The 57671-nt window shown below is 40.2% G+C and carries 63 protein-coding genes (2 of these 63 cut by a window edge); 43 read left to right on the top strand and 20 right to left on the bottom strand.

Annotation, left to right across the window (positions count from 1 at the left end; all coding sequences use genetic code 11):
- The 11 genes from OFO12_RS02710 to OFO12_RS02660 all read left to right on the top strand — a co-directional run.
- Positions 1–49, top strand: the 3' portion of a protein-coding gene (locus tag OFO12_RS02710; protein WP_270858565.1) for a type Z 30S ribosomal protein S14. 137 nt of this gene lie to the left of the window's left edge; 49 of the gene's 186 nt are visible here — the last part of the coding sequence; its start codon lies off the left edge, out of view; it ends in the stop codon at positions 47–49.
- A 12-nt stretch (positions 50–61) separates the two neighbouring features.
- The gene (rpsH, locus tag OFO12_RS02705) at positions 62–457 is read left to right on the top strand and encodes a 30S ribosomal protein S8 (protein ID WP_270858564.1); all 396 of its coding nucleotides are present in this window, start codon (positions 62–64) and stop codon (positions 455–457) included.
- 76 nt (positions 458–533) lie between these two features.
- Positions 534–1070, top strand: a complete 537-nt coding sequence (rplF, locus tag OFO12_RS02700) for a 50S ribosomal protein L6 (protein WP_270869370.1) — start codon at positions 534–536, stop codon at positions 1068–1070.
- A 10-nt stretch (positions 1071–1080) separates the two neighbouring features.
- Positions 1081–1437, top strand: coding sequence for a 50S ribosomal protein L18 (rplR, locus tag OFO12_RS02695; protein WP_270858562.1), 357 nt, complete (start codon positions 1081–1083; stop codon positions 1435–1437).
- A gap of 15 nt (positions 1438–1452) precedes the next feature.
- The gene (rpsE, locus tag OFO12_RS02690) at positions 1453–1896 is read left to right on the top strand and encodes a 30S ribosomal protein S5 (RefSeq protein WP_270858561.1); all 444 of its coding nucleotides are present in this window, start codon (positions 1453–1455) and stop codon (positions 1894–1896) included.
- Positions 1897–1908: 12 nt separating this feature from the next.
- Positions 1909–2310: a 50S ribosomal protein L15 gene (rplO, locus tag OFO12_RS02685; protein ID WP_270858560.1), complete on the top strand. Its 402-nt coding sequence runs from the start codon at positions 1909–1911 to the stop codon at positions 2308–2310.
- Positions 2310–3575, top strand: coding sequence for a preprotein translocase subunit SecY (gene secY, locus OFO12_RS02680; RefSeq protein ID WP_270858559.1), 1266 nt, complete (start codon positions 2310–2312; stop codon positions 3573–3575). The genes rplO and secY overlap by 1 nt, the downstream gene beginning before the upstream one ends.
- A 1-nt stretch (position 3576) precedes the next feature.
- Positions 3577–4344 carry a type I methionyl aminopeptidase gene (gene map / locus OFO12_RS02675; protein WP_270858558.1) on the top strand — a complete coding sequence of 256 codons (768 nt, stop codon included), beginning with the start codon at positions 3577–3579 and terminating at the stop codon, positions 4342–4344.
- A 14-nt stretch (positions 4345–4358) separates the two neighbouring features.
- Positions 4359–4577 (top strand): translation initiation factor IF-1, encoded by a 219-nt coding sequence (gene infA, locus OFO12_RS02670; RefSeq protein WP_005869854.1) that lies wholly within the window; start codon positions 4359–4361, stop codon positions 4575–4577.
- 118 nt (positions 4578–4695) lie between these two features.
- Positions 4696–5580: an ABC transporter six-transmembrane domain-containing protein gene (locus tag OFO12_RS02665; RefSeq protein WP_270869369.1), complete on the top strand. Its 885-nt coding sequence runs from the start codon at positions 4696–4698 to the stop codon at positions 5578–5580.
- Between the two features lie 135 nt (positions 5581–5715).
- The gene (locus OFO12_RS02660) at positions 5716–7434 is read left to right on the top strand and encodes a DUF262 domain-containing protein (protein ID WP_270869368.1); all 1719 of its coding nucleotides are present in this window, start codon (positions 5716–5718) and stop codon (positions 7432–7434) included.
- A gap of 20 nt (positions 7435–7454) precedes the next feature.
- On the opposite strand, the gene OFO12_RS02655 is transcribed toward OFO12_RS02660, so the two are convergent.
- Positions 7455–8123 carry a DNA alkylation repair protein gene (locus tag OFO12_RS02655; protein ID WP_270869367.1) on the bottom strand — a complete coding sequence of 223 codons (669 nt, stop codon included), beginning with the start codon at positions 8121–8123 and terminating at the stop codon, positions 7455–7457.
- Between the two features lie 145 nt (positions 8124–8268).
- Between OFO12_RS02655 and OFO12_RS02650 the strand changes: the two genes are divergently transcribed.
- The gene (locus OFO12_RS02650) at positions 8269–9045 is read left to right on the top strand and encodes a 3'(2'),5'-bisphosphate nucleotidase CysQ family protein (RefSeq protein ID WP_270869366.1); all 777 of its coding nucleotides are present in this window, start codon (positions 8269–8271) and stop codon (positions 9043–9045) included.
- Between the two features lie 45 nt (positions 9046–9090).
- Positions 9091–9477, top strand: a complete 387-nt coding sequence (locus OFO12_RS02645) for a type II secretion system protein (RefSeq protein WP_270869365.1) — start codon at positions 9091–9093, stop codon at positions 9475–9477.
- A gap of 12 nt (positions 9478–9489) precedes the next feature.
- Here OFO12_RS02645 and OFO12_RS02640 read toward each other — a convergent pair whose 3' ends face one another.
- Positions 9490–10092, bottom strand: a complete 603-nt coding sequence (locus OFO12_RS02640) for a hypothetical protein (RefSeq protein ID WP_270869364.1) — start codon at positions 10090–10092, stop codon at positions 9490–9492.
- 96 nt (positions 10093–10188) lie between these two features.
- Here OFO12_RS02640 and OFO12_RS02635 point away from each other — a divergent pair, with 96 nt between their 5' ends.
- The 15 genes from OFO12_RS02635 (at position 10189) to OFO12_RS02565 (ending at position 28577) form a co-directional block, all read left to right on the top strand.
- The gene (locus tag OFO12_RS02635; RefSeq protein WP_270867888.1) at positions 10189–10746 is read left to right on the top strand and encodes a TRAP transporter small permease subunit; all 558 of its coding nucleotides are present in this window, start codon (positions 10189–10191) and stop codon (positions 10744–10746) included.
- A complete protein-coding gene (locus OFO12_RS02630; protein WP_270858552.1) occupies positions 10746–12107 on the top strand; it encodes a TRAP transporter large permease in 1362 nt (453 codons plus the stop codon). The genes OFO12_RS02635 and OFO12_RS02630 overlap by 1 nt, the downstream gene beginning before the upstream one ends.
- A 37-nt stretch (positions 12108–12144) precedes the next feature.
- On the top strand, positions 12145–13950 hold the full coding sequence (locus OFO12_RS02625; RefSeq protein WP_270869363.1) for a biotin/lipoyl-containing protein: 1806 nt from the start codon (positions 12145–12147) through the stop codon (positions 13948–13950).
- A gap of 159 nt (positions 13951–14109) precedes the next feature.
- Positions 14110–15693, top strand: coding sequence for a phosphoenolpyruvate carboxykinase (ATP) (gene pckA, locus OFO12_RS02620; protein WP_270867891.1), 1584 nt, complete (start codon positions 14110–14112; stop codon positions 15691–15693).
- The gene (locus tag OFO12_RS02615) at positions 15668–16969 is read left to right on the top strand and encodes a CAP domain-containing protein (protein ID WP_270869362.1); all 1302 of its coding nucleotides are present in this window, start codon (positions 15668–15670) and stop codon (positions 16967–16969) included. Before pckA ends, OFO12_RS02615 begins: the two co-directional genes overlap by 26 nt.
- Before the next feature lie 9 nt (positions 16970–16978).
- Positions 16979–18376, top strand: coding sequence for an argininosuccinate lyase (argH, locus tag OFO12_RS02610; protein WP_270869361.1), 1398 nt, complete (start codon positions 16979–16981; stop codon positions 18374–18376).
- Complete coding sequence (locus tag OFO12_RS02605; protein ID WP_270869360.1) at positions 18346–19017, top strand: uroporphyrinogen-III synthase; 672 nt, start codon at positions 18346–18348, stop codon at positions 19015–19017. Before argH ends, OFO12_RS02605 begins: the two co-directional genes overlap by 31 nt.
- 218 nt (positions 19018–19235) lie before the next feature.
- On the top strand, positions 19236–20483 hold the full coding sequence (gene purD, locus OFO12_RS02600; protein WP_270869359.1) for a phosphoribosylamine--glycine ligase: 1248 nt from the start codon (positions 19236–19238) through the stop codon (positions 20481–20483).
- A 4-nt stretch (positions 20484–20487) separates the two neighbouring features.
- Entirely contained in the window at positions 20488–20934 is a 447-nt protein-coding gene (locus tag OFO12_RS02595) for an RDD family protein (protein ID WP_270867896.1), read from the top strand.
- 28 nt (positions 20935–20962) lie between these two features.
- Entirely contained in the window at positions 20963–23170 is a 2208-nt protein-coding gene (locus OFO12_RS02590; protein WP_270869358.1) for an LPS-assembly protein LptD, read from the top strand.
- A complete protein-coding gene (locus OFO12_RS02585; RefSeq protein WP_270869357.1) occupies positions 23167–23901 on the top strand; it encodes a phosphoribosyltransferase family protein in 735 nt (244 codons plus the stop codon). The genes OFO12_RS02590 and OFO12_RS02585 overlap by 4 nt, the downstream gene beginning before the upstream one ends.
- Positions 23885–26017 (top strand): polyribonucleotide nucleotidyltransferase, encoded by a 2133-nt coding sequence (locus OFO12_RS02580; protein ID WP_270869356.1) that lies wholly within the window; start codon positions 23885–23887, stop codon positions 26015–26017. The genes OFO12_RS02585 and OFO12_RS02580 overlap by 17 nt, the downstream gene beginning before the upstream one ends.
- Before the next feature lie 12 nt (positions 26018–26029).
- Positions 26030–26884 carry a universal stress protein gene (locus OFO12_RS02575; protein ID WP_270869355.1) on the top strand — a complete coding sequence of 285 codons (855 nt, stop codon included), beginning with the start codon at positions 26030–26032 and terminating at the stop codon, positions 26882–26884.
- A 41-nt stretch (positions 26885–26925) separates the two neighbouring features.
- A complete protein-coding gene (locus OFO12_RS02570; protein WP_270869354.1) occupies positions 26926–28089 on the top strand; it encodes an MFS transporter in 1164 nt (387 codons plus the stop codon).
- The gene (locus OFO12_RS02565; protein WP_270869353.1) at positions 28086–28577 is read left to right on the top strand and encodes a methylated-DNA--[protein]-cysteine S-methyltransferase; all 492 of its coding nucleotides are present in this window, start codon (positions 28086–28088) and stop codon (positions 28575–28577) included. The genes OFO12_RS02570 and OFO12_RS02565 overlap by 4 nt, the downstream gene beginning before the upstream one ends.
- Before the next feature lies 1 nt (position 28578).
- Here the strand turns inward: OFO12_RS02565 and OFO12_RS02560 are convergent, their stop codons facing one another.
- From OFO12_RS02560 to OFO12_RS02545, 4 genes are all read right to left on the bottom strand, one after another.
- Positions 28579–28974, bottom strand: a complete 396-nt coding sequence (locus tag OFO12_RS02560; RefSeq protein ID WP_270869352.1) for a cyclophilin-like fold protein — start codon at positions 28972–28974, stop codon at positions 28579–28581.
- Positions 28975–29011: 37 nt separating this feature from the next.
- Entirely contained in the window at positions 29012–29296 is a 285-nt protein-coding gene (locus tag OFO12_RS02555; protein ID WP_270869351.1) for a hypothetical protein, read from the bottom strand.
- A 5-nt stretch (positions 29297–29301) separates the two neighbouring features.
- Positions 29302–30309 carry an aldo/keto reductase gene (locus OFO12_RS02550; RefSeq protein ID WP_270869350.1) on the bottom strand — a complete coding sequence of 336 codons (1008 nt, stop codon included), beginning with the start codon at positions 30307–30309 and terminating at the stop codon, positions 29302–29304.
- A gap of 110 nt (positions 30310–30419) precedes the next feature.
- Positions 30420–31391: an aldo/keto reductase gene (locus OFO12_RS02545; protein WP_333720444.1), complete on the bottom strand. Its 972-nt coding sequence runs from the start codon at positions 31389–31391 to the stop codon at positions 30420–30422.
- A 255-nt stretch (positions 31392–31646) separates the two neighbouring features.
- Here OFO12_RS02545 and OFO12_RS02540 point away from each other — a divergent pair, with 255 nt between their 5' ends.
- Complete coding sequence (locus tag OFO12_RS02540) at positions 31647–32111, top strand: hypothetical protein (RefSeq protein WP_270869349.1); 465 nt, start codon at positions 31647–31649, stop codon at positions 32109–32111.
- 52 nt (positions 32112–32163) lie between these two features.
- Here the strand turns inward: OFO12_RS02540 and OFO12_RS02535 are convergent, their stop codons facing one another.
- The 10 genes from OFO12_RS02535 to OFO12_RS02490 all read right to left on the bottom strand — a co-directional run bounded on the left by OFO12_RS02535 (position 32164) and on the right by OFO12_RS02490 (position 40608).
- Complete coding sequence (locus OFO12_RS02535) at positions 32164–33165, bottom strand: aldo/keto reductase (RefSeq protein ID WP_270869348.1); 1002 nt, start codon at positions 33163–33165, stop codon at positions 32164–32166.
- 11 nt (positions 33166–33176) lie between these two features.
- On the bottom strand, positions 33177–34163 hold the full coding sequence (locus OFO12_RS02530) for an alpha/beta hydrolase (protein WP_270869347.1): 987 nt from the start codon (positions 34161–34163) through the stop codon (positions 33177–33179).
- A 39-nt stretch (positions 34164–34202) separates the two neighbouring features.
- The gene (locus OFO12_RS02525) at positions 34203–35492 is read right to left on the bottom strand and encodes an NTP/NDP exchange transporter (RefSeq protein WP_270869346.1); all 1290 of its coding nucleotides are present in this window, start codon (positions 35490–35492) and stop codon (positions 34203–34205) included.
- Between the two features lie 71 nt (positions 35493–35563).
- Positions 35564–36283, bottom strand: coding sequence for an NAD(P)H-dependent oxidoreductase (locus OFO12_RS02520; RefSeq protein WP_270869345.1), 720 nt, complete (start codon positions 36281–36283; stop codon positions 35564–35566).
- 34 nt (positions 36284–36317) lie between these two features.
- Positions 36318–36944, bottom strand: a complete 627-nt coding sequence (locus OFO12_RS02515) for a flavodoxin family protein (RefSeq protein WP_270869344.1) — start codon at positions 36942–36944, stop codon at positions 36318–36320.
- 24 nt (positions 36945–36968) lie between these two features.
- Positions 36969–37520 carry a flavin reductase family protein gene (locus tag OFO12_RS02510; protein ID WP_270869343.1) on the bottom strand — a complete coding sequence of 184 codons (552 nt, stop codon included), beginning with the start codon at positions 37518–37520 and terminating at the stop codon, positions 36969–36971.
- A 196-nt stretch (positions 37521–37716) separates the two neighbouring features.
- Positions 37717–38826 (bottom strand): carboxymuconolactone decarboxylase family protein, encoded by a 1110-nt coding sequence (locus OFO12_RS02505; protein WP_270869342.1) that lies wholly within the window; start codon positions 38824–38826, stop codon positions 37717–37719.
- A gap of 10 nt (positions 38827–38836) precedes the next feature.
- Complete coding sequence (locus tag OFO12_RS02500; RefSeq protein WP_270867911.1) at positions 38837–39724, bottom strand: aldo/keto reductase; 888 nt, start codon at positions 39722–39724, stop codon at positions 38837–38839.
- An 87-nt stretch (positions 39725–39811) separates the two neighbouring features.
- Positions 39812–40270 carry a hydrogenase maturation protease gene (locus OFO12_RS02495; protein WP_270867912.1) on the bottom strand — a complete coding sequence of 153 codons (459 nt, stop codon included), beginning with the start codon at positions 40268–40270 and terminating at the stop codon, positions 39812–39814.
- Positions 40267–40608 (bottom strand): formate hydrogenlyase maturation HycH family protein, encoded by a 342-nt coding sequence (locus OFO12_RS02490; protein ID WP_270867913.1) that lies wholly within the window; start codon positions 40606–40608, stop codon positions 40267–40269. The genes OFO12_RS02495 and OFO12_RS02490 overlap by 4 nt, the downstream gene beginning before the upstream one ends.
- Before the next feature lie 161 nt (positions 40609–40769).
- Between OFO12_RS02490 and OFO12_RS02485 the strand changes: the two genes are divergently transcribed.
- From OFO12_RS02485 to OFO12_RS02455, 7 genes are all read left to right on the top strand, one after another.
- Complete coding sequence (locus OFO12_RS02485) at positions 40770–41546, top strand: hypothetical protein (RefSeq protein WP_270867914.1); 777 nt, start codon at positions 40770–40772, stop codon at positions 41544–41546.
- Between the two features lie 2 nt (positions 41547–41548).
- A complete protein-coding gene (gene mobA, locus OFO12_RS02480; RefSeq protein WP_270867915.1) occupies positions 41549–42100 on the top strand; it encodes a molybdenum cofactor guanylyltransferase in 552 nt (183 codons plus the stop codon).
- Entirely contained in the window at positions 42090–43076 is a 987-nt protein-coding gene (locus OFO12_RS02475) for a phospholipase A (RefSeq protein WP_270869341.1), read from the top strand. Before mobA ends, OFO12_RS02475 begins: the two co-directional genes overlap by 11 nt.
- 466 nt (positions 43077–43542) lie before the next feature.
- A complete protein-coding gene (locus tag OFO12_RS02470; RefSeq protein WP_270858518.1) occupies positions 43543–44469 on the top strand; it encodes a branched-chain amino acid transaminase in 927 nt (308 codons plus the stop codon).
- An 8-nt stretch (positions 44470–44477) separates the two neighbouring features.
- Positions 44478–45560 carry an SPFH domain-containing protein gene (locus tag OFO12_RS02465; protein ID WP_270869340.1) on the top strand — a complete coding sequence of 361 codons (1083 nt, stop codon included), beginning with the start codon at positions 44478–44480 and terminating at the stop codon, positions 45558–45560.
- A gap of 63 nt (positions 45561–45623) precedes the next feature.
- A complete protein-coding gene (hisIE, locus tag OFO12_RS02460) occupies positions 45624–46424 on the top strand; it encodes a bifunctional phosphoribosyl-AMP cyclohydrolase/phosphoribosyl-ATP diphosphatase HisIE (RefSeq protein ID WP_270869339.1) in 801 nt (266 codons plus the stop codon).
- A 251-nt stretch (positions 46425–46675) separates the two neighbouring features.
- Positions 46676–47158 (top strand): hypothetical protein, encoded by a 483-nt coding sequence (locus OFO12_RS02455; RefSeq protein WP_270869338.1) that lies wholly within the window; start codon positions 46676–46678, stop codon positions 47156–47158.
- A 256-nt stretch (positions 47159–47414) separates the two neighbouring features.
- Here the strand turns inward: OFO12_RS02455 and OFO12_RS02450 are convergent, their stop codons facing one another.
- From OFO12_RS02450 to OFO12_RS02435, 4 genes are all read right to left on the bottom strand, one after another.
- The gene (locus OFO12_RS02450) at positions 47415–48020 is read right to left on the bottom strand and encodes a lactate utilization protein (protein WP_270869337.1); all 606 of its coding nucleotides are present in this window, start codon (positions 48018–48020) and stop codon (positions 47415–47417) included.
- Between the two features lie 98 nt (positions 48021–48118).
- Positions 48119–50599 (bottom strand): PEP/pyruvate-binding domain-containing protein, encoded by a 2481-nt coding sequence (locus OFO12_RS02445; RefSeq protein ID WP_270869336.1) that lies wholly within the window; start codon positions 50597–50599, stop codon positions 48119–48121.
- Positions 50580–51404: a phosphatase PAP2 family protein gene (locus OFO12_RS02440; protein WP_270869335.1), complete on the bottom strand. Its 825-nt coding sequence runs from the start codon at positions 51402–51404 to the stop codon at positions 50580–50582. The genes OFO12_RS02445 and OFO12_RS02440 overlap by 20 nt, the downstream gene beginning before the upstream one ends.
- Complete coding sequence (locus OFO12_RS02435; protein WP_270869334.1) at positions 51382–52554, bottom strand: 1-acyl-sn-glycerol-3-phosphate acyltransferase; 1173 nt, start codon at positions 52552–52554, stop codon at positions 51382–51384. Before OFO12_RS02435 ends, OFO12_RS02440 begins: the two co-directional genes overlap by 23 nt.
- Before the next feature lie 242 nt (positions 52555–52796).
- On the opposite strand from OFO12_RS02435, the gene rpmJ reads away from it, so the two are divergent.
- The 7 genes from rpmJ to OFO12_RS02400 all read left to right on the top strand — a co-directional run.
- On the top strand, positions 52797–52910 hold the full coding sequence (rpmJ, locus tag OFO12_RS02430) for a 50S ribosomal protein L36 (protein WP_270858514.1): 114 nt from the start codon (positions 52797–52799) through the stop codon (positions 52908–52910).
- Positions 52911–52913: 3 nt separating this feature from the next.
- A complete protein-coding gene (gene rpsM, locus OFO12_RS02425; RefSeq protein ID WP_270858513.1) occupies positions 52914–53282 on the top strand; it encodes a 30S ribosomal protein S13 in 369 nt (122 codons plus the stop codon).
- A 10-nt stretch (positions 53283–53292) separates the two neighbouring features.
- Positions 53293–53685, top strand: a complete 393-nt coding sequence (gene rpsK / locus OFO12_RS02420; protein ID WP_270864765.1) for a 30S ribosomal protein S11 — start codon at positions 53293–53295, stop codon at positions 53683–53685.
- Positions 53686–53703: 18 nt separating this feature from the next.
- Positions 53704–54330 (top strand): 30S ribosomal protein S4, encoded by a 627-nt coding sequence (gene rpsD, locus OFO12_RS02415; protein WP_270858511.1) that lies wholly within the window; start codon positions 53704–53706, stop codon positions 54328–54330.
- A gap of 10 nt (positions 54331–54340) precedes the next feature.
- A complete protein-coding gene (locus OFO12_RS02410; RefSeq protein ID WP_270869333.1) occupies positions 54341–55360 on the top strand; it encodes a DNA-directed RNA polymerase subunit alpha in 1020 nt (339 codons plus the stop codon).
- 9 nt (positions 55361–55369) lie between these two features.
- Entirely contained in the window at positions 55370–55726 is a 357-nt protein-coding gene (gene rplQ / locus OFO12_RS02405; protein ID WP_270858509.1) for a 50S ribosomal protein L17, read from the top strand.
- A gap of 167 nt (positions 55727–55893) precedes the next feature.
- Positions 55894–57671, top strand: partial view of a Na/Pi cotransporter family protein gene (locus OFO12_RS02400; protein WP_270869332.1) — the 5' portion only. It continues 28 nt past the right edge of the window; 1778 of the gene's 1806 nt are visible here — the first part of the coding sequence; the start codon lies at positions 55894–55896; its stop codon lies beyond the right edge, outside the window.

Genomic DNA, 57671 nt, shown 5'->3' with positions numbered 1-57671 from the left:
AATGGCTAATGAGGGTCTAATCCCTGGCCTTAAAAAAGCTAGCTGGTAAGAAGGAGTAGATATGGTAAATGATCTTATTTCAGACGGATTAACCCGCATTAGAAATGCAGCTATGAGACGCTTAGATACTGCTAAATTGTTTCACTCAAATGTTGTAGAGGCTACTCTTAAAATTTTAGCTCAAAAGGGCTATATCGAGAGCTACAATGTAGTAGAAGAGGGAAACAAAAAATTCATCAATGTTGTTTTAAAATATGATGAAAAAGGCAGAAGTGTAATCAACGAAGTAAAAAGAGTTTCAAAACCAGGTCGTCGTGTTTATCAAGGTAAAGACGAGATTAAAAGATTTAAAAATGGTTATGGAACAGTAGTTGTTAGCACTAGCAAAGGCGTTATGAGCGGTATCGAAGCTAGTAAAGCTGGCGTTGGCGGCGAAGTGCTTTGCACTATTTGGTAAAAAGTTCTACTTTTTATGGCATTGTGGTATCCATTCGTAAAAGTAGTCATACCCTAGACAAATAAAAAGGAAAATTATGTCAAGAATTGGTAAAAAACCTATCTCTATTCCAAACGGAGTAGAGGTAAAAATTGATGGTTCATCTTTGAAATTTAAAAAAGCAAACAACGAAAGAGTCCTTGATTTAAAGGGCAATGTCGATGTTAAAATCGAAGATGGCCAAATCACATTTTCACCAAAAGGTGAAGATAGACAAAGCAGAGCGTATTGGGGAACATACCGTGCGCTAGCTAACAACATCGTTATTGGCCTAACTGACGGCTTTACAAAACAGCTTGAAATCAACGGCGTTGGTTACAGAGCTGCGATGAAAGGCAAAGTTTTAGAGCTAAACCTAGGTTTTTCTCATCCGATAAATTTCGATTCACCAGCAGGTATTGAAATTTCAGTAGATAAAAACATCATCACAATCAAAGGCGACGATAAACAAAAAGTTGGTCAAGTCGCTGCTGAGATTAGAGGATTTAGACCACCTGAGCCATACAAAGGCAAAGGTGTAAAATATGTCGAAGAGCATATTATCCGCAAAGCCGGTAAAACATCTAAAAAATAAGGGTTGAGAAATGACAGCAAATGTATTAAAAAGAAAAATATCTCTAAGAATTAAGAGAAAAAGAAGAATTCGTGCAAAAATTTCCGGCACTAGCTCTTGCCCTAGAATTTCTATTTTCAAATCAAATAGAACAGTTTATGCGCAAGTAATCGATGATGTTGAGGGAAAAACAATATGCGCTGCCAGCGGTAAAACTTTGGGTGTGAAAGCAAACAAAGAAGGCGCTGCTAGCCTTGGCAAAGATTTGGCTGCTAAGCTAAAAGATAAAGGCATTTCTGAGGCGCTTTTTGATAGAAACGGTTATTTATATCACGGAGTGATTGTAAGTTTTGCTGATGCGTTACGCGAAAACGGCATCAAACTATAAACCAAAGGAATTATCGTGGAAAAATATAATAGAGAAGAATTCGAAGAAGTAATCGTTAATATCGGTAGGGTTACAAAGGTCGTAAAAGGTGGTAGAAGATTTAGATTTACTGCCCTAATCGTTGTTGGTAACAGAAATGGTTTAGTTGGCTTTGGTTTTGGAAAATCAAAAGAAGTTCCAGATGCAATCAAAAAAGCCGTAGATGATGCGTTTAAAAACATCATCGAGGTTAAACTAAACGGTTCGACAATCACTCACGATGTAGAGGTTAAATACAACGCTAGTAGAATTTTACTTAAACCAGCTAGCGAAGGTACCGGCGTAATCGCAGGCGGATCTGTTCGCCCTGTTTTAGAGCTTGCAGGCGTTAAAGATATTTTGACTAAGTCTCTTGGTTCAAACAACTCATCAAATGTCGTAAGAGCTACAATGAAGGCTCTTAGCATGCTAAAACACTAACAAGGATTTAAGATGGGATTAGAAAATCTTCAAAAAGCACCAGGCTCTACTCATAGCACCAAAAGACTAGGTCGTGGTCAAGGTAGCGGTCTTGGCAAAACAGCAGGTCGCGGTGGCAAAGGTCAAACTGCGCGCACTGGCTCACATGAAAAAAGAGGTTTTGAGGGTGGCCAACAACCACTTCAAAGAAGATTACCAAAAGTTGGTTTTTATTCAAGATTTGAAAAACCTTATGTAATCAATGTAGAAAAAATTTCAGCTGTAAAAGAGCTAAGCGAGATTACAGTTGATACTATCAGAACTGTTCATAAAATGTCTAGCTCTGTAAAAGTAGTAAAACTTATCGGTGCAAGCGCAAAAGATCTTGCTAGCAAGATAAAAGACGAAAATGTAAAATTTAGCGGACAAAACTAATGAACAAAACACTTCGCAACAAGATACTCATTACATTGGGTTTTCTATTTGCTTTCAGGCTACTGGCTTATGTGCCAGTGCCGGGCGTTGATGTTGAGGTGATAAAAGAATTTTTCAATACAAACAAAGACAATGCCTTTGGTATGTTTAATATGTTTAGCGGTGGCGCGGTCGAAAGATTTAGCGTCATTTCGCTGGGCATTATGCCATACATTACAGCTTCGATTATTATGGAGCTATTATCTGCTACATTTCCAAATTTAGGCAAACTAAAAAAAGAGCGCGACGGTATGCAAAAATATATGCAAATTATTCGTTACGCTACAATCGCTATTGCGCTTGTGCAAGCAATCGGTGTTAGTATCGGTTTGCAGGGCATTACGGGCGTAAATGGCGCGAAGGCTATCATGGCAGAAAATACAAACGAATTTATATTTATTTCGTGTATTTCTATGCTTGTAGGCACTATGCTTTTGATGTGGATTGGCGAGCAGATTACTCAAAGAGGTGTTGGAAACGGCACGAGCTTAATCATCTTTGCTGGTATTGTTAGCGCGATACCAACGGCGATTGGCGGCACAGTTCAGCTCGTAAATAACGGCGAACTTAATATCTTAAAATTAATCGCAATCGCCTTAATTATTTTTGCTACAATCGCGGCGATTTTGTATGTCGAGCTAGGCGAGCGCAGGATTCCAATCTCGTTTCCTCGCAAAATTTTAATGGCGAACCAAAACAAACGCATTATGAATTATGTGCCAATCAAGCTAAATTTAAGCGGTGTTATTCCGCCGATTTTCGCTAGTGCGGTATTGATGTTTCCTAGCACGATTTTGACTGCTAGCACAAATTCTTTTGTCCAAAAAGTAGCTGACTTTATCAATCCAAGTAGCTATTTCTTTAATCTTTTGACATTTATTTTAGTTGTATTTTTTGCGTATTTTTACGCTTCAATCGCGTTTAATTCCAAAGATATCAGCGAAAATTTGAAAAAACAAGGTGGATTTATCCCTGGAATTCGTCCAGGTGAGGGCACAGCGACATTTTTAAACGATGTTGCATCTCGCCTTACATTTTGGGGTTCGATTTATCTAGGCTTGGTGACTGTTATTCCGTGGTTGCTAGTCAAATTTATGGGTGTTCCATTTTATTTCGGTGGCACGAGCGTGCTAATCGTAGTATCGGTCGCACTTGATACTATGAGAAGAATCGAAGCGCAAGTGTATATGAACAAATACCAAACCCTAAGTGCCGTTGGACTATAAAATGGCAATTTTACTCAAAAATCAAAAAGATTTAGAGGGTTTGCGAGCGGCGAATAAAATCGTCGCCGCTGCCCTTGATTATGCGGAAGAATTCATAAAACCGGGTATGACGCTTTTAGAAGTGGATAAAAAAATTGATGATTTTATCACGAGCAAGGGCGCATATCCAGCATTTAAAGGGCTTTATGGTTTCCCAAACGCAGCTTGTCTTTCACTAAACGAAGTTATAATCCATGGCATACCTGATAACACTATCCTAAAAGAGGGCGATATACTAGGTATCGATCTAGGCTCTCGCTTAAATGGATATTACGGCGATAGTGCGCGCACTTTGCCGATTGGCAAAATTTCAAAATCAGACGAAGAGCTCATCGCATGTAGCAAAGACGCGCTGTATCATGCTATCGACACGATAAAGGTCGGCATGCACTTCAAAGAGCTATGCCTAGCTATCGAGCAATTTATCAGAGCGCGTGGATATGTGCCACTATATGGATTTTGCGGGCATGGAATCGGCAAAAAACCGCATGAAGAGCCTGAGATTCCAAATTATTTGGAAGGCAACAATCCAAAATCAGGGCCAAAAATCAAAAACGGCATGGTGTTTTGTATCGAGCCGATGATTTGCCAAAAAGACGGCACCCCAGTCGTGGGCGCGGATAAATGGACGACGACGAGCAAAGACGGCCTTAGGACGGCTCATTATGAGCATTGTTTAGCTGTGGTAAATAACAAAGTCGAAATTCTAAGCAAAAGCTTGAAAGATTAAAAGGAGAAAATTTAATGGCAAAAGATGATGTCATTGAGATTGATGGCAATGTGATCGAGGCGTTGCCAAATGCGACATTTAAGGTCGAGCTTGATAACAAGCATGTGATTTTATGCCATATCGCAGGCAAAATGCGTATGCACTATATCAAAATCATGCCAGGCGATCGCGTCAAAGTCGAGCTTACGCCATACAGCCTTGATAAGGGCAGAATCACTTATCGCTACAAATAAATTTTGCATTGTCTAAAATTTAACTGCATAGTTAAATTTTAGATACTTTTTTTAATTTAAATCTTATTAAATTTTCCCCTTTATACTTGCGCGATTTAATTCAAATTTAGGAATTTTTATGCAAAAAAGCGCGTTTAAAACGCTTATTTTCATCGCGTTGAAACATTACAAAAAGCTGATTTTTACATTTTCGTTGGTGATTTTGGAAAATTTGGCCTTTATGCTCTATCCGATTTTTGGCGGATTTGCGGTAAATAAAATTCTAGCAGGCGAGGCAAAAATCGCGATAATTTATATTTTTGTGATATTTGGAATTTGGTTTTTGGGCGCTATTAGGCGCAAAATCGACACCTACGCATTTAGCAAAATTTATGCAAATTTAGCCGTCAATATCATCTCAAACGAACGAAATGCAAACGCCAGCGTGAGCCAGACAAGCGCGCGCGTCGCACTTTCGCGTGAATTTATAAATTTTTTCGAGCACTCCTTTCCTATGCTTTTTACCTCTGTGGTTTCGATTTTGGGAAGTGTTTTTATGCTATATTTTTACGAGCCGATTGTAGCGAGCTTTTGTCTAATCATAATCGCTGTTTTAGCACCCTTTTTGCCACGATATATTCGCAAAAACGACAGATTTTATTTGAAGCTAAACAACCGCAACGAAAACGAGGTAAATCTCATAGAAAAAGGCAGCCCTGTCGCCGTCTCGCGCCACTACGATTTGCTTTCGCGTATTCGCATAGCTATCTCGAACCGCGAGGCGATTGGCTATCTCATCGTAGGCTCGATTTGTGCGCTAGCGTTTAGTTTGGCAGCTTATCTTTTGGCGGTCAAACAAACAGACGCTGGGTATATTTTTACCGTGATGAATTATATTTGGACTTTTGCGATTAGCCTAGATGACGCGCCGCGCCTAATCGAAGAGTTTTCGCAGCTCAAAGACATTGGCAAAAGGGTAAATGCGCTAGAAAACGATGATAAAAATAGCGACGAAATTCGCTAAAATTCAGCGCAAATTAGGGCAAATTTGACTACAAATTTAGCCCTGAATTTGTTATTAAATTTTAATCAAATTTTTAAATTTTTCCAAATTTTATTGAACTTTTACACCCCCCATGTATAATAGCCGAATTTTATTTTGAAAATTTTAGTGAGGTGTAATGTGGAAGCTCGTGAAAATACTTTTAGTGCAATAGTTTTGCAAGAACATAAACTTATTATTCCATTTTTTCAAAGAACATATAAGTGGGATAGTGAAAATTGGGCAAGATTATTCGAAGATTTGATTTCGTCTTTTAATGATGGTGTTGAGCCTTTTTTGGGTTCTATTATTTTAAAACGACTTCAAGGTAGCAAAAATGAAGCGCAGATAATAGACGGACAACAAAGATTAACAACATTATCGATTTTACTAAAAGCCTTAATTGATCAAATTGACAATGAAAATATATCTGATTTTAAAAATTTTCTCTATAAACCATTTACAAAAAATGAGATAAAAATTCAACACTCTTTGATAGATAGAGAAAAATATTCAAAAGTTTTAAATAATGAAAATTTTGATCAAAATGAAGAAACTGGCATTTTTGGGTGTTATAATTATTTTACAAAGAAAATACAAGAAGAATTTGGCAAAGACGAAGATAGAAAATTTAAATTTGCGCAAACTGTTTTTTCTGAACATAAATCATTAGTGTCTGTATTTTTGCAAGATAAAGAAGATGAGCAAAAAATCTTTGATGCCATAAATTCAACAGGTGTTACACTAAGCGCAACAGATATTATAAAAAATTCGCTGTTTGATAAAATTATTAAAGAAACAAATGAAGAAAAAGCCATAAAATTATACGATGAATATTGGCGAAATATTTTTGAAAAAGATGATGATGAGCAGACATTTTGGGATACCACAATCAAAACTGGTAGTGATACTAGAACAAAAGGCGAAATTTTATTTCATGCGATTGCAGTTGTAAAAGGTATTTTTAAAGAAACGGATAATTTGTCTAAATTAAGTGCCATATATAAAAACCATATATACAAATTGAACGAAGATGAATTGATAAATTTTTTAAAAGAAATTAAAAAATTTGCGTTGATATATCGAAATTTGCCAGAAATGAAAAATGATGATTTGTTTGTATATAATTATGAGACAAGATTTTTTCATATTTGTCAATTTACAAATGTAAAAACGCCATTTTTGCCAATTATTTTTATCTTAAAAGATGAATTTAGAGATAAATCCGATGAATATAAAAAATGTTTTTTATTAATGGAAATTTTTATATTTTTCAGAAGTATTTGTGGCAAAAGAACATCGCCATATAATAAAAATGTAATAAAAATCATAAAAGATTATCAAACTAATAAAGGCATTTATGAAATCTTAAAACAAAATCTTTCTGATATTCCACTAGCAGATGAGGTTAGAGAAGTATTTTATAATATTTCTAACAAATCTGCGAAATTTATCTTGTTTTGGATTGAGCTTTGTAGGGAATTTGGTAAAAAGGATTATATTGATAAGAGTGGCTTAAATTATGTCTATGAGCTAGAACATATTATGCCACAATCTTGGCAAGAAAATTGGTCAGATAACGCAAATAGTAAGGACGAGGCGGATAAATTGATTTATCAGATTGGAAATATGGCACTTCTAAAAGGTAAATTAAATGCAAAAGTTCAAAATTCATCATGGAAAGATAAAAGACTAGAATATGATAAATATATCGGGAATTTATCGATAAATAAAGAACTTTTAGATAAAGAAACTTGGGATAAAAACAAGATTGAACAAAGAAGTGAAAAATTGATAAAAGAATTTTTTGAAATTTGGAATTATGATGAATTATAAAAGTTAGGTTGCTTTGCAACCTAACTTTTTAATGCTCTAAATTTCGCCTTACTTTCATTGCTAAATCGCAAACTTTCGCAAATTTTTTTAATCGCAAGATTTTTGATTTTTTCGTTTTCATACCCCTGCAAAAACTCATAAATTTCACTCTCAAATTTCACGGCGAATTCGCACAGCGCCCACGCTGCTCCCATTTGGACATAGTATTTCTCGCTTCGTTCAGCGCGCGCAGTATCTATCAAAAGCGCCAAATCCCGCGAATTTACGAAATTTACCAGCAAATTTACATAAAAAAACCGCTTCTCAAACTCGCCCCTAGCCTCCATAAACCCAAGCGTAAATTTCCGCCAAAGCTCTAAATCGTTTTTGCGTTTGGCGCAAAATGTATCGCAAACGCCCCAGTTTGTGATACGAGGGATAAAATCTCGTGCCAAATTTATGCGATTTTTTTCGCTGATTTTTAGCGAATTTATCAAAATCGCCTTTAATGTCATTTCTTCGCTAAATTCGCCCTTGGCGCGGATAAATTCTAAAATTGCACCCTCGCTTTGCTCGTGCAAAACCTGCTTTGCAAGCGCGCGTAAATGTGGCATTTTCACGCCCAAAATTCGCGCTCCTGGCAGAATTTTCGCGCTAAATTTGGCGTATTTTTCATCGCTTAAATTTCGCAAATTCTCTAAAATTTCCATTTTTGCCCCTTGAATTTGCAAAAATTTTATAAATTTTGCCCTTAAAATTTAATCTAGCTTTTTTAAAGCTTTGTTGTGCTAAAATACAAAATCTTTCAATTCTACGATTACAACAATTTCTTACCGCTTATTTTTGGAGGCGAAAATGAATAAAGATGAACTTTTGAATTTAGCCGTGGTTGCGGCAAAGCGCGCAAACAAGGCGATTATGGAGCATTATGAGAAATTTGATGTCTATGTCAAAGAGGACAAATCTCCGCTAACAACCGCGGATTTGGCTGCAAATGATGCGATTGTAAGCACGCTAGCACCCAGTGGGATTGCGATTTGCTCCGAAGAGAGCGTGATGAGCGCAGATGAGCGCATGAGCGCGAAGAGGTTTTGGCTAGTCGATCCGCTTGATGGGACGAAGGAATTCATCGCGCGAAATGGTGAATTTTGCGTTTGTATCGCGCTGATAGAGGACGGAAGGCCGATTTTGTCGGTGATTTCATCGCCTGTAAGTGGCGATGTGTATAGCAGTAATGGTGGTGGCGTCGTGTATAAAAACGGTGAAAAAATCGAGCGAAAACCAAATTCGCCAAAGACCTTTATGATAGGTCATCATGGCAGAGGCTCAAAATATATGCCGTTTTGTGAGGAATTTGGGCTTGAATTTACTAGGCTTGGCTCTGCGCTGAAATTTTGCGCAATGGCGGAAAATGGGGCGAGTGCGTATGGTAGATTTAGCGATTGTTCGCTGTGGGATATCGCGGCTGGGGATTTTATAATCCACCAAAGCGGCGGCGCGATAATCGACCTCAAAACAGGCGTCGCTCCGCTGTATAACGGCAAAAGTCTGATAAATAACCACTACATCGTCGTCGATGCAAATACAATAAATTTATTATCAAAAATGGTAGAATTTGCGAAAAATTTATAGATTGTGGTAGAATACGCCTGCAAAATTTTTATCAAAGGATAAAAAATGAAACAGGCTTTTACAATGATCGAATTGATTTTCGTGATTGTTATTTTGGGTATCTTGGCGGCGGTGGCTATCCCTAGACTGGCTGCTACCAGAGATGACGCAGAGATGGTAAAAACGATGAATAATATCACGACATCTCTTAGCGATTTGATGGCGTATTACACATCGCAAGCGCATTATTCTTCTTCTATCGCAACGATGACAAATGTTACAAACCCGATTAAGATTAGAAACGATGTTTGTGCTACTTACGAAATTGTCAATGAGAAACAAATAATTCTCACAAAAGGTTATGAAGGGCTATGCAAAAAGGTCTGGGCGATGAGCGGATTGTCTTCGTTAGAAGATGTGTATAGCTCCGATGCGCTAATTATCGTTCAATAACTCACGCAGGGGCTATCCCCTGCGCCTGATAAATCCCAAAACCACTCCCAAAACACAGACAAAAGCAAAAAATCCAAATACAATAAACCAAAGCGTAGGCAAACTTAGGCTTTTTGAGCTTGCAAAAAGATACCAGCCATCATTATAGGCGCTAATTAAATTCGCGCGCATACCGCTGATTTCGAAATTTGCAGGCGGTGTGGGTATATCAAAAGCGCAAGAATTATATGATTTAAAAAGCGAAATTCTATTTAAATCAAAACTCAAAAATTTATTCGCCCCAGCGCAGTTCATCACGCCGTCCATATCGCTACTAGCGCGCACTGCTTTGTGCAGATACGATAGGCTTTTCGCACAAATTAGCCCCCCAAGCGCGCCATAAAACCACAAAAAATACCCACAAATCGCGCTTAGGCCCTCCTTGCTAAATGCCACAAAAATCACGCCCAGAGCTAAAACGCACAGATCAAACCTAAGCCTAGCGCTGAAAATTTCAGGATACATAAACAAGAAATTTTGCAAAAAGCAGTATGAAAAGCAAACCCACAAACCCGCCCAAACTGCGCAAAATAGCAGAAATTTGCGAGAATATTTATTGTTAAATTTTAAATCCATTTTTATCCTTTTTTGCTCGTTATTTTATTATTTTTTGCGCTAAATTTCGATAAAATCGCAAGTTTATTTTGAAATTTAATACAAAAAGGTTCAAATTTGAGGAAAAATCTCCAAATTTTAGAAAAAATTTTCGATAGTTTTGCGAAAATTTTAGGTTTTTTTAGCATTGTTTTTTTAGCCCTTTTAGTCCTTTGCGTTTTTTACAATGTCGTTGCGCGCTATCTCTTTCCAAGTGCGAATTCTGTGGCTATGCAAGAGATTAGCTGGTGGCTGTTTTCGGCGATGTTTTTGTTCTCTTCGACCTATACTTTACAGCAAAATTCCCATGTCAGGGTCGATGTGCTATATGAAAAATTTCGCCCCAAAACAAAGGCGATTATCAATATTTTAGGCACAATCTTTTTTATCTTGCCATTTGTGGCGCTCGTGGCGTATTTTTCGCTAGATTTCGCGCTCGAAGCCTACGAGAGCAAAGAATCCAGCCCAAATCCAGGCGGATTAACGAATTTATGGATAATCAAATCATTTATTAGCCTATCTTATGTCTTTTTGTTTATTTATTCGTTTGGGTTTTTGATAAAAAATATAAATTTGTTAATCCACAACCACCACGGCGAATTTTTAGACGAAAATTCTAGTGCAAAGGCTGTGTGATGATAGGGATTATAATGTTTGGCGCAGCGCTTTTTATGCTGCTTTTGGGATTTCCGGTAGCCTTTACATTTGGGGCTGTGGCGGTGATTTTTGGATTTATTTACGGCGTGAGTGAGGCGTGGGAATACGCCGAGGGAAGCGAGGTTTTTACAGAGGCTATAAGCGAAATGAGCAACCAGTTTTTCTCTCTTATGCCAAACCGAATTTACTCGATTATGGAAAATCAGCTTCTAATCGCGGTTCCGCTTTTTATTTTAATGGGTATGATTTTACAAAAAACGCGCCTAGCTGAGAGGCTTTTGGAGTCAATGGCGTTTTTATTTGGCGGGGTTCGCGGTGGCGTGGCGATTAGCACGGTTTTGGTGGGTGCGCTTTTGGCGGCTACGACTGGAATCGTGGGCGCTAGCGTGATCGCTATGGGTATTATTAGCCTGCCTGTGATGATGAAATACGGCTACGACAAAGCCCTATCCACTGGCACTATCGCGGCTTCTGGCACGCTTGGGCAGATTATTCCGCCCTCAATCGTGCTGATTATTTTAGGCGATGTTTTTTCGGTATCAGTAGGCGAGCTGTTTTCCGCAGCTATCGTGCCGGGGCTAGTTTTGGTGGGACTTTATATAGTTTTTATCCTCATAATCTCGTATGCCAAAAAAGACTGCGCGCCTGAGCTTCCTAAAATCGATGATGAAACCAAAGCTCGCCAAATTTTTAATGCTCTAAAAAATGTCGTGCCTGTTTTTGTGCTGATTTTGCTAGTGCTAGGATCAATCTTTGGTGGTATCGCAACTCCGACAGAAAGCTCATCAGTGGGCTGTGTGGGCGCGATAATTTTGTCATTTTTATACCGCACATTTTCATTTTCTTTGCTTTACGACGCACTTCGTCAAAGCGTGAAAATTTCGGGCATGGTTTTTATGATTTTAATGGGCGCAACAGCATTTTCTATGATTTTTTCATACACGGGCGGGGATTATGTCGTGGAGGATTTCATGCACGCGCTTCCTGGCAAAGAGTGGGGATTTATCGCGCTAACTATGATTGTTATCATAATTTTGGGTTTTTTCCTTGATTATGTTGAAATTTCATATATCATTTTGCCGATTTTATTCCCGATAGTCGAAGCGATGAATATAAATCCTGTTTGGTTTGCGATTCTTATCGCTGTGAATTTACAGACTTCGTTTATGACGCCACCTTTTGGATTTTCGATATTTTTCCTAAAAGGCGTCGCGCCAAAATCAGTGCGCACGACAGACATTTATCGTGGAGTGTTGCCGTTTATCGGGCTTCAAATTTTAGTTCTTTTCGCCCTTGCGATTTATCCAGAAATTTTTGGATTAAAAGCTTTTTTAGGCTAGAAATTGTAGAATTTAGAATTATTTTAAAGGAGTTAGCATGAGCAAAAAATTTATTGATGTTATGGACACTACATTTCGCGATGGTTTCCAATCTGTCTTTGGTGCGCGTGTAGCGATGAAGGACTTTTTGCCAGCAGTGAGCGCGGCAAAAGAGGCTGGGATTAGACACTTTGAATTTGGCGGTGGAGCTAGATTTCAGAGTCTGTATTTTTATCTAAACGAAGACGCGTTTGCGATGATGGATAAATTCCGCGAAACCGTGGGAGACGAGGCAAACCTGCAAACCCTAGCCAGAGGCGTAAATACCGTTACGCTTGATACTGGTTCGCGCGAAATGATAGACATGCATGCCAAACTCTTTGCCAAACACGGAACTACGACTATTCGAAATTTTGACGCCCTAAACGATGTCGAAAATTTAAAATATAGTGGCGAGCGTATCAAAGCGCACGGTTTAAAACACGAAATTACCGTTACTATGATGGATTTACCGCCTCGTTGCTCTGGCGCGCATGATCCTGAATTTTATGCTGGAATTTTACGCAAAATTTTAGAGGCCGGAATTCCTTTTGATAGCGTTTGTTTCAAAGACGCTAGCGGAACTTCAAGCCCACAAAAGGTTTTTGAGACCGTAAGAAGAGCGCGCAAACTTCTAGGAAACGATATTCATATCAGACTTCACACCCATGAAACAGCTGGTGTTAGCGTGGCTTGCTATCAAGCAGCCCTAGCAGCAGGCGTCGATGGAATCGATCTAGCTGCTTATCCAGTCAGCGGAGGAACTAGCCAACCAGATATTTTGACGATTTTACACGCGACAAAGGGGCAAAATTTTGATTTTGGCTTTGACGCTGAGGAAATTTTAAAATACGAAGAGGTTTTGGAGGATTGTTTGAAGGATTATTTCTTGCCACCAGAAGCGACAATGGTAAGCCCGATAATCCCATTTTCGCCTATGCCGGGCGGTGCGCTAACTGCAAATACGCAAATGATGAGAGATAACAAAATCATGGATAAATTCCCCTCTGTCATCAAAGCTATGCGCGAAGTCGTCGAAAAGGGCGGTTATGGCACGAGTGTAACGCCTGTAAGTCAATTTTATTTCCAACAAGCATTTAATAATGTAATGTTTGGAGAGTGGAAAAAAATCGCTGAGGGATACGGTAAAATGGTGCTAGGATACTTTGGCAAAACCCCAGTTGCCCCTGATAGCGAGGTCGTAAGATTAGCTAGCGAGCAGCTTGGCTTAGAGCCTACTACCAAAAATGCCGTTGATTTGGCTGATTTGGACGAGACAAAGAGTATTGCTTATGCCAAAAAACAGCTAGAAGATGAAAATATCGAGCCAAGCGAGGAAAATATTTTTATCGCTCTTGCGTGCCGTGAAAAGGGCATTGCCTTCCTAAAAGGCGAGGGCAAGGTAATGATCCGCAAAAACGAAGCAAAAGAATCTAGCGAGAGCAGTGAGAAAAAGGCAAAATCTGATAAATTTGACATTAATGTCAATGGCAAAGCCTATGCGGTGGAATTTAGCGGAAATAAGGTCTTAGTAAATGGCGATAGCTACAATGTCAGCATTGGCGCGCCAGAGCCTAGCGAGGCCAAAACTGAGGCGAAATCAACTGCAAATAGCGATGATATCGTGGCTAGCCTGCCAAGCAATGTCTTTAAAATTTTGGTCAAACCTGGCGAAAAAGTCATAGCTGGTCAGACCGTGGTCGTGCTAGAAGCTATGAAAATGGAGATAAACATCGAAAGCCCAAGAGACGGCGAAGTCGCTGAAATTTTGGTATTCCAAGGTCAAAGCGTCGATGCCGACGAGCCACTAATTCACTTAAAATAATTTTTAAATTTAACTACCACAGGGGCGGAATTTAGCGGGTTTCGCCCCTTTTTAAATTTACAAAAACGATAAATTTACTTCAAATTCCACAATCCTAATAAAGGTTAATCAAATTTCGATATAATTACTTATTTATAATTTTTTAAAAAAGGATTTAAGATGAGAATTCCAAATGATTTTGAAAAACTAGGAATTAGCGGTGAAAAAGAAATTTTTTATAACCTTAGCTATGATGAGCTTTTCGAGCACGAAAAACGCGCAAACGAGGGCAAGGTAAGCGATAATGGCACCTTTATGGTCGATACTGGCATTTTTACAGGTAGAAGCCCAAAAGACAAGTATTTTGTAAAGCAAGATCCAAGCGCGAAATATATCAGCTGGGGCAAAATCAATCAACCGATTAGCAAAGAGCTTTTTGATAAACTTCTAGCAAAGGCCAAAAATCAGCTTTCAAACAAATCAATCTATGTCCAAGACGCGTATTGTGGCGCTAGCCTAAAAAGCCGTAAAAGCGTGCGCTTCGTAACCGAAGTAGCGTGGCAAGCGCATTTTGTAAAAAATATGTTTATCCGCCCAAGCGATGATGAATTAGCAAATTTCCACCCAGATTTCGTGGTTTATAACGCTTGCAAATGCGTAAATGAGGATTACGCCAAAGACGGGCTAAACTCAGATGTTTTTGTAATCTTTAATGTCGAGGAAAATGTCGCAGTTATCGGTGGCACATGGTATGGTGGCGAGATGAAAAAAGGAATTTTTTCTATGATGAATTACTGGCTGCCATTAGAGGGCAAAATGTCAATGCACTGCTCAGCAAATGTCGGAGCTGGCGGCGACACTGCGCTATTTTTCGGACTTTCAGGCACTGGCAAGACTACACTCTCTACCGATCCAAACCGCGCGCTAATCGGCGATGACGAGCATGGCTGGGACGATGAAGGTGTGTTTAACTTTGAAGGCGGTTGCTACGCAAAATGTATAAATCTCGATCCAAGCTCAGAGCCTGAAATTTATGGTGCGATTAAACGCAACGCACTTTTAGAAAATGTCGTAGCTGACGCAAACGGCAAGGTTGATTACGCCGATGGTAGCAAGACAGAAAATACCCGTGTAAGCTACCCAATCGAGCATATCGCAAACCACGAACCAAGCCTAAGTGCAGGACACCCAAAAAATATCATTTTCCTAAGCGCTGATGCTTTTGGCGTTTTACCGCCTGTTGCGAAGCTTACAAAAGAACAAGCGATGTATTATTTCCTAAGCGGATATACTGCCAAAGTCGCAGGAACTGAACGCGGTATTACCGAGCCTGTGGCGACTTTTAGCGCTTGTTTTGGTGAGCCGTTTATGCCGCTTCACCCGACAGTTTATGCAAAACTTCTAGGCGAGAAAATCGACAAACACGGCGTAAATGTATATCTAGTAAATACAGGTTGGAGCGGTGGAGCTTATGGCGTTGGCAAACGCATGAGCATAAAGGCCACTCGTGCTTGTATAAATGCAATCCTTGATGGAAGTATCACAAAATGCGAATTTGAAAATTTTGAAAAATTTAATCTAGCCGTTCCAAAAGAGTTAGCAGGCGTTGAGACAAAACTTCTAAATCCAGCCAACACTTGGGAAAATGCTGACGAATACGCAAAAACTCGTGAAAAACTTGCGAAAATGTTTGTAGAAAATTTCAAACGCTACGAAGATGTCAAAGAGGGCGTAGAGTATGCAAAAGCCGGCCCAAAAGCTTAAAATTTGGCTTTTGTTAGGCACTGCGGGCTTGTTTTTGGGTTGCAAAGGCGAGCCTGCGAATTTAAAAGAACCGCTTCCTAGTAAAAGCGGTTTTTCTTTTTATGATACGCCGATAAACTACATAAACTATATCCGCCAAAGCTCGAATTTAAACCCATTTGCGCCAAATTCGCTTTTAGATAAGGCTGCGCTAAATCACGCCAAATATGTCGTTACAAACGATGAAATCACCCATGATGAGAGCGAGGGAAGGGCTGAATTTAGCGGCAAAACCCCAAGCGATCGCGCATTTGCGGTAGGGTTTAACTCTGGGATTGTAGAAAATCTCTCTTACAACGCCCACGATATCAAAGCCTCAATCGACGGGCTATTAAGCGCGATTTATCATCGTTTTGGGTTTTTGACATTTGACGCAAATCTTCTTGGCGTGGGATACTACGAGCAGGGCGAAAAATCTGCCTATGTCTATGAAATGGGAAATGAGTATTTAGAGGAAATTTGTGGTGGCGGAAAGAGCCAGAGTGGGGACGGCAAATTTATCATAGGGCTTTGCAAAAACAAAAGCCTTGCCATACGAAACGAAAACTACGAGCGCACCAGATCGTTAAATACCACGCTTTACGCGCATTATCCAAACAAAGAGCCAGCACTTGCATTTTTTAGCCACGAGCTTCCTGATCCTGTGCCAGAGTGCGCGATTACAGCAAATCCTATTAGCATAGAATTTCACCCCCAAGCCAAACCTGTGGAAATGCTCGAATTTAGGCTATTTGATAGCGAGGGAGCAGAGATTAAAGATACTAAAATTTTGGATAAAAAAAGCGATCCAAATAGGCGTTTTAACGACAAACAATTCGCGCTTTTTAGCAAGGAAGTGTTTAAATTCGACGCTACTTACACGGCGGAATTTAGCTATAAGCAGGGCGAAAGGCAAGATAAAATTCGCTGGGATTTCACTACCCAAACCCCAAAATATGACTATTTTATAGTCAGTGGTGGCGAGAATTTAGCCATAAAAAACGGCAAATTTTACGATATATTTTTTGCGCCAAAAGATTGCAACGATGAGGTCAAAAACTACAAAACCAGCTACAATGGCGCAATCGACAAGCCCGAAATCCAAAATATCGCCACAAATATGCTAAGGGTGCGCGTAAATGGCGAACGGGGCGCCAAGCTCGAAATCAGCACGGATAATGGCAGGGTGGTGAGATTGTATCTAACAGACGAGCCAAAAAATTCTAGTTTGAAACGCAAAATTATAAATTTATTCTAAGGATTATTGATGAAAAAAATGTGGGAAGGTAGGTTTAGTGAGGCTAGTAGCGAGCTTTTGGAGAGATTTAACGCTTCGATTATGTTCGATAGGGAGCTTTACGAGGACGATATCGCAGGCTCAATCGCTCATGCGAGCATGCTAGGCGATGCAGGAATCATCACCAAAGACGAAGCTAGCGCGATAAAATCTGGTTTGGAGCAAATTTTAGCCGAGATTAATGAGGGGAAATTTGAGTGGAAAATCGCCGATGAGGATATCCACATGGCGGTGGAAAAACGCCTAAGCGAGATTATCGGTAAAGAAATCGGTGGCAAGCTCCATACGGCGCGCTCTCGCAACGATCAAGTAGCCCTTGATTTCAGGCGTTTTGTAATGCGAAAAAATCGCGAAATTTCGGTCCAAATTTTGAATTTAATCAAAACCTTGCTCGAAATTTCAAACTCCCACACAGACGCTTTAATGCCGGGCTACACTCACCTCCAACACGCCCAGCCTGTAAGCCTAGCCTTTCATTTGCTAGCTTATATTTATATGTTTAAGCGAGATTATGAAAGGTTTGTATCAAGCTTCGAGCGCGGAAATTTCAGCCCGCTTGGCTCGGCTGCGCTTGCAGGCACCCCGCACCGCATAAATCGCCACGCTACGGCTAGTGCGCTTGGATTTTATGCCCCTATGGAAAATGCTATGGACGGTGTGAGTGATAGAGATTTCGCCCTTGAAATTTTATTTAACATTAGCCTATTTTTCATGCATGCTTCAAGGCTGTGCGAAGAGCTGATTTTGTGGAGTTCGAGCGAATTTGGCTTCATCACTATAAGCGACGCGTATTCGACTGGAAGCTCGATAATGCCACAAAAGAAAAACCCCGATGTGGCCGAGCTAATCAGGGGCAAAACTGGCAGGGCTTATGGAAATTTAATGGGGCTTTTAACCGTTATGAAGGGTCTTGCTCTGGCGTATAACAAAGACATGCAAGAGGATAAAGAGGGCGTGTTTGATAGCGTAAAAGCTATTTTGGAGAGTGTTGCAATCCTAAATGAAATGCTAAAAACAGCCAAATTTAACAAAAAAAATATGCTAAGCGCGACTGAGCGCGGCCATTTAAGCGCGACTGATTTGGCGGATTTTTTGGTGCGAGAAAAGGGCGTGGCGTTTCGCGAGGCGCACTTCATCACTGGAAAATGCGTAGCCGCAGCAGAGAGAGCGGGCAAGGATCTAAGCCAAATGAGCGCGGAAGAGCTTCGCTTGGTCGATGAGCGAATCACGCCTGATGCGCTTGCATTTTTGGGGCTAAAAGCTTCGATGGACGCTAGGAAATCTTTCGGCGGGGCTAGCAGTTCTAGCGTGCTAGCGCAGATCGCGAGTGTGCAAAAGTGGCTGGGCGAGAAGAGCAGCTCTATTTAGTTTCAAACACTAAATTTGACGATGAGAGGGTGATTTGGCTAAATTTATGCGAGATAAAATTTCATAAATTTAGCATAAATTCCAAATTTGACGCACTTATTTTTACCTCGAAAAACGGGGTAAAATCTTTGGAATTTAACGGCATTAAATTTGATGAAAATATCCAAATTTACGCCATTGGCAAGGCGTGCGCTGACGAGATAAGAGCCCAGGGATACAAAAATATTTTCGTAGCGCAAAACTCCCATGGTGACGAGTTTGCGCGTGAGATTGCCACGCATTTAAATGGCAAAACCGCACTTTATATCAGCGCCAAAGACAGAGTGTCGAATTTGCCCCAAATTTTGCACGAAAATGGCGTAAAATTAACCCATATAATCGGCTATGAAAACGCGCCCAAAAAAGCTAGCATTTCGCAAAAACCAGCCACAAATTCCGTGATAATTTTTACTTCGCCATTAAATGCGAAAAGCTTCATTTCAAATTTTGGCTGGGATAGCTCGTATGAGGCGATTTGCATAGGAAATAGCACGGCTAAAATTTTATCCAAATTTACAACGCCCATAATCAGCGAAAATCAAAGCATAAAAGCGTGTGTGGATTTGGCGTTTGCTTGTATTTTAAGGCAAAAAAACATATAATTTCGCTTGCCTGGGTGATGCGCCAGCGTTATTTATGAGGGTCTAACATATTTTAGTAGGCGACGATGTGATTTGCCGGTGTGACGCGGCTCGGTTTGAGGCTCTGAGCTTACGGGTTGCGACCTAAGGGCTTGTCCTAGTTGCAAGATTGGCTTTGTTTTAGGCCGAATCTTTTTCACGCAACGCTCACTTGGGCTATTTTTACACGGAGTTTTACCTTGAAAATTTTAATCATCGGCAGTGGTGGCAGAGAATACGCTATCGCACTTAGACTAAAAGAGGATAAAAATGTTTCAAATCTATATTTTGCCCCAGGAAATGGCGCGACTAGCGCACTTGGCGAAAATTTGGATTTGAAAACTTTTGAGGAACTTGCAAATTTTGCGAAAGACAACAAAATCGATTTGACGATTGTAGGCCCAGAAGATCCGCTTACAAAGGGCATTGTCGATGTATTCAAATCAAAAGGTCTAGTGATTTTTGGACCAAGTAAAGCAGCGGCTCGTTTAGAGGGCTCAAAAGCCTATATGAAGGAGTTTTTGGCTCGTAACGCTATCCGCACCGCTAGATTTTTAAACAGCGATAATTTCGAGGAAATTTCTAAATTTATCCACACCCTAGATGAAAAAGTCGTAGTCAAAGCCGACGGGCTTTGCGCAGGCAAGGGCGTAATAATCGCTCAAAACCACGACGAGGCCAGAGACGCGGCGTGGGAAATGCTAAAAGGCAGTTTCGGAGATGCTGGCAAAACCGTGGTTGTCGAGGAGTATTTAGACGGGTTTGAGCTTAGCTTTTTTGCGATTTGCGACGGGGATAATTTCGTCTCTTTGCCAGTAGCCCAAGATCACAAACGATTACTAAACCGCGATCAGGGCCCAAATACAGGCGGTATGGGCGCATACGCTCCAAGCCCGTTAGCGGATGAGGCACTGATAAAAAGGGTCGAAAACGAAATCGTAGCTCCGACTCTAAGAGGTATGAAAAAAGATGGCAATCCGTTTTGCGGAGTGCTTTTTGTAGGGCTTATGATTGTGGGCGGAGTGCCGTATGTGCTCGAATACAATGTCAGATTTGGCGATCCTGAGTGTGAGGTTTTGATGCCATTAATCGACGGAAATTTAAGCCAAATTTTACTCGATGCTGCTACTGGCAAACTAACAGAAATTAAATTGCGTGATAAATTTGCCGTTGGCGTCGTAAGTGCTAGCGAAAACTACCCTTACAAATCTACGCCAAAAACAAAGATTAATTTAGGCAAAATTCCGGCTAACACTCACATTTGTTATGCTGGCGTTAGTGAAGAAAACGGCGAAATTTACGCAGACGGCGGAAGAGTTTTGGTAAGTGTGGGTGTAGCTAATAATATCAGAGAAGCGCGAAATTTAGCCTATGAATTAGTCAAAAATATAGAATTCGAAGGCTCTCAACACCGCAGTGATATTGCATATCAGGCACTTAGGGACTAAGTAGGTGTTAGCTAGTCTTCCTAAGAGAATTTTCGCCTTTATTTTAGATGAGGTGATTATGGGCGTGCTTTTTACCTTTATGCTCATTAGCGTGGCTTCCGAGCCCTTGCTTGCGGCCTCACAGATGAGCGGAAGCGACCCAATGGCGCTAAATAACGCAATCGCGCCGTATTTGCCCTATCTAGTAATGGTGAAATTTTTATATCACGCGATATTTGTATATTTTTATGGCGCGACTTTGGGAAAATTAGCCCTAAAAATAAAAGTCATCAGCGCTAGGGACGAAAACGAGAGGCTTAGCTTTGGCGTTTGCGCATTTAGATCGGGCGTTAGGCTTGTTAGTGAAACAGCATTTTATATCGGATTTTTGTTTGCATTTTGGACGAAATTTCGTCAGAGTTTGCAGGATTTGGCAGCAAAAACCTTGGTGGTAGAAATTGAAAAAAAGTAAAATTTTAATATTAACATTTGGTGCATTAGTGGCAAATTTGCTTAACGCAAAGGTGCAAAATGTCGAGTTAATCGCCGATAATGTCGAGCGAAACGGCTTTTTAACCATAGCCAGAGGCAATGTAACTGTGTATTCACAGGACTATTTTCTCACAGCCGATCGCGCCACTTATGATGAAAAAAACGAAATAATCGAGCTTTTTGGCAATGTAAATGCTATGCGTGGGGATAACGAAACCACCAGAGCCGAATACGTTAAAATTGATTTGAAAAACAATACCCAAGAGGGCAAAGCGACCTTTATGATGGATAAAGACGCTGAGCTTTGGATGCAAAATGATGAGAGTTGCAGTGATAGCGAGTATTACCGTGTCAAGGGCTCTGTGATATCTAGCTGTAATGTCAATGATCCAGACTGGAAAATCAAATTTAGCAGTGGCAAGCTAAATAAAGAGAGCAAATTCTTGCACCTTTTCAACCCTAGATTTTATATCGGCGATGTGCCTGTGTTTTATCTGCCGTATTTTGGCGTGCCTACTGATACTACCCGCAGAACCGGTCTCTTGCCACCAGAGGGCGGATATATCGGCGATGAGGGCGTGTATTATAAACAGCCGATTTATTTCGCACCGTATGATAGCTGGGATTTGCAACTAGACCCGCAGGTTCGTTCGCGCCGTGGTTTTGGTGTATATGGGACATTTAGGTTTGCGGATTCGCCGTATTCAAGGGGCGAAATTCGTGGCGGTGTGTTTGATAATTTCACCCGCGCCCAAGAACGCTTAGAGTATAAAAACGAAAAACACCACGGATACGAGATCGAATACGATAGAAGTAAGCTTGTAGGATACCTAATCGACGGAAATTTCAAAGAAAATTTATGGATTGACTTTACGAAATTAAACGACCTTGAATACTATGATTTAAAGAGCAAAGGCGGTGTCGATGAGGACGATAACGCGCTAGTAACTTCTAAGCTAAATTATTATTTGACGACAGATGACCATTATTTCGGGCTTTATGGCAGGTATTATATCGACACTAGCAAGCTCAACCAAGATAGCGTCTTCCAAAACCGCGACACAGTCCAAGAGCTACCGACTGCGCAATATCATAAATTTATCGATGATATCTTTGTGCCAAATTTGCTCTACTCTGTGGATTTAAAGGCGCGAAATTTTACCCGCCAAGAAGGCGTTACCGCGCGCCAATACGAGCTTGATATTCCGCTTAGTTATAGTGATAGATTTTTGGGCGATTATTTGGGACTTAGCGTGAGCGAGCGTGTGTATATGACGCATATAGATTGGAGCGATAAATACTACTATGCAAATGGCGAGCTAGAAGCCGATAAAAGCACATTTTACGCCAATCAATACACCGAATTTTCAGCATTTACGGATTTGGCTAAGGCGTATGAGAGCTTTTATCATACTATGACTTGGAGGGCTGATTTAAGGATTCCTGGCTGGCAAAAGGGCGAGATTGATAAGAGAATTTTAAAATCTCACCAATACGAATACGATGAAAAAAATGGAAATTTACGCAAATCCCGCTTGGCAAGGTTGCAAGATTCGCTGTATTGGGAGGATAATTTCCTTGGCGAGCTTGGCGAAGAATACACACACGAAAATATCGCCCTTGGCATGACGCAGTATTTTTATGATGAAAATGGGCGCAAATTTATCCGCCACTCGGCTAAACAAAGCTATGATTTTGACGATGAAGAGCTGGGAAATTTCGACCATAGATTTGATATTTATTTCGCAAATGGGCTGAATTTAGGCAATCGTTTCAGATACTCGCACAAATACGATAGTTTTAGCAAGGTTCAAACCTACGCAAACTACTCGAATTCTGATTTTAGCGCGAGCATAAGCCATGCTTATACTTACGATCAATTCGGCGACGAAAACGAAAAACGCTACAAAAAAGACAACTACACAATCGCAAATTTAAGCGCGAATTTGCCAGGAAATAACAAAATTTTTGGGCGCTGGGAGTATGATTTGGCTAGGTCGTATTCAAAAATGTGGAGGCTAGGTATCACGCATACGAGAAAGTGCTGGAATTACTCTTTCGTCTATCAAGAAGACATCGAGCCAAAAAACACGAGCAATGCTGATTACACCAAGGCTAAAAAAGAGCATGGATTTTACTTTTTCGTAAATTTCTACCCATTTGGCGGGGTTGGATATGATTTTTCGGTTGATACCGAGTATGGTGAAGCGCAATGATACCAAGAGCGGAATTGATGTTTGAAAACGAAGTAGAAGCAGCCGAAAAGCTAGCTGAAATTCTGCCCTCAAATGCGGTAAAAAACGAAAATTTCCTAATCATAGCCCAGTCGTTATCATCAATTTATTTGGTAAAAAGACTATCTGAAAAGCTAAATTTAAGCTATGAATTTTTATTTACCGAGATGATTTATGCGCCAAATAATCCAGAGTGTGTGATAGCCTGTGTGAGCGAAACGCAAGAGATAGTTTTCATAGATGAACTTGTCAAAAGCTTTGGGATAAGTTTGGATTATATTTACGGGCAGGCTAACCGCAAATATGAGGAAAAAATTTTAAAAAATGTCTATAAATTTCGCAAGGGCGCGCTCTTGCCTGATTTGGCTAGAAAAAATGTAATCTTGGTCGATGAGGGTTGCGAGAGTGGGCTTACGACGATGACATGTATAAAAACCCTAATCAAACTAAATGCAAAGACGATTTTTTATGCTACGCCGGTTATTAGCACTGATAATGCCGAAGAGATAGAAGCCGCGGTAGATGGGCTATACGCTGTGCATAAAATAAAAGATTTTGTAAATGTGGATTTTTATTACAAAGAGAAAAAAGAGGAAAAAGCCGAGGATATTATGCAAATTTTAAATAATTGCGAATTTTACCTACCATTTCACAAAGAAAAAAACATTGATAAAAACGAAAACAAGGAGAGTAACAATGCAGTGCAAGATTGATGTAAATAATCAATTAGAAATTTTTGACATAGACAAGGTCGCAAAACAAGCAGCGGGTGCTGCGCTTATGCGTGTGGGTGATACTGTGGTGCTAGCTACGGTCGCTAGGGAAGATAGACAGGTAGAGGAAGATTTCTTGCCACTAACCGTGCAATATATCGAAAAAATGTATGCTGTGGGAAAAATCCCTGGCGGATATATCAAAAGAGAGACCAAGCCGGGCGATTTTGAGACGCTAACTAGCCGTATTATAGATCGCTCACTTCGCCCACTTTTTCCAAAAGGATATGCCTATCCTACCCAAATTGTAGTTTATGTCCTTTCGGCAGATCCTGAGGTGGATTTGCAGGTCGTGAGCCTAAATGCGGCAAGTGTGGCGCTATATCTAAGCGATATTCCTATGAAAGCCCCTGTTTGCGGTGTCAGAGTAGGCCAAATAGACGGAGAGTTCGTGCTAAATCCGTCAAATTCAGCTCTTAAAAAATCAGCCCTTGATCTGTATGTAGCTGGCGTGGGCGATGAGCTTTTGATGATTGAGATGCGCTCGCTCCCTCAAATCGTAGATGGCGTCCAAAGCATGAACGAACTACCAGAGGATTTGACAGCCCAGGCGATAAATTTCGCTGCTAAGGCTATCGAAGAGGGCTCGCGCAAATACGAGGAAGCATTTTTAGCGCTTAAAAAACCAGACGCAAATTTAGAGTATAAACCAGAAATCGAAGATGAAAATATCGCCAAATATATCGACGAAAACTACAAAGACGCCGTAAAAGAGGCGATTAATCAAATGGCAAAAAGCGAGCGCGCAACCGAGCTAAATAAAATCGTAGATAAAATTTTAACCGATGAAATCGCGGTGCAAAACGAGTGGCAAAAAGATGTAGTAACAAATGTCATTGGCAAATACAAACGCCAAATCATACGCACTCAAATCATCGAAGAGCGTCGTAGAGCCGACGGACGCGCGCTAAATGAGGTGCGCCCAATTAGCATTGAGACAAACATTTTGCCACGCGCGCACGGCTCATGCCTCTTTACCCGTGGTCAAACACAGGCTTTGGTGGTGGCAACTCTGGGTGGGGATAGCGACGCTCAGCTTAGCGATAGCCTAACTAGCCCAGAGCCGATAGCTGAGAAATTTATGTTTAATTACAACTTCCCTGGATTTTGCGTAGGCGAAGCAAGCCCGCTAAAAAGTCCAGGTCGCAGGGAGCTAGGACACGGAAATTTGGCAAAACGAGCGATTTTCCCAAGCATTGATATAAATTCGCCTCAATCAATGCGCGTAGTAAGCGAAATTTTAGAGAGCAACGGATCTAGCTCAATGGCCTCAGTATGCGGTGGCGCACTATCGCTTCGCGCAGCTGGTGTAAAAACCATAAAACTAGTCGCAGGTGTCGCAATGGGACTAATCTTTGAGGGCGAAAAACACGCGATTTTGACTGACATTATGGGCTTAGAAGATCACGACGGGGATATGGATTTCAAAGTCGCTGGTAGCAACGACGGAATCACTGCGCTTCAAATGGATATCAAACTTGGTGGAATTAGCCTAGAAGTGCTAAAAGAGGCGCTAGCGCAGGCCAAAGAGGGCAGGGCGCATATATTAAATTTAATGGAGGAAGCAAACGCAAATATCGTAATCAACGAAGCCGTGCTTCCAAAACTCGAAATTTTCAGCGTCGATCCTAGCAAAATCGTCGATATCATCGGTCAAGGCGGAAAAACGATTAAGGAAATTACCGAAAAATTTGGCGTTAGCATTGATTTAGATCGTGAAAAAGGTGAGGTTAAAATCCAAGGCGCGAACAAAGACGGCGTCGATGGCGCAAAAGAGAGAATTCTCTCTATTGTTTCAAATTCGAAAGATTTCCGCAAACCGCGTGGCGATAGAGGCGATAGGCACGAGCGCAAAGAGGTAAAATTTGAAATCGGCGAGGAATTTGACGGCGTAGTGCAAAGCTCGCTAGATTTTGGCACATTTATTTCACTTCGTGACGGCGTAGATGGGCTTTTAAGAGCGAAATTTATCACAACTCCATTTAAACCGGGCGATGTGGTTAGAGTGCGTGTAACAGAGCAAAAAGGTAGTAAAATTTCACTTGAATTAGTGTAAAAAGGAGGCAAAATGGAGCTTAAAAAACTTTTTTTTCCAATTGGTGGCGGCGAAGAGTTAGAGGGCAGAATTCGTGGTGCGTTGCTTGTGAATAAATTTTTTGGCACACACATGAATATCATGGCATGCCAGCTAGATCCTAAGATGATTTATAATGTCCGCATGACGCTAAAAGGCGGGGTTTTAATGGACGAGTTTTTGGAGTCGGCAAACGAGGAGATGAAGGCTGAACGCGATGAAATCGGCGCGGTTTTCGAGGCAGAGTGCAAAAAAATCAGTCTTGATATGCACGAAGATGAGAGAGTGGGAAATAGTGCTTGCTTACGCCATTTGGTAGGAATTCGCTCTGAGCTAGTTGAAAAGCACTCTAAATACTGCGATCTTGTCGTGGTCTCAGTGCCCCCAACAGGCACGATTACGGGCACTTTCGAGGCGGCTGTTTCAAAAAGTGGCAAGCCTTGTATCGTAATCCCAAGAGAGCTAAAAAGCTTTAAGGCTGATAAAATTTTGGTCTCTCTTACAGGCACGGCTGCAAGCGCCAGAGCGCTCGATCACTCGCTAGACTTGCTCAAAAAAGCGCAAAATGTCACAATCATCACAGCCAACCACTATCTCCAAGATAGCGCAGAAGAGACTAAGCGCAGAATCACCGAGTATCTAGCGCTGCACGATGTGAAAGTCGATAAATTCGAGCTTTTAAACATTGACGGCAAAATTCCAGGTCAGGTTTTGATAGACTATGCAAACAACGGCGGATACGATTTAATCGTCGCTGGACTTCACTCAAATACTGGAATTAAGGAAATTCTGCTTTCAGGAACGAGCAAATTTTTCTTGCAAAACACGCAAATTCCTGTTTTAATGTAAATTTTATATGGGATTTTCCCATATAAAATCCTAAATTTAAAATGAAAAACAAATTTGTCTATATTTTGGCATTTTCGCATTTGTGCTGTGATATAAATCAAGGCGCACTCGTGGCGATTTTGCCGTTTTTAATCGCCAGCTATCACTACGATTACGCAACCGCTGCAAGCCTAGTCATGGTCTCAAATATCGTTGGTTCGCTAATCCAGCCTATTTTTGGCTCACTAGCTGATAAGAAAAATACTCCCTACATTATCCCGCTAGGTCTTATTTTAGCAGGTGGCGGTATCGCGCTAAGTGGCGTTGCACCCTCATTTGCCCTGCTTTGTGCGGTCGTGATGATTACAGGAATTGGCGTGGCGATGTTTCACCCACAAGCCGCAAGAGCCATAAATAAATGCTCTAATGCGCACAACAAAGCCCAAAATATCGGTATTTTCTCATTTGGCGGGATTTTGGGATTTTCTTTGGGTCCGCTTTTCATGACAGCGATTATTAGTGCATTTGGGCTAAAAGGGACACTGATTTTTATAATTCCGCAAATTTGCGTTAGTATTGTGTATAAAATTTTTTACGCCGAATTTAAAAGACTTGGCGAAATTACACCCAAAACAGCCACAAACACCCAAACTAACGGCGTCGATGACTGGGGCGGATTTTATAAACTCATGGCATTAATCTGTGGGCGTTCTATCATTTTTCACGGATTTAATACATTTTTGGCGCTTTATTTTATCTACGAATTTGACCAAAGCAAGGCTTACGCAAACACGCTATTAAGCGCATATATCGGCGTGAGCGCGATTTTTACCCTTCTTGGTGGCAGATTTGCCGATAAATTCGGCTTTACAAAGATGATAAAAATCTCATTTCTTTGCCTTTTGCCGATTATGATAATGCTAGCAAACACGCAAAATTTGGGCTTTGCCGTGGTTTTATTAGCACCGCTTGGCATTTTTCTAGCACTTTCTTATAGCCCGATTATCGCGCTTGGGCAAGGATATTTACCAAACCGCGTTGGGCTTGCTTCTGGCGTTACATTTGGGCTGACCGTTAGCATTGGCGGGATTTTTGCGCCGATTTTGGGGCTGATTGCCGATAAATTTGGGCTAGGGTATGTTTTATACACGCTTTGCGGGGTTTGCGTTTTGCCACTAATCATGGCGTTTTTCTTGCCAAATTTAGAAAAAAGGCAAAGCTTATGAAATATTTTTGGCGTTATAGCTCACCGCTTGGTGAAATTTTTATGTTAAGCGATGGAGCAAATTTAACAGCGCTTAAATTTGGCAAATTTGGCGATTTTGGCGCAGAATTTAAAGAGCAAAATTTGCAAATTTTTGGGGATACCTGCGCGTGGTTGGACATCTATTTTAGCGGAAATTTACCAAATTTCACACCTAAAATTTCACTAATTGGCAGCGATTTTCAGCTTGAAATTTGGCAAATTTTAATGCAAATTCCTTTTGGAGCAACCACGACTTACGGCGATATTGCGCACGAAATCTCACTAAAAAGACAAATCCCAAAAATGTCCGCCAGAGCCGTAGGCAGGGCAGTGGGAGCAAATCCAATCGCGATAATTATCCCATGCCACCGAGTTATCGGCAGTGGCGGCAAACTCACAGGCTACGCATACGGACTGGATAAAAAAGAGTTTTTGCTAAATTTAGAAAATGCGAAATTTAGGGCTTAATTTAATCCGCTTTTTGGATTAAAACTCTTTCGCATTTTATGATTTCATCAAAACCGCTTTCGAATTTACCGAGATTTATGACGCCTTCGTAGTATGGCTGAGGTTTGTAGTAAAGCACCAAATTTCCCCACGGCGAGAAATAGCCAAGATCTCCAACTTTGCCGTCCGAGCTGGGATCGCCAGCAAAATTTAATCGCACGGGTAAATCCGCGATTTTTTCTCGCCCTGCGTAATCTTTCAAATTTAACTCTAATGGCAAATTTTCATAAAAACTCTTTGCCGCGCTAGTATCGCCCAAAACAGCCACCGCATGGACATTTTCACAACTAAATTTTACTCTCATCTCGCCTCCAAATGCAAAAATTATACTCAAACACAAAAAAATCAGTTTTTTCATAATTTTCCTTTAAAATTTTTGCCTAATTCTGCAAATTTTATTTTAGCAAAATTCCATTAACATTTAGCCACGCCCTTATATCATCGCCGAGAGTCGCACCGCCTGAATAATACAAAGCAAATAAATCACTGCCAACTAGCCAAGCAAGGTATTCGACGATGATTTTTGTATTTAATGTGCGAGTATAATAAACAATCAAAATTTTATGATTTTTAGCAAATTTGCTTAAATTTTCTTTTAAATTTGGGCTTAAATTTGCCACACCAAATACCGCCATAGTGGCAAAAATAGCGGTATTTTTAATAAATTCTCGCTTTTTCATCAAAATTATTTTTTACCCCAGTCTTTCATACCGCCACCTTGAAACTCTTCTATGCCCCTGTGTCCGTGGATTTCGATTTTATCAAGTGTGCTTTGAAGTTCGCTAAATTCGCTCTCGCTTAATTCCACGCTCCAAGCACCTAAATTTTCTAAAATTCTCTCTTTATTTTTTGAGCCCGGAATCGGCACGACATTTGGATATTTGTGCAACATCCACGCTAAGGCGATTTGTGCAGGAGTTGCGTTTTTTCGTTTGGCAAATTCACTCACAAGCTCCACTAACGGAGCGTTTTTTTGCATATTTTCCTTTGACAACTGCGGGATAAATTTCCTAACATCATCGCTATGCGAAAAATCGCTTTTAGCGTTTAATTTGCCCGAAAGCAGACCGCTAGCTGTTGGCGAAAACGGCACCAAGCCGATATTGTTAGCTAAGCAGTATGGCAAAACTTCGCTTTCGCAATCTCGCTCGACCATGTTATAAAGATTTTGCACGGCTGAAACAGGCGTGATTTCGTGTGCTTTTTGGATAGTGTTTTTAGCAACTTGTGAAAGTCCCCAGCCACGAATTAATTTCTCATCAATCAATTTTCCCATAGCCTCAGCTACGATTTCTACGGGGATTTCAGGATTTATGCGGTGTAAATAATACAAATCAACATAATCAGTTTGCAGATTTTCAAGCGATTTTTCTAAATGCTTTTTGATAACCGCATACGCCGAGCCTTCGGCTGAAATTTCAGATTTCTCAAACATTAGTTTTGTAGCCAAAACCACGCTATTTCTAAATTCTTTTACGGCTTTTCCTAAAATTTGCTCGTTGTGTCCGTAGTGGTAGAGTTGTGCACCATAAACTTCGGAAGTATCGAAAAACGAACAACCAAATTCAAAAGCGGTTCTAATGGCTTCTATACTATAATCTTCGCTTGGAATTTGTCCGTATCCGTGCGAAAAGCCCATACAACCAATGCCGATTGGTGAAACTTCTATGTTGCCTAGTTTTCTTGTTTTCATCTTTTTTTCCTTTAAATTTTCGTTTGCGTTTAGTAAATTTACGCCAAATTTGCAACTATGCCTAAAATCGGCGAATTTTTCAAAAAATTTCTTCGTTGCATAAAAGCCCATTAATCAGGCAATTTCCAGCCGTTTAATCGCTCTACGGTCGTAGGGTCGTTGTGATAAACTTCGCTAAAAAGGGATTTTTGCTCGTCCATTGCGGCGATTGTTTGCATATCGTTTGTGCTAAGTTCGAAGTCAAAAACGCTGAAATTCTCTATCATACGCTCTTTGCGAGTGGTTTTTGGTATGACGATAATGTCAAGCTGGATAAGATAGCGCAAAATCGTTTGAGCCACGCTTTTTCCATATTTCTCGCCGATTTTTTTGAGAATAGGATTATTAAACATATCGTTTCTACCCTCGCCAAAACTCGCCCAGCTTTGCACCGCAACGCCATATTTTTTGGCGATTTCGCGGTCAAATTTACGCTGATGAAATGGATTTAGCTCGATTTGATTAACGGCGGGTTTGATTTCGTTATTTAGGGCGAAATCCACTAAGCGATCAGGGTAAAAATTGCTAACGCCGATTGATTTTATGTGTCCTTCGTTTTTTAGCTTACTCATCGCGCGCCACGCTCCGTAAATGTCGTTATATGGCTGGTGGAGCAAAAGCAAATCAAGATAATCTAAATTTAACTTTTTCATACTAGCTTCAAAACTGCGTAAAACGCCACTTTCTGTCGCGTTGCTAACCCAAATTTTGGTTGTGATAAAAAACTCTTCTCGCTTAATCCCGCCATTTATTGCCGAATTTACCGCCGCTCCCACGCCAAGCTCATTTTGATATGCCTGAGCCGTGTCGATAGAGCGGTATCCCACGCTAATGGCGTCTTCAACGCACCTTTGGGTGTCGTTTTGTGGGATTTGATACACGCCGTATCCTAAAATAGGCATTTTGTTGCCGTCATTTAAAGTGATAAATTTCATAGCTTCTCCTTTTAAATTTTGCGAATTCGCGTTTAAATTTAACGCACCGCCAAACATTGCCACACTACCTAAGATTGCAGAATTTTTTAAAAATTCCCTTCTTTGCATAAAAATCCTTTTTGGCAAATTTGATGAAATTTTAGCAAATTTGAGAGCAAATTTCATAGAACAATACTCCAAATTCCTTGCCTAATCCTGCAAATTTTAATTGTTTTAAAAATTTATCTTAAATTTTATATAATTTTGAAATTAAATTCATAAAAATAGATATAAAAAAGGTTTATAATGTGGTTAAATTTGCGTAAATTTTTTGGATTTTTGGCACTTTTGCTATGTTTGATTTCATTTTTTTATGCCGTTTTTATGCAACTGAGTGGTAATTTTTTTGCGATTTTATACTACCCGATAAGCGCTATTTTCTTCCTTTTTTCTTTGTATTTTTATTTTAAATTAGAAGAAAAGAGCAAAAAGCAAATGATTGGCTTTGTTTTGATTTTTATTTTCATTGTGTTACCTTTTGTTGGTGTGAAATTTTATGATTACGCTTTTAAAGAACCAAGCTATTTGGTGGGTGAAATAATTTTGGCTAAAAAAATCTCGAATTCAGACGGAAATATCACAAAATATCTAAAACCACAAGTTATACAAACCATAAAATCACAAAATTTAGATTATCTAAAATCACAAGGTTTTAGCGTAAATTCACAAAGTGAACGCACAAGTGCATTTTTTAAAGGCGTTGTCAAAAGACGGAATTTTGCAATATCAATAATAATTGAAAATGACAAAGTGGAAGTCCTAGCGTTTAGCGGATACAATGCGTTATGAATTTACTTAGGCAAAATCGCCCAAGCAAATTCCTTGCCTAATTCTGCAAATTTTACTTTCGCTCGATTCGCTCTGGTCCGCCTTTGTTGATAGCGCCTACCACTTTGTGTGGGACATATAGCTCTTCGAGATATTTGATCTCACTCTCATCAAGGCTGATTTCAAGGGCTTTTACCCAGTCGTCTAAATGCTCTGTTTTAATTGCTCCAAGCACAGGGCTATCCACGCCCTTAGCAAAGTGCCAAGACAAAGCGATTTGCGCCATATTTACGCCACGATTTTTTGCTATTTCATCAATCCTAGCGATGATTTTTAAGTCGCTTTCTTTAAATTCGTCGTATTTTACGCGTAAGACTTTATCTTCATTTACGCGTTTTGAATACCCGTCCCACGAAGTGTGAGCTAGATGACCGCCAGCTAGCGGACTATACGGCGCGATACTTGTGCCAAACTGCCTACACACGGGGATTAAATCTCGCTCATCTTCCCTATAAATCAGGCTATAATGGTTTTGCATAACGCTAAATTTGGTCAAATTTTCACGCTCGGCGCATAGTTGCATGTTAAAAAACTGATAACCATACATCGCGCTGGCACCTAGCGCACGGACTTTTCCGGCTTTTACTAACTCATGCAAAGCACTCATAGTCTCATAAATTTCGTGGTCGTAGTCGAAGCGATGTATCATATACACATCGACATAGTCCATATTTAGGCGTTTTAGTGAGCCTTCGATTTCACGCATGATTGCCGTTTTGCTTAGTTTGCCTTCGTTGAAAAATACCTTAGTTTCGATGACGACATCTTCTCTTTTGACGCCTAAATTTCGAAGCGCCTTGCCTAGATAAATCTCAGAATCGCCGTTGGTATAGACATTTGCAGTATCAAAATAATTTATACCAAGCTCTAACGCCCTTGCGACGACCTTTTCGCAGGTTTTCTCATCAGCGTCAGTCCAAGTAAGAAAGTTTGGGTTTGGTCTGCCAAAACCCATACAACCAAGGCAAATTTGCGAAATTTTAATGTCAGTTTGCCCTAAATTTGTGTATTTCATAATCTCTCCTTTTAATATCTGTTTATAAAATCTTTGATTTCGATAAATGAGCTCTCGCTCTCCCAAAGCTCTGGCATCACAAGCGCGAAATCGTGCGGCATACCGCTATACACGCTCAGGCTAAATTCGCCGTTAGCTTTGGCTAGTCTGCGCGCTAGTTCGACGCCATCATCGGCTAATAGTTCGTATGCGCCCACTTGAATTAGCATTGGCGGCAAGTCGCTCAAATCGGCGTATAATGGCGAAAGGCGCGGATCTTTTAAATCGAAATTTTTAGCATAGCTTGGCGGAGTGATGATTTCTTTGTAGAGAAATTTGTTTCTCTCACCCAAAACAGCGTCTTTTTTGGCGTTGTCTTTTTTGGAAGCCAAAGCCATGCTCATATCCGTCCATGGTGAGATTAGCACCATAAGGCGGGGTTGGGCGACATTTTTTTCTTTTAGATACAGGCTTAATGCAAGGGCTAAATTTCCACCGGCACTATCGCCGATGATTGCGATATTTTCGGGCTTCACGCCACTATTTAGCAGATATTCATACGCGCTAAACGCATCTTCAAGCGCGGCAGGATATGTAAATTTAGGCGCAAGGCGGTAATTTAGCATATAAATTTCCTTCGCGCCCGTAACCGAAGCGTGTTTTAGGGCGAAATTTCGGTATCTATCGTGCAATCCACCCACATAACCGCCGCCGTGGAGTTGCAATATGGTTAAATTTGAGTTTGATTTCAAATTTGCTAATTTTTCGATTTTTAGCTCACCGCTCATAATCTCGCTGTGCTCCCAACCGCTAGGCGCACTAAATGGCGCAGGTTTTGGCGCGTTTTTATCAGGGTTAAAAAATTTATCCATTTGCGCTGCCATATACTCTTGCTTCGCGCTATTTTCGAATTTCAGCCCCGAATTTTGGGGAGTTGTTTCGTGTTTGGCGCACCCGGTTAGGCTTAGTGCCACAGCCACGCTCACACAAAAAAGTGAAAATTTATTTAAATTTTTCATATTTTTCCTTTTATTAAATTTTGCCTAATTCTGCAAATTTTATTTTAATTTCTCATATTTTTTACTTAAATTCAGACCCAAAATTCCCCATACAAACGAAATTATTGCGCCTAAAATCAAAACTCCACTCACGCCAAATTTAGCTAGTGCTACGCTCTCTACTTGCGATGAGAGCGCGTCTCCGCCACGATAAACGACCGTGTCAAGGAAGTTTTTGACCTTGTATTTGCTCTCGCTATCAAGCGGGACAAAAAGCATTTCGCGTGCTGGTTTCACAAGGGCGTATTCGCCGATTCTGCGTAGGCTCATCACAAGCGCAATGCCCCAAAATGCCGGGTGCGTGAAACCAAGCAGGATAAATCCGAGCGCAATCACAAATCCAAGCAGAGCCAAAAGCCACTTTATGCCAAAAAATTTAGCGATTTTTGCCGTTAGGAAAATTTGTATAAAAAAACTAGCGCTTTGCACGATGAGATCGATGTTTGCAAAGGCTGCGGCTCTGGCTTCGCGGGTTTCGAAAACCGCTCGGACAATCCTAGCTTGTTCCATGTATAAAAATGTGCTAACACTTGTTAGCAACAAAACAAAGCCTACAAAAGATAGCAAATAGGGCGATTTAGCGATGATTTTAAAGCCATCAAGCGGGTTTTTGCTAGGTAGAGGCGAGGCGAATTTTTGTGTGAAATTTGCCTTTTCACTCTCGTTTTGGAGCAAATTTAACCCCTCTTTTATGATTAAGTTTTTCAAAATCAAGGCAAAAAGTAGCAAAAACGCCGATAAAAATATGAAATTTTGTGTCGAAACTTCTCGCAAAAAGCTAACCAAACCAGCCCCCGTAATCCCGCCCAAACTCGCTCCCGCGCTGATTATGCCAAACATTGATTTGCTCATCTCTTTGCTAAAAACATCAGCCAAAACGCTCCAAGCCGAGCTTATGACAAAGAGATTAAAAACGCTAACCCAAATGTAAAAAACCCTGCAAAGTGTGGCAAATGCGGGGCTCTGGGCGCCAATAAATCTCATGGCTATGAAAAAGCCTAGCAAATTTAGGGCAAAAAATATAAAAATTGCGTCGGTGTAGAGTTTGCGCCTAATAGCCCCGCTTAGCCACATAGCCACAAACGAACAAACAATCGTGGCGACAAAAGTGCCTAAAAATAGCCATTTTAGCTCATCGCTTCCGCCATGGATCCCCAGTGCGTCGCGAATCGGACGCAAAAGTGCATACGAGCAAAAAAGCGAAAAAATAAAAAACGCGCTGTAAAGCAAAAGCTTAATTTCCTCGCGCCTTATCTCAAAAAGCAAGTCAAATTTATCTTTAAATTTCATTTTGATATTTTGCCTAATTTTGCAAATTTTGGCATTATAAACGCGCCAAAACTGCGCTAAATTTCATAAATTTACCCAAAAATCTTTTGCAAATGCGCCTTGTGATCGCTCACATATTTTTCAACTTGCGGATTTTTGATGACATCGTTGCACATAAATGTAGGAAAGCCCGTCATTCCCACGAATTCCATTGTTTTGTGCAGGTGCATATACACAGCCTCCACGCCCGCTCCGCCGAAAAATTCGTCCTTATCCTCAAACGCGTCAAGCGGGGCGTTCCATGTTACGCTAAACATATACTTTTTATCTGTGAGTTTGCCGCCCTTGCCGTAGTCTTTGGTAGGATTAGTGCGGTGTCTGCCGTCGTTTCCGCCCGTTTTCATAGTGATTTCCATAAATACTTCATCGATATATTTTTTCACTATCCACGGCTCGCCCATCCACCACGCAGGTATTTGCCAAATCACACAATCGCTTTCTAAAATTTTATCGCACTCGACTTTTTGCTCATATCCATTGTCGATTTTTTTGATTTCTACGCTTTTGCCTAGGGTTTCAAGCGTCTGTTTTGCTGTCTCGCACAAAAGCTTGCTAAGCTCGCCCTTGCTCCCCCAAAATTCCTTTGAGCCGTCTATTATGTAGATTTTTTTCATATTTTTTCCTTCACCTTTATCCCAAATTTTCAAATTTGCGAAATTTACTCCGTTTTCTTGTGCGCCCAAATTTGTCGCTCCAAGGGCTACCGCAGAGCCCGCAACTGCTGAATTTTTCAAAAATTCTCTGCGTTTCATAATCACTCCTTAAATTTATAAATTTTACCCAAACCTATCTAATAAAATGCGTAAGGGTTATAGGCTCGTATTTTGGCAATTCTAAGCCGTTTTGCATGGCTAAATTTTTACATTTGATAAACCAAGCGATATTTTTGGCTAGCGTTCGCATTGTCTGCATACCTTCTGCGTCATTTGGCAGATCCTCTGGCACCAAGCCATGGACTTCGTTCCAGTATTGCGAACCAGCTACAAACATATTTGAGATTGTAAAAAATTTATTTAGCCTATCAAAAGTCGCACTAGCCCCGCCACGCCTAGCTATGACGACACTGGCTCCTACCTTACAGGCTAGATTTTTTTGACCAGCTACGAAAAACAGCCTTGTCAAAAACGCTTGAATTCTAGCTGTGGGTCCAGCGTAATAAACAGGGCTTCCGGCTACGATGCCGTCAAATTCATCAAGTCTAGCAGCTATTTGATTTACCACATCATCTATTGAACAAAGCCCGGTTTTTTGGCATTTATAGCATGATATACAATCATTTATCGCCTTTTTGCCAAGGTATAAAATTTCGCTTTGAATGCCGTTATTTTCGAGCTCTTTTGCGATTTCGCTAAGAGCCAAATTTGTGCTTCCGTTTTTGTTCGGACTGCCGTTTATGAGTAAAACTTTTGACATATTTTTCCTTATTTATTTTAAATTTCACACGCCTTTGCCGTCAAGATAAAATTTTTTCCCTGCAACATAATGAAGCGTTTTTAGCTCATCGCCAACTTCATCAAAATGCCAGTGGCTGCCGTCAAAAACCCTATCGTCGCCATAAGCTGCCACAACCTGTCCGATAAAAAGATCATACGCCTGCTCGTTGTGAGACTCTGGGATAACCTTGCAGATTATCCACGCAGCGCAACCTGCGACTAGTGGAACTTTAAAATCGCCTTGATAAAACAGCTCCACGCCGTCCATTTTATGCGGGTTGTCGAAGCGAGAATTGTTTTCATCGCCCAAATTTAAAAGCAGATCTTTTTGCGTGGCAACGGGGATTTGTACGGCAAAATATCCGCTTTTTTCGATAAGAGTGCGTGTAAATGAGCCATTGTGCGGCACTATCGTAACTTTGTCGTAATCAAGCGGACACGCCCAAGTAACCGCCATAGCGTTTTTTACGCCCTCAAATTCAGCCGAGACTATCGTCGTAGCACCGTGGTTTAAAATGTGGTAAGATTTTTGAATATCGACATTAATAATTGCCATTTTTTGCTCCTTTGACGGCTTGTCTTTTGAGTGCTTTTTTGCGATTGTTCGCAGTTGCTTCCTTGCGACGCACGATAAAGTGCGTCTCAGTCGCAACTGCTCCAAAACACAAAAAATCATCTCAAAATACTTCGCCTTAGATTTTTTTTATTTTCATGATTGCGAGAATTTGCAAAGCAAATCCAGCACTATAAATTTATCTTAGCTTTCCATACTGCTCGTCGCTTACTGGTTCTAGCCACTCGTTGCTAGTTTCCACGCCCTCGACTTCTACGGCGATATGTGCAAACCAGCTATCCTTTGCCGCGCCGTGCCAGTGTTTGACGCCAGCTGGTATATTTATGACATCTCCTGGTTTCATTTCGATCGCTTCCTTGCCCCATTCTTGGTAGTATCCGCGACCTGCTGTGGCGATTAGGATTTGACCGCCGCCGCTTTTGGCGTGGTGGATATGCCAGTTGTTGCGGCAGCTTGGCTCAAAGACCACATTATACATTTTGACTTGTTCGGTTGAGACGGCGTTTAGGTAGCTGTTTCCGCTGAAATACTTCGCATACGCGCTGTTTAGTTCGCCCACGCCAAATGGGCTAATTTTGGCGAATTCGTCCTTGCTCATGGCGCTAGGATCGCCAAATTTAGCCGAATTTGAAATTTTTAAAATTTCATTTATTTGCGCATCGCTAACGCCGTTTAGTTTAGCGATTTTTATGTGAGCGTCCCTTTGTGGCTCGGTGCCACTCATCGCCGCTAATGCTGCAACCGTGATGATCTCGCGCTCCTTCCACGAAAAAATTTCGCTCGCAAAAATATCGCCAAATAAATGCGCCTTCAAATAATAATCCACATCTGCGCTAAGTGCGCTTAAATCGACTTTTGAGCCCACTAAATCGGTTTGTGTTTTAGAGCCAATTTCTAGGCTATTTAAATTTTTCTCTATGATTTTATTTTCCGTGCCTTGCGTGGTTTTTGCGCCAGATTTTTCGCGCTCTTTAAGCGAAACGCTTAAAACACCAAGTCCATTTAGGGCTTTTGGAAAGCCACAATACGCATAAAGTTGCGCCATTGTATCCTTGATTTCGGCTACGCTCATGCCATTATCAAGGGCAAAATTTACGGCGTTTTTTAACTCGGTCAAATTCGAACTAGCCAAAAACGCTGAAATTTTGGTTAAATTTAGCTCTTTTTGGTTTAAATTTTTGATTTCGTTTTGTGAAATCTGCATATTTCCTCCCGTTTCATTTGCCATACAAACCCCGCAAAATAGCGAAGTTAGAGCTAGTGTTAAGATTGATTTTTTAAAAAACATACTCTCTCCTTTAAAATTTTTCAAGATTTGCGATTTTTTTCATATCATCATCGCTTAAATTAAAATCAAAAATGCTGATATTTTCGATCATACGGGACTTTGTCGCAGTTTTTGGGATAGTGATGATATTTCTTTGGATTTGCCAACGCAAAATCACCTGCGCCGCGGTTTTGCCGTATTTCTCGCCGATTTTTTGAAGCGTTTCATTTTTCAAAATTTTAGAACTACCTGAGCCAAAAGGCGAATAGGCCTGAGTGGCGACACCAAGCTTATCAAGCCCGTTTTGCGCACGAATTTGCTGTTTGAAAGGGTGAAGCTCGATTTGATTAAGCACAGGTTTTATGCTAAATTCATCGCAAAGCTCTCGCACTAAATCCACGCTAAAATTGCTAACGCCGATTGATTTTACCAATCCTTGCTCCACTAGCTCACAAAACCCAGCCCAAATGCCCTTAATATCGCCATAAGGAGCGTGGATTAGATATAAATCGATATAATCAAATTTAAGCGCATCTAGGCTTTCATAAACTGCCCTTTTTGCACCCTCTTTGCCCACATTTGCGCCCCATTGAAGCTTTGAAGTTACGAAAATTTCATATCGTTTTATGCCACTATTTCGCACAGCTTCGCCTACGATATCTTCGTTGCGATAATACTGCGCCGAGTCAATGTGGCGATAGCCCACTTCTAGGGCATTTTCTATGGCTCTAAGCCCGTCTTTGCCACGAATATCCCAAGTGCCATAGCCCAAAATTGGGATTTTCACGCCGTTGTTTAACTCATAATTTGGAACTAAATTTTGCATTTTTGCCCCCTTGTTTGCAAAAAGCGAATTTGCGCTCACAATCACGCCTGCGCCAAAAATTACAGAATTTTTCAAAAAACTTCGTCTTTGCATAAAATTTCCTTGAAAATTTTAAAATTTCGCAGAAATTTTACCAAATTTGGGGTGGAATTTGGTAGAACAATCCTCCAAATCCCTTGCCTAATCCTGCAAATTTTTGTCTAATTCTTTGATTTTTTCGATTGCAAGAAGTGCGCCAGTTTTGGCTGTTTGCGAGAGCGCGGAGGAAAATTCGCCCAAATTTAGCAAATCAACCTTAATGCCTAAAAATAGTATTTTTGGGATAAATTCGCGCAGGTATTTGATCCACACGCACGCTGGGATATTGTGCGCGCTGTAAAAATAACTCACATCATCGCTTAAATCCACGAATTCGCACTCAAATTTGGCGTTTTCGTCCATTATCACGCCGATTGCATCGACAGCGACTAAGATTTCTGGCGCGTAAGCTCTGATTTTGGAAAATTCATTTTCTGGCATGTCCCCGCCAAAAAACACCTCCCAGTCAGGAAGCTCACGCATGGCGATTTTACCGACTTCTATGCCAACGCCGTCATCGCCACGAAGCTCGTTTCCTACGCACAAAATCGCTTTTTTCATCTAAAAACTTTCCTAAGCGTTAAATAACCCTCATCTAAATTCTTTAAAAATTCACCCAAAGCCGAATTTTTAAGGCTTTGCAAAAGTTTTATGGCGTGTTCTGGGAAAATTTCGATTTCATTTATCGTAGCGATATTTCCTAGCTTAAATTTCGCGTATTCATCGCCCGCGCTTAGTATCTCTTCCCACTCATTTTCGCTAAATTCGCAAATCTTCTCACTAAAATCAATCGTGCCAACCCCATGCCCAAGGCTCGTAAAAATGGTGATATCCCTAAATTTCGGCGCACGCTCCGGCTCATCTACATGGCGTTTTGTCAGCTTCCAAACCTCTATCATAATCCTGCCTTAAATTTGAAATTTTGCGAAATTATACAGATAAATTCTTAATTATTAAAATTTAAAAAAATCCAAAATTTTGCCCTTTATTTGCTATAAAAGTAGTATAATCTTTCACTTAAAAGCAAAAGGCTTTTAGGACAAATTTTAAGGAGGGCGGTATGAAGGTTGTAAGTATTGTTGTAGTAGATGGCAGTGTCGTAAATGAATCTGATTTGATTACAAGTATTGCGTCGTATGATGATTTTAGCGCGATTAGCGCAGAGCTTCGAAAAGCCCTGAAAAAAAATTATATTAACAAGTCGCAATATACGAAAATTTACAAAAAAATCACCGCGCAAACCGGGTTTTCGCGCGCGAAATTTGACTATACTCCATACGCGAAAGATATCGAGGAGCTGGTAGGAAAAGGATACACGGTCAAAGCGATTTTAGCCCATATCGGCGAGAAGGACGCGGAGTTTAAAAAATCTGTGAGCGCTTCGGGGCTAACGCACTTCATAGCTACGAATTGTAAGGACGAAAAAAACAAAATTCGCGCAATCGCAAAGAGCAAAAACGAGCTTTTGCAAGCGTATAAATTTGAGCTTAAAAAGCTCCATTTTAAGGGCATTTCAGACAAAGATATTTTGCGAGTAATGAGGGAAAAATACCCTGAGGATTTCACCAAAATCACAGAGGCGCAAATCCATGAGTTTATCGAAGCTAACGCCAAACTCGATATGGGGCGCAAAATTTCGCTTCTTAAAAAACCAAGCCTGTATGATGAGCATTTCGACGAGATTATGAGCTTGTATAAAAGTGGCATGAGGGTCTATGATATATGGAAAACACTAAGGCAAAAATACCCAAAACTAGCCAAACTTCAAGCCCCAAGCCTGTATCATTTCATCGGAAATAACGCACTTGGCAAGGCAAAATATATGCAAGAAGGATAGGCTTGGGCGAGCCTAGAATTTGCGTGATTTTGTGCGGTGGCAAAAGCTCTCGTTTTGGCAGAGATAAGGCAGTAGAGCCATTTTCGGGCGAGCCTAGCATGACACATTTTTGTTTCAAAAGGTATTCGCGCATTTTTTCGCAGGTTTTTGTCTGCGCAAAATCGCAAAAATTTAGCCCCGCACTTCCTTTGATAAAAGATGATTTTAAGGATTTTTCGCCTATGGGCGCGCTGTATTCGGCGCTTAGGGGATTTGCTGGGGAAAGGGTTTTCATCGTGCCTGCTGATACGCCATTTGTGAGCGAAGAGGCAATCCGCGCGCTTTGGGAGAGCAGGGCTGAGATTTCGCTTGCAAGTGATGGCGAAAAAACGCATAATTTATGCGGATTTTTTAGTGGGGATTTGGCGGAGCGTGCGCTGGAATTTTACCACGCGAAAAACCATAAAATCGGCGAATTTATTACTTCTTGCGATAGTGAAATTTTAAAATTTAAAGACAAAGCGCAGTTTTTAAATATCAATTACGAAAGCGATTTAGAAAAAGTTGAAAACTAAAATTTTATTTTTGGCGCTATTTAGCGTTTTGTGCGCAGATGATGGCGAAATTTTGGCGAAAGCTAGGGATTTTGAGGCAAAGGGCGATTATAAAAACGCTATGATTTATTATAAAAAATTAGCCCTTGCAAACACTGGCGCGCAAAATTCAAGCGGAATTTCAAAGCCAAATTTATCGTCAAATTCTAGCAAAAATTCGGCGCGGTATCCAAAAAAGCAAAATTTAAAGCAAAATTTAGCGAATTTAGACTTGAATTCTACGCCAAAACCAAGCAAAAATCAAAATTTTAGCGAATTTTTGGGTATTAAATATTACGAGCCAATTTATGCTCTCTTTACTCACGATCACCATAAAAAAGAGGGTCGTAGCCCCAATGAAGCGCACTTTGCGTTTAGTTTTGAACGGCCTATAAGCTATGATTATTTTGGCTTTGGCGAGAAAATTTCTTTTGCTTATACGCAAAATTCGTGGTGGCAAATCACCGCTGATAGCGCGCCATTTAGGGAAAATAACTACAAGCCAGAGCTTTTTATGAGTTTGGCACCAGACTTTGCTGATGAGCTAAAACTTGGCGTTTTGCACGAATCAAACGGCAAGGACGGGGCGGATTCGCGCTCGATAAATCATCTTTATGCGCAAAGTTCGTGGAGGTTTGGGGGCTTTGAAATCACGCCGAGACTTTGGTATGCTTTCGGGCTAGATCAGCGCAACAAGGATATTAGCGAATATATGGGGTATGGTGATTTGCGCGCTTCGTATAGCTTCGGGCGACACAAAGTCATGGCCAAATGGCGCAATAATCTGCGATTTAATTCGCAAAATCGCGGTGCAATCGAGCTTGATTTTATATTTCCGCTATTTAACAGCGGGCTTTATGGGTATTTTAGGTATTTTAGCGGATATGCTGAGAGCCTAGCGGATTATAAAAAAAGTGTCGATAAAATCGGCCTTGGCGTCTCGTTTGTGGAATTTTAAATTTCGCCAAATACTGACCTTGAATTTTGTATAATTTGTCATTGCAAGAAATGCGAAGCATTTCCGTTAAAATAAAACCAGCTAAATTTAGAAAAACGAAGTTTTTCTAAATTTAGCCACTTCTAAGGTTTTACAGGGGTGGGGGTTGGTAAGGGGGAGGGTGGCGTCTCCTAAAAAGCGCGCCCTCCCCCTTACAGAGAATTTCACGGCGCAGGTTAAATTCAAAAAATAATTCAATGCTAAATTTGGATTGAATTTTGAATTTAAATTTCTCTGGATTGCTTCGCTTCGCTCGCAATGACAGCAAATTTAGCGTAAGGAATTTAAAACTCGTAGATTGCTTCACTTTCTGCGAAAGCTCGCAATGACAGATTAAACAAATTTAAAAAAGCCCAAATTTCGAAAAGTCAAAATTTATAAAATTTTAGATAAAATCACAGATTTAAATTTCAAAAAAGGATGTAAAATGGCAAAGGTTCAACCGGCAAATTTAATTTGGAAAAACGGCTCGCTAATCCCATGGGCTGAGGCTACAACGCATGTTTTAAGCCACTCGCTTCACTATGGCAACGCAGTATTTGAGGGCGTAAGAGCCTACAAGACAGATAAAGGTTATGCGATTTTTCGCCTTGATGAGCACACAAAAAGACTTTTAGTTTCAGCCAAACTCTGCCTAATCAAAACCCCTTATAGCTTCGATGAGTTGCGTCAGGCGCAAATCGATGTCGTAGCCAAAAACGACTTCGATCAAACCGTCTATATCCGCCCACTAATCTACCTAGGATACGGCTCTATGGGTGTTTCGCTAAAAGATGTCCCAGTCGATACCGTAGTAGCTGCATGGCAATGGGGCGCGTATATGGGCGAGGAAGCCCTAAGAGCGGGCATTAAGGTGAAAATTTCATCTTGGGCGAAACCTGCTCAACACTCAATGATGGCAAAGGCAAAAGCAAGTGCGAATTATTTTAACTCACAAATGGCAAATTTCGAGGCTGTCGATGCTGGATACGATGAGGCGCTACTACTTGATCCGCAAGGTTTTGTGGCAGAAGGTCCAGGCGAGTGCTTGTTTATCGTAAAAGACGGCGCACTAATCACTCCGCCAAACGATACTAGCTTGGAGTCAATCACTCAAAACTCAGTTATCCAAATCGCTGAGAGTTTGGGCATAAAAGTCCTTCGCCAACGCATTTCACGCGATCAAGTCTATGCGGCTGATGAGGCGTTTTTCACAGGCACAGCTGCTGAGGTTACGCCGATTAGCAATATCGATGGACGCATTATCGGCAAGGGCGAAATGGGCGAGATCACAAGCAAATTGCAAAAAGCATATTTCGCGGTCGTTACTGGCAAAGACCCTAAATTTGAGCACTGGCTCACATATATCAAATAAGGATAATTATGCCGGCAGATTTAAATGATTATTTCAACAAAAATAAAAAAAATGGTGGCAACGAAAATGGTGGATTTAGCTTTAAGGGGCCAAATTTGCAGAATTTAGGCGGCTTTAAATTCGGCGGATTTTTCTACTTTTTAATCGCTATTATCGCGCTTTTTATCATTGCAAAACCATTTGCCACTATCCAATCAGGCGAGGTTGGCATTAAGTCAAATTTGGGTAAATACGACCCCACACCGCTGGGCGCTGGAATCCACTTTTTCGTGCCGTTTATCCAAGATATTTTTGTGATTGATACGCGCGTGAGAATCATCAACTACACTAGCAACGAGGATATGGCTACAAGCAGGGCAAGTGGCGGAAGTATCGGCGGAATCATCCGCAAAAACTCGCTCTCTGTTTTGGATTCTCGCAACCTGCCAGTAAGCGTGGATATCACCGTGCAGTATAAACTAAACGAAAGCACCGCGCCTGCGACGATTGCGGAGTGGGGGCTTTTATGGGAGGATAAAATCATCGATCCTCGCGTCAAAGATGTCGTGCGAAGCGTCATCGGCAACTATCCAGCAGAAGAGCTTCCGACCAAACGCGAGGAAATCGCTAAGGCGATCGATCAAGGAATCCGCTCGAATATCGACGCGCTTTCAAATTCGCCTGTGGAGCTAAGAGCCGTGCAACTTCGCGAGATAATCCTACCACCAAAAATCAAAGAGCAAATCGAGCGCGTGCAAATCGCTAAACAAGAGGCAGAGCGCACCAAATACGAGGTCGAGCGCGCTAACCAAGAGGCTCTTAAAAAAGCAGCCCTTGCCAAAGGTAACGCAGATGCTGTAAAAATCGAAGCCCAAGGTAAGGCGGACGCCGTGAAAATCGAGGCTGACGCGCAGGCGTATGCAAACACTGAAATCGCAAAAAGCCTAAATCAAAATTTGCTAAATTTAAAGCAAATCGAAACTCAGGCGAAATTCAACGAGGCTTTGCGTGAAAACAAAGACACGCAGATTTTCCTAACCCCAGGCGGTGCGGTGCCAAATATCTGGGTCGATACCAAAAACAAACCGCAACAATCGGCGATTAGCGAATAATAAATTTTGCAATCCTTTCCTAGGATTGCAAAATTGCGCAAATTTATCAAAAACGGAGATTTTATGATTAAGGTTGATTGGCAAAAGGTCGCTGGATTGCTCCCAGTGGTGGTGCAAGATTACAGCGACGGGGCTGTTTTGATGCTTGGCTATATGAACGAAGAGGCGCTTGCTCTCTCGCTAGAAACGGGGCTGGCGCACTATTTTTCGCGCACGAAAAATCGCATTTGGAAAAAGGGCGAAACAAGCGGCAACGAGCAAATCATAAAATCTGCGTTTTTAGACTGCGATAATGACACGCTGCTACTCAAAGTCGAGCAAAAGGGCGGTGTGGCGTGCCATACGGGAGCGAAGAGCTGTTTTTTTAACGAAGTAAAATTTGACGAAAATTTGACGCAAAATTTGCAAAATTTGGAGCAAAATTCGCAAAATTTGGGCGATGAAAACACTGCGCCTAAAACTGCGCGCAAAATTTCGCCCTATGATATTTTAGATGAAATTTACCATGTTTGCTTGGATAGGAAATTTAACGCTGACCCTGCGAAATCCTATGTCGCAAGCCTGTATAAAAAGGGCGAAAATAGCTACCTCAAAAAAATCTCCGAAGAGGCGTGCGAGTTCGCGCTAGCATGCAAGGATCTAACCCGTGCAAAATCTGCGCCAGAGGCCGAACGGGCGCGTTTTGGCGAGCATAGAGCGGGCGAGCCAGAATACGACGCGATTTACGAGGGCGCGGATATTATTTTTCACATGCTTGTAGCTTTGGGGGATCATGGAATCCACCCTGAGGCGATTTTGCGCGAGCTTGCACGCCGTGAGGGTATCAGCGGGATAGAGGAGAAAAATTCAAGGCAGGAAAAATAAAATCCTGCGAATTCATTGTCATTATGGACAAAGCGAAGCAATTCAGGGAAATTCACATAAATTTTAATTTAAAAATTCAAATTCTCTCTAAAATTTACTAGATTGCTTCGAATTTCGGAGTTAAAAATATGAAAGTTCAAAGGATAAAATTGAATTTACGAAGCCGTTGGCTAAATAGCTATATTTACTTGATTTTTTATTACAGAGTTTTTAAAAAACCAAAATCCGTTTTTAGCTCCGTAATTTCGATAATGTCATTAGGTTTAATCGGTTGTTTTCTTTATCTTGTAGTGTTGGGATATTTAAAGGCACTGTCTTACAATCCAAGAACGCTCGAAAATCTCGATATAAACGAAGGAATTTTACAATCAGCGTGGTATAAAGCAAAGGGCACTGGCGGGACTTTGCGACTGGACTTAAACGAAAAAGAGCATAAATTTTATCAAATTCGAAAAAGTGAGCGAGAAATTTACGCAAAACTTATTGGCGAGAGAGTTAAAATTTACAGCGAACCAGCTATTTTGTTTTACTACGACCACATATTGCAACTCGAAGATAAAAACGATAAAGTTTTTATAAAATACGATTATGAAAACAAGCTCAAAGAACCAGAAAGAAATGAAAAAACGACATTTTTTTGTTTAAAGGCAAGTTTGTTTTTCTTAATTTTAATTTTTGTTTTAAATTTTAAAGGAAATAAACCTGAAAATTTCAGAAAGGAAGTTTATGAATAAAAAACAGATTTTAACTTGGATATTTGTAATTTTTTGTCTAATTATCAGTTTTACAACTACAATCAAAAGAGATGAGATTAAATGTTATTTTAATTCTTCGCAAAATTGCCTAAATTTAGGATTAGAATAAAATTTATTATGGCGCGAAATTTGCGAATTTAGCGTTTAAATTCATTACAAATTTAAATTTAAACGCTTTGAATTTATTATTGTAGGGATTTGGTCTAGGTGATTTCAGGCAAAACAGCGAAATTTGTTAAAATCCTAAATTTTCGTTGATCAAAATCACTTCGTATTCACAGCCATACGGCGGATAGTAAAATATGCTAAACCCCCTACACATGCGCTCTTTGCTCTTGCAGTCGTAGCATTTATCCCCGTTTGCGACACATGGGGTTTTTGATTTAAAACGATTTGTATTTTTCACGGCGGCTATGTTTCTAGCCCTGCTCATCGCGCTATCAAAATCTGGCGCGATTTTGTTTTTGCCCACGATGAAATAGACTTTTTTGTGCCCATAGCAAATCGCTGCTATGCGGTTGCCGGTGCCGTCTATGTTGATGATTTCCCCGTCTTCTGAAATGCCATTGACAGACGAGATATAAACATCGGTCGTAAGGGCTTTTTTGCGCGTTTCATCGACGCTGAGATTTTTGTCAAGTAGCCAGTGCCAGTAGGTTTCGTTGTGCTCTCTGAGGCTCTCATACAGCCCCATTTCCTTGACGCTCATCGAACCGCCAAAGCCCACGCTGACATCGTGGATATAGATATTTAGATACTCCACAGCCTTTTCTTTGCTCTCAAAAACGCTGACCTTGTAACCTAATTTTTCCAAATTTTTGGTTATTTTGTCGAAATTCACACTTGCCCCTTGAAATAAAATTTTGGTATTTTATCAAAATTTGCAAAAATTTTGGCTGTTTTGGGTGCGATTTGATGAGATTTGCTAAAATTTAAAAACTAATCCAAAATTTCCACAATTCCATTTTTGCCATCTACGCGCACTTTTTGCCCGTTTTGCAAAATTTGCATTACGCTTTTTACAGCCATGACAGCTGGGATTTTCATCTCTCTTGCGCTAACTGCCCCATGCGATAAAACACCGCCACTTTCGGTAATCAGTGCTTTTGCGCTATAAAAAAGTGGCGTCCAGGCTGGATTTGTCGTCCGCGCAACAAGGATAGAGTTTGGTATAAAATTTGCAAAATCATCGCTACTTCGCACCACGCAAACACTTCCTTCTGCCACACCCATGCTAGCAGGAAGCCCTTTTAGGATTTTGGCATTTGGGTTAAACTCGCTCTTTTCATCGACCGATAAATCCCATTTCGGAGTCAAATTTTTGTTTTTCAAATACGCGGTTTTATTCGATTGAATCTCGCTTGCTAGACTTTCATACTCGCCAGATTTTACCGCGATTTCTAGCGTTTGTAAATGCGCGAAAAAGAGATCATACGGCTCGGCGATGATATCTTTTTGCGCCAATTTTTCGCCAAGGGCTTTTATGCCCTTTCTCATCATCGGCGTTAGTCTGGTGGTTTGGTAGTGTTCTTCATCATCGAGTATGGTGTAAATTTGGACTAAATTTGCAAATTCAAGGGTAAATTCTTGCAAATTTTTTGGCACTGCGTTTAAAATTTCACTAAGGGCTTTATTTGTTTTGGCTGAAATTTCGCTGGATTTGTTTTTGTGTTGCATAGCAGGATTGTTTAAGATATTTTTTATATTATCCAAAACTATGTGTGGCGCCTCAGCCCATGTAGGAATATACGAGTCAAACTCGACCTCTCTGTGTCCGTGCAAATCTATAAATTTTTCAAATTTGGCTTTAAAATCGCTAAATTTATCGAGTAAATTTTCGCTTAGAATTTGCCTTGAATTTCGTGAAATAAAAATATCTTTTAGCTCGCTATTTTGTGCAACCTGCGAAGCTAGACTTAAAATTTCATTATTTATTAGGCTGGTTTTGGTTTGCGCTGTGCATAGAGCATCAAACCACGAAGCAGCCCTGCTCTCATCGATCATTTGCAAAAATCGCATAAAAAATTTATAAATCATAAACTGCGTTATTGATATTGCGATATTTGGCTTGAAATACTCTGTGCCGACATCGACTAAATTTTGAATAAATTCCCAAATTTCTTTTTCGTTTTTGTTGTCTAAATTTTGGGCTTTTAAACCGCCTATTTGCAAGAGATAATTCGATAAGTTTATATTCCAAGAATTAGGCAAAGAAAAAGCGTAGCTAAATTTTTGTTTTAAACTAGGCAAAATTTGGGCTAATTGCTCTAAATTTTTTATATTTAAAGGTGGGGTTTGCATATACAAATTTACCGCGTTTTGGTTGCCGTAAATGTAGTTGTCAAACATTGCAAACCATTTGCCGTTAAATGGTGGAAGCCCCATTAACTCAAACGAGTGTTTTAGCGAGATATGAAAGGCCAAATCCACATAATCCCAAGTCAGCGGAGTTATCACGCTTGGATAGCGTTCGGCTGATTCATCTCTGGTAAAATGCGGGATAATTGTTGTTATTGGGCGAGATTGCAAAAGATAGAGCTTATTATCCTTTATCGCCCACTCTATGTCTTGGACAAAGCCGTAATGCGCGCTTGTTTTTATATTTAGTTGCGCGATTTGTTTTAGCTCATCTTCGCTAAGACAAGCCAAATTTGCTAAATTTGGTTGAATTTCGCTCTCATAAGTGCCATTTTCTCCCCATAAAATGGATTTTTGCTTGTTTGCGATAACGCTTGAAATCAAATTTAGAGAATTTTTGTCTATGTGGTATTCATCGACATCGTATTCCCCACACACCACAGACTCGCCAAGTCCATAGTTTGCGTTGATTAAAATTTCGTCAAAATTTCCATTGACTGGATTTATGGCAAAACTCACACCAGCTTTATCGGCGAAAATCATCTCCTGCACGACCACAGCCATATCGGCATTTGCTTGCGCAAAACCTTGTTTGTGGCGATAGGCTATGGCGCGAGGAAGCCAGAGCGAGATGAAACACTCTTTGATTTTTTGCGTAATTTCATCTATGCCTTTTTGGTTCAAAAATGTATCGTGCGCCCCTGCAAAAGCCGAATTTGCAAGATCTTCTAGCGTAGAAGATGAGCGAACGCTGTAAGATTTGTTTGCGCCAAGTAGCGCTAAATTTTCTTTGATTTCATCTTTCAAATCATCTGGCAGAGGCAAATTTAATAGCTTTTTTCGTAAATTTTCGCTCTGTTTTTCTAAAATTTCTAAATTTCCATACTCGAAGTTTAGCTCTAAATTCGCATTTGCGATAAATTTCTTATACGCACTAGCTGTAACGATAAAGCCCTGCGGCACAGCAAAACCAGCTTGACTCATTTTGGCTAAACTTGCACCTTTTCCGCCACAAAGCGCGATATTTACGGCTTTTGGGTCGTTAAATTTTAATATATTCATTTTTTTCCTTTACGCAATAAAAACAAATCGTAGCCAGCATAATGCCTACAATGCAATCGATTAAATAATGATAGTGCAAATACACCGTAGAAACCCAAAGTAGCAGTGTTGGGATCAGCCAAATGCGAAATTGTTTTTTATCAAATTTGAAATTAAAAAGCAAAATAAAGCACGAAACACCGCAATGCAGACTCGGGAAAACATCGGTTAGATTGCTGCCTTTGGCGTAGTTTTCGTTTAATAAATCAAAGAAAAAATATCCTTGCAAAGGGGTTTGAAAAGTCAAAAAATCGTAAGGACCGATTGCGGGGACAAAAATATAGCCCAAAAATCCGATAGCATAAAGGCTCATAAGACCTATGTAGAATTTCTGAGTTAGGGGCTTTTTGACAAGATAGTAGATAAAAAAATAAAAAAGTTGTGGCAAAAACAAAAGATAAAAAAACGCAAAAATTTCGGTTAAAATTCGGCTAGTAAATTCTTGCATATAAAATCCAATAAAATCCCCAAACAAAGCACAATCAACGCTGTATAAAAGTGCGTCTTTTTTACCGCTTGGGTTGATTGGGGGCGAAATGTATTTTAGTAACACAAAGACTAAATTCATCAAAACAGCGTAAAATCCAAAACGCAAAATTCGGTTTTTGCTAGAAATATTATAAACTATCGCACACATGCAAACTACGCAAAATAGGGCAAATGCGTATTCGCCGAAAAATAAAAGTCTAAGTAATAAAATGCTAAAAAATGTAAGCCAAAGCACTTCGTGTGCTAAGATATTTTTATAAATTTGCGTTAATTTCATTTTCTAGCCTTAAAAATTTTGCCATGCCTTGCGGGAATTTTATGAAATTTAAAATTGCGATTAAATGCTTTTTGAAAGCTCCATAAAGTCGCAGTCCCCAAAGTGAAAAAATCAAAGCAAAAATCACGCCCAACACTCCCTTTGCCCCGCCAAACACCATGCCCAAAACAACCAAAATAGCGTAAAAAACTGCCCCTACGCCATATCCTGCTAGAATTTTATAAAGTGAAATTGTGTGAGTTTCTTTTGATTTTTTACCAGCAAAAAAGCCACAAAGTATGGGGATAAAATTTATAAAAAGCGTCGGCAAAACTATGAGCGAAGTTATAAATAAAGTCCAAAAAGAAACTAAAATATTTTTTGGATAAATTGCAATTTTTTTGTAAAGAAGCAGATTTTTGCCTTTTGTTTCGTTTTCGTAAATTTGCAAATTTTGCTCTAAATTTTGCTTTTGTGAATTTTGCAGATTTAGCAAAATCTCAGTGTAGTTTTTGTTTTCATCAAAAAGTGTGGCTAAAACAGCGATTTTATGGGCATTTTGCATATCTTCTTCATTTTTGTATTCGGTTAAAATTTTTTCAAAATTTTTAGTTAAATTTGCGTGGATTTCATCCGAATTTAGTGAATTTGAGATGATTTGTTCGCCTTGTTTTATAAAAACCTTTCCGCCCATACAGGTCGGATCATCGTAAAATATCGCAAACGGCGTGATTGCAAGGGATTTTTTATTTTGTTTTACAAAGGTAGCACTAAGCGTAGAAATTCCCTTTTCGAAAGGCAAATGCGATAATCCAAGCGAACTTGTGCCCTCTGGAAATATGCAAAGCGGAGTGTGATTTAGGGTGTTTAGCATATTTTTGAAGGCTTGTATATTTTTTTGTTTGTAGGTTTTTGGTTTGTCTTTTTCGCGAAAAATCGCAATTCCTGGAAATAAAATTTTTAAAAAGAAATTCCTTTGAAGGGACTTTGCAAGAGTAAAAACTGCATTTTTAAAAATGTATGAATAAACCCAGCCATCAACTGCCCCGTTTCTGTGTGAAAGGGCGAAAATTTTGGCGCAATTATCGTTTTTTATGGCAAAATTATCAAATTTGGTAATTTTTCGAAAATATGAATTTGCTATAATCCAAACTAAAATTTTAGAAATCACTTCTGCTCTTTGAAAATAAAATAAGCAGGCATTTTACAATAAATTTTATAAAATTTCTACGCTTAATAAGTAAATTTAAAGCTAAATTTGGATAAATTTGCCATTTTTTGCAACTAACTGCGTGAAGAAGTGTTTTCAAAATCACCGCTATTTTGAAAACAGTTGGTTTGATACTTTCGCCTGAAATTCGTTAAACCTAAGTGCAAGTTGCATTAAGCGGAATAAAATTTTAGGAGTGTAGGATGAAAGTTCGTCCTTCTGTTAAGAAGATGTGCGACAAATGTAAAGTCGTCAAACGCAAAGGTGTTGTCCATGTAATTTGTGACAATCCAAAACATAAACAAAGACAAGGATAAGTTATGGCTCGTATTGCAGGTGTTGATTTACCAAAGAAAAAAAGAATTGAGTATGGCCTAACTTATATCTATGGTATAGGTCTTTTCACTTCAAGAAAAATTCTTGATGCCACTGGCATTTCTTACGACAAAAGAGTTGCTGATCTAAGCGAAGATGAGGCTGCTACAATCCGCAAAGAGATCCAAGAAAACTATATGGTTGAGGGCGATCTTAGAAAAGAAGTTGCGATGAATATCAAAGCTTTGATGGATTTGGGTGGTTATAGAGGTTTAAGACACAGAAAAGGTCTTCCTGTTCGCGGTCAAAAAACAAAGACAAATGCTAGAACCCGCAAGGGCAAACGCAAAACTGTCGGCGCGGCAACTAAATAAGGATTAAGAAATGGCAAAAAGAAAAGTTGTTAAGAAAAAAACCGTTAGAAAAAATATAGCAAAAGGTATCGTTTATATCTCTGCTACATTTAATAACACAATGATTACAGTTACAGACGAAATGGGAAATGCTATCGCATGGAGCAGTGCTGGCGGACTAGGATTTAAAGGCAGCAAAAAATCAACTCCATACGCAGCTCAACAAGCAGTAGAAGATGCGCTTGGTAAAGCAAAAGAGCATGGCATTAAAGAAGTTGGTATCAAAGTTCAAGGTCCAGGTAGCGGTAGAGAAACTGCTGTAAAGAGCGTGGGTGCTATTGAGGGTATTAAAGTTACATTTTTAAAAGACATTACTCCTTTGGCTCACAATGGTTGCAGACCACCAAAACGCCGCCGCGTATAATAAATTTAGGAGAATATAATGGCTAGATATACAGGACCAGTTGAAAAATTAGAAAGAAGACTAGGCGTTGATTTATTTATGAAAGGCGAAAGAAGACTAGCTGGAAAAAGCGCTCTTCTAAAAAGACCTTATGCGCCAGGCCAACACGGACAAAGACGCGCTAAACTTAGCGAATACGGCTCACAACTAAGAGAAAAACAAAAAGCTAAATTTATGTATGGCGTTAGCGAGAAACAATTCCGCAAACTATTCGCAGAAGCTGCTCGTCGCGATGGAAACACAGGTGCGATTTTAATCCAACTATTAGAGCAAAGACTTGATAATGTAGTTTATAGAATGGGCTTTGCTACAACTCGCCGTTTTGCAAGACAACTTGTAACTCACGGACATATTTTAGTCGATGGAAAAAGACTAGATATCCCATCATACAATGTAAAAGCTGGACAAAAAATCGAAGTTATCGAAAAAAGCAAAAACAATCCTCAAATTTCAAGAGCGGTTGATTTGACAGCTCAAACAGGTATCGTTGCTTGGGTCGATGTAGAGAAAGAGAAAAGATATGGAATTTTCTCACGCGTTCCAGAAAGAGATGAAATAGTTATTCCTGTCGAGGAAAGATTTATCGTAGAGCTTTACTCTAAATAGTAGGTGAAACATGAGAAAAATTACAACATCAGCTCATATGCCAACTGAATTAAAGGTTGAAAATGTCAGCGAAAATGTTGCTAAAATCGTAGCATATCCTTTTGAGACAGGATACGGCGTCACTCTGGCTCACCCTTTAAGAAGATTGCTATATACTAGCACCGTCGGATTCGCTCCGACTGCTGTCAAAATCGAAGGTGTAACCCACGAATTTGATAGTATGAGAGGTATGCTCGAAGATGTTGCTGCATTTATCATAAATTTGAAAAGCCTAAGATTTAAAATCAAAGGCGATTCAAAAAGAGAGATTGTAGAATACAGCTTCAAAGGACCAAAAGAGATTTGCGGAAGCGATCTTTGCAACGATTTGGTCGATGTAGTAAATCCTAGCGCATATTTGGCTACTATTAACGAAGATGCCGATTTGAAATTTACTCTAATCGTAGAAAAGGGCATTGGTTATGTTCCAAGCGAAGAGATAAGAGACACTCTTGATAGCGATTATATCGCGCTTGACGCTTTCTTTACACCTGTTACAAAAGCAGTGTATGATATCGAAAATGTCCTAGTCGAGGATAACCCAGACTTTGAAAGAGTAGTATTTACGATCACAACTGACGGACAAGTAAGCGCAATCGACGCATTTAAAAATGCGTTAGAGGCTATGTATCAACAACTAAGCGTTTTCAAAGGCATAGTAAATATCAATATTTCTGATACTTTGGGAAAACAAATCCCTACAAATTCAGAATTTGCTAAATTATTTGAAAGCATTAATAGTTTGAATTTAAGTGCAAGAAGCTTTAACTGCTTAGAAAAAGCCGATATTAAATTTGTCGGCGAAATCGCTATTATGAGCGAATCAGAGCTAAAAGACCTTAAAAATTTAGGTAAAAAATCTCTTGAAGAGATTAAAGGCATTATGGAAGAAATCGGTTATCCATTGAGTAATGATAAACCAGAATTTTTAAGCAAAAAAGATAGCCTTAAACAAAAGCTTGAAGAGCTTAAAGCACAATCAAAAAATTAAGGATAATAAATGAGACACAATCACGGATATAGAAAGCTAGGTCGCACTTCGTCTCATCGTGCTGCACTGCTAAAAAATTTAACTATCGCATTAGTAAATAGCGGCAAAATCGAGACAACGCTTCCTAAGGCAAAAGAGCTTAGAAGTTATGCTGAAAAACTAATCACAAGAGCTAGAAAAGGCGATAGCGAAGCTCATAGATTTGTTTTCGCTGCATTACAAGACAAAGGCGCAACAAACAAACTAGTTACCGAAATCGCTCCAAAATACGAGGGCGTAAATGGTGGCTATACTCGTATCATCAAAACTCGCGTTCGCCGTGGCGACGCAGCTGAGATGGCATACATCGAGCTAATTAGCAAATAATCAAAATTCGGGAGAAATCCCGAATTTTAAATTTTAAAATTCTTCAAATTTCCCTTTAAATTTCCCTTTAAATTTCAACCTTTAAATTTAGATTTTAATCCCAAATTTACGCAAAATATTGTAATATTTCGACTTTTAAAAGCCTTAAAAATAAAAAAAGGAAAAAGTTGCAAATCCAAAATGATTTTTTAAAAAAACTAATTGATTTAAGGCACAAAATCGCCTTTGGCCTTATCCTTATCATCGCCTGCGTGCTAATGGCGTATTCAAAGAGCTTTATGACAATCGCCTTTGGAATTTGCATTTTTATCTTTGCGATAAATTTGCTAAATCAAGCCCTAAGCGGTCTAAGCATAATCGAAAATTTCTTACACAGCGTAACTTCTAGCAAATTTAAAAGCTTCCTTTTTGGGTTTATCACGACCTTTATCATGCAATCAAGTGGCCTAGTTAGCGTGCTTGCGATATCGTTTTTAAGCGCGGGGCTAATCGGGCTTAGCGCTGGGCTAGCTATCATTTGTGGGGCAAATTTGGGCACGGTTTCTGGCGGCTGGCTCTTTGCACTGGGGCTAAAAACGCAAATCGCATACTACGCAATGCCTCTGATAATCCTAGGCTCGCTGTTTTTATTCACCAAAAACCAAAATTCCAAAAGTTTTGGCTATTTTTTATTTAGTTTAGGGCTTTTGTTTTTAGGAATCCACTATATGAAGGGCGGATTTGAGGAGATTAAAGACACGGTCGATCTAGCAAAATACGCTATGAGCGGGTTTGGCGGGCTTTTGATTTACACATTTGTGGGTATTGTCATTACGATACTGACCCAGAGCTCGCACGCCACACTCGCCCTTGTCATCGCAGCTCTTGGCGCGTCGCAGATAAGCTACGAAAACGCAATCGCAATCGCAATTGGCTCAAATATCGGAAGCACAATCGTGGCAGTAATTGGTTCGCTTTCGGCGAATTTCGACGGAAAAAAGCTAATGCTTGGCCATGTGATTTTCAATGTCGCCACGGCTGTTTTGGTGATCGCACTGATAAAATATTTTGTGCTTGCCACAGACTGGGTGAGTGCGTATGTGGGGATAAAAAGCGATGATTACGCGCTCAAACTCGCTGTTTTTCACACGATTTTTAATGTTTTTGGTTGCGTACTTTACTATCCGCTGACCTCAAAACTCGAAATTTTACTAAACAAAATCATCACCGGCAAGGTCAAACGCGCCAAAATCATCAAGGCAAAATTTCTCGACGAAAACGCGCAAAAAGTGCCAAATACCGCATTTATCCTGCTTATCAAAGAAATGGGCAGGTTGTATTCTAACACCGTCTCAATCGTGGCAAAATCAATCAGCATTAGCAAAAATGACCTTAGCTCAGAGCTTGGCTCGGCTGAGATTATCGCCAAACGCTCAAAGCCAAAGGAGATAAATTTCGACGAGCTTTACGAAAACCGCTTCAAAGAGCTTTATTCGCAAATCACAGACTATCTCATCGGCGCTAGCGCAAACGCCAAAGACGGCGATTTGGCGCGCTTTATGAATATCCGCAGGGCAAGCCTGCTTCTAGCCGAAACGCTAAAAGATGTCAAACTAATCCAGCCAAATATATTTAAATTTATGAGCTCATCGAACGAGCATATCCGCGCCGAATACGACAAACTGCGCGCAAAAATCGTAAAAATGCTACGCATTATGGAGAGTTTGCGCGATTTCGAAATTGATAGCAAAGAGGGTATGAAGGAGCTTAGGGCGCTTTTTGAAGAATACCGCAAAAGCGCGCTCGCACCCGATAAACTTCTAGCCGAAAAGCTCATTTCAAACAAAATGGCGACCTCGCTGATGAACGATATGGAAATCGTCAATGAAATCACTTCAAGGCTTTTAAAAATCGTGGAAATTACATTTAATTACGGCAAAGAAAACGATGATTTTGAAATCATACG

The organism is Campylobacter sp. JMF_04 NA10 (assembly GCF_027737655.1).
GTDB lineage: Bacteria > Campylobacterota > Campylobacteria > Campylobacterales > Campylobacteraceae > Campylobacter_B.
Note: the sequence above shows the minus strand (reverse complement) of the source record. Positions and strands in the feature narration are given on the sequence as shown.

Excerpts from the sequence above, each read along its gene's own strand:
- rpsH (WP_270858564.1), top strand. The coding sequence starts at position 62 with ATGGTAAATGATCTTATTTCAGACGGATTAACCCGCATTAGAAATGCA.
- rplF (WP_270869370.1), top strand. The coding sequence starts at position 534 with ATGTCAAGAATTGGTAAAAAACCTATCTCTATTCCAAACGGAGTAGAG.
- rplR (WP_270858562.1), top strand. The coding sequence starts at position 1,081 with ATGACAGCAAATGTATTAAAAAGAAAAATATCTCTAAGAATTAAGAGA.
- rplO (WP_270858560.1), top strand. The coding sequence starts at position 1,909 with ATGGGATTAGAAAATCTTCAAAAAGCACCAGGCTCTACTCATAGCACC.
- secY (WP_270858559.1), top strand. The coding sequence starts at position 2,310 with ATGAACAAAACACTTCGCAACAAGATACTCATTACATTGGGTTTTCTA.
- map (WP_270858558.1), top strand. The coding sequence starts at position 3,577 with ATGGCAATTTTACTCAAAAATCAAAAAGATTTAGAGGGTTTGCGAGCG.
- infA (WP_005869854.1), top strand. The coding sequence starts at position 4,359 with ATGGCAAAAGATGATGTCATTGAGATTGATGGCAATGTGATCGAGGCG.
- OFO12_RS02665 (WP_270869369.1), top strand. The coding sequence starts at position 4,696 with ATGCAAAAAAGCGCGTTTAAAACGCTTATTTTCATCGCGTTGAAACAT.
- OFO12_RS02655 (WP_270869367.1), bottom strand. The coding sequence starts at position 8,123 with ATGGAAATTTTAGAGAATTTGCGAAATTTAAGCGATGAAAAATACGCC.
- OFO12_RS02650 (WP_270869366.1), top strand. The coding sequence starts at position 8,269 with ATGAATAAAGATGAACTTTTGAATTTAGCCGTGGTTGCGGCAAAGCGC.
- OFO12_RS02645 (WP_270869365.1), top strand. The coding sequence starts at position 9,091 with ATGAAACAGGCTTTTACAATGATCGAATTGATTTTCGTGATTGTTATT.
- OFO12_RS02640 (WP_270869364.1), bottom strand. The coding sequence starts at position 10,092 with ATGGATTTAAAATTTAACAATAAATATTCTCGCAAATTTCTGCTATTT.
- OFO12_RS02630 (WP_270858552.1), top strand. The coding sequence starts at position 10,746 with ATGATAGGGATTATAATGTTTGGCGCAGCGCTTTTTATGCTGCTTTTG.
- OFO12_RS02625 (WP_270869363.1), top strand. The coding sequence starts at position 12,145 with ATGAGCAAAAAATTTATTGATGTTATGGACACTACATTTCGCGATGGT.
- pckA (WP_270867891.1), top strand. The coding sequence starts at position 14,110 with ATGAGAATTCCAAATGATTTTGAAAAACTAGGAATTAGCGGTGAAAAA.
- OFO12_RS02615 (WP_270869362.1), top strand. The coding sequence starts at position 15,668 with ATGCAAAAGCCGGCCCAAAAGCTTAAAATTTGGCTTTTGTTAGGCACT.
- argH (WP_270869361.1), top strand. The coding sequence starts at position 16,979 with ATGAAAAAAATGTGGGAAGGTAGGTTTAGTGAGGCTAGTAGCGAGCTT.
- OFO12_RS02585 (WP_270869357.1), top strand. The coding sequence starts at position 23,167 with ATGATACCAAGAGCGGAATTGATGTTTGAAAACGAAGTAGAAGCAGCC.
- OFO12_RS02580 (WP_270869356.1), top strand. The coding sequence starts at position 23,885 with ATGCAGTGCAAGATTGATGTAAATAATCAATTAGAAATTTTTGACATA.
- OFO12_RS02575 (WP_270869355.1), top strand. The coding sequence starts at position 26,030 with ATGGAGCTTAAAAAACTTTTTTTTCCAATTGGTGGCGGCGAAGAGTTA.
- OFO12_RS02570 (WP_270869354.1), top strand. The coding sequence starts at position 26,926 with ATGAAAAACAAATTTGTCTATATTTTGGCATTTTCGCATTTGTGCTGT.
- OFO12_RS02565 (WP_270869353.1), top strand. The coding sequence starts at position 28,086 with ATGAAATATTTTTGGCGTTATAGCTCACCGCTTGGTGAAATTTTTATG.
- OFO12_RS02560 (WP_270869352.1), bottom strand. The coding sequence starts at position 28,974 with ATGAAAAAACTGATTTTTTTGTGTTTGAGTATAATTTTTGCATTTGGA.
- OFO12_RS02555 (WP_270869351.1), bottom strand. The coding sequence starts at position 29,296 with ATGAAAAAGCGAGAATTTATTAAAAATACCGCTATTTTTGCCACTATG.
- OFO12_RS02550 (WP_270869350.1), bottom strand. The coding sequence starts at position 30,309 with ATGAAAACAAGAAAACTAGGCAACATAGAAGTTTCACCAATCGGCATT.
- OFO12_RS02545 (WP_333720444.1), bottom strand. The coding sequence starts at position 31,391 with ATGCAAAGAAGGGAATTTTTAAAAAATTCTGCAATCTTAGGTAGTGTG.
- OFO12_RS02540 (WP_270869349.1), top strand. The coding sequence starts at position 31,647 with ATGCAACTGAGTGGTAATTTTTTTGCGATTTTATACTACCCGATAAGC.
- OFO12_RS02535 (WP_270869348.1), bottom strand. The coding sequence starts at position 33,165 with ATGAAATACACAAATTTAGGGCAAACTGACATTAAAATTTCGCAAATT.
- OFO12_RS02530 (WP_270869347.1), bottom strand. The coding sequence starts at position 34,163 with ATGAAAAATTTAAATAAATTTTCACTTTTTTGTGTGAGCGTGGCTGTG.
- OFO12_RS02525 (WP_270869346.1), bottom strand. The coding sequence starts at position 35,492 with ATGAAATTTAAAGATAAATTTGACTTGCTTTTTGAGATAAGGCGCGAG.
- OFO12_RS02520 (WP_270869345.1), bottom strand. The coding sequence starts at position 36,283 with ATGAAACGCAGAGAATTTTTGAAAAATTCAGCAGTTGCGGGCTCTGCG.
- OFO12_RS02515 (WP_270869344.1), bottom strand. The coding sequence starts at position 36,944 with ATGTCAAAAGTTTTACTCATAAACGGCAGTCCGAACAAAAACGGAAGC.
- OFO12_RS02510 (WP_270869343.1), bottom strand. The coding sequence starts at position 37,520 with ATGGCAATTATTAATGTCGATATTCAAAAATCTTACCACATTTTAAAC.
- OFO12_RS02505 (WP_270869342.1), bottom strand. The coding sequence starts at position 38,826 with ATGTTTTTTAAAAAATCAATCTTAACACTAGCTCTAACTTCGCTATTT.
- OFO12_RS02500 (WP_270867911.1), bottom strand. The coding sequence starts at position 39,724 with ATGCAAAGACGAAGTTTTTTGAAAAATTCTGTAATTTTTGGCGCAGGC.
- OFO12_RS02495 (WP_270867912.1), bottom strand. The coding sequence starts at position 40,270 with ATGAAAAAAGCGATTTTGTGCGTAGGAAACGAGCTTCGTGGCGATGAC.
- OFO12_RS02490 (WP_270867913.1), bottom strand. The coding sequence starts at position 40,608 with ATGATAGAGGTTTGGAAGCTGACAAAACGCCATGTAGATGAGCCGGAG.
- OFO12_RS02485 (WP_270867914.1), top strand. The coding sequence starts at position 40,770 with ATGAAGGTTGTAAGTATTGTTGTAGTAGATGGCAGTGTCGTAAATGAA.
- OFO12_RS02470 (WP_270858518.1), top strand. The coding sequence starts at position 43,543 with ATGGCAAAGGTTCAACCGGCAAATTTAATTTGGAAAAACGGCTCGCTA.
- OFO12_RS02465 (WP_270869340.1), top strand. The coding sequence starts at position 44,478 with ATGCCGGCAGATTTAAATGATTATTTCAACAAAAATAAAAAAAATGGT.
- hisIE (WP_270869339.1), top strand. The coding sequence starts at position 45,624 with ATGATTAAGGTTGATTGGCAAAAGGTCGCTGGATTGCTCCCAGTGGTG.
- OFO12_RS02455 (WP_270869338.1), top strand. The coding sequence starts at position 46,676 with ATGTCATTAGGTTTAATCGGTTGTTTTCTTTATCTTGTAGTGTTGGGA.
- OFO12_RS02445 (WP_270869336.1), bottom strand. The coding sequence starts at position 50,599 with ATGAATATATTAAAATTTAACGACCCAAAAGCCGTAAATATCGCGCTT.
- OFO12_RS02440 (WP_270869335.1), bottom strand. The coding sequence starts at position 51,404 with ATGAAATTAACGCAAATTTATAAAAATATCTTAGCACACGAAGTGCTT.
- rpmJ (WP_270858514.1), top strand. The coding sequence starts at position 52,797 with ATGAAAGTTCGTCCTTCTGTTAAGAAGATGTGCGACAAATGTAAAGTC.
- rpsM (WP_270858513.1), top strand. The coding sequence starts at position 52,914 with ATGGCTCGTATTGCAGGTGTTGATTTACCAAAGAAAAAAAGAATTGAG.
- rpsK (WP_270864765.1), top strand. The coding sequence starts at position 53,293 with ATGGCAAAAAGAAAAGTTGTTAAGAAAAAAACCGTTAGAAAAAATATA.
- rpsD (WP_270858511.1), top strand. The coding sequence starts at position 53,704 with ATGGCTAGATATACAGGACCAGTTGAAAAATTAGAAAGAAGACTAGGC.
- OFO12_RS02410 (WP_270869333.1), top strand. The coding sequence starts at position 54,341 with ATGAGAAAAATTACAACATCAGCTCATATGCCAACTGAATTAAAGGTT.
- rplQ (WP_270858509.1), top strand. The coding sequence starts at position 55,370 with ATGAGACACAATCACGGATATAGAAAGCTAGGTCGCACTTCGTCTCAT.